Origin of the sequence: Criblamydia sequanensis CRIB-18 (assembly GCF_000750955.1) — a bacterium.
Lineage (GTDB): Bacteria > Chlamydiota > Chlamydiia > Chlamydiales > Criblamydiaceae > Criblamydia > Criblamydia sequanensis.
Genome location: NZ_CCEJ010000008.1, coordinates 1 through 57671, shown reverse-complemented (window position 1 = coordinate 57671; position 57671 = coordinate 1). Strand labels below are relative to the sequence as shown.

General features: G+C 38.2%; 49 protein-coding genes, 1 tRNA gene and 1 riboswitch (1 of these 51 running past the window's edge). Of the genes, 24 read left to right on the top strand and 26 right to left on the bottom strand.

Annotated features, from left to right (window positions below; all coding sequences use genetic code 11):
• The 4 genes from CSEC_RS08295 to CSEC_RS08280 all read right to left on the bottom strand — a co-directional run.
• A protein-coding gene (locus CSEC_RS08295) for an RHS repeat-associated core domain-containing protein (protein ID WP_041017995.1) crosses the window boundary here: on the bottom strand, positions 1-4424 show its 5' portion. The gene continues 1006 nt to the left of window position 1, outside the view; 4424 of the gene's 5430 nt are visible here — the first part of the coding sequence; its start codon is at positions 4422-4424; its stop codon lies beyond the left edge, outside the window.
• A gap of 601 nt (positions 4425-5025) precedes the next feature.
• Positions 5026-5439 (bottom strand): hypothetical protein, encoded by a 414-nt coding sequence (locus CSEC_RS08290; RefSeq protein ID WP_041017994.1) that lies wholly within the window; start codon positions 5437-5439, stop codon positions 5026-5028.
• A gap of 84 nt (positions 5440-5523) precedes the next feature.
• Positions 5524-5598 (bottom strand) — tRNA-Pro (locus tag CSEC_RS08285).
• A 7-nt stretch (positions 5599-5605) separates the two neighbouring features.
• Entirely contained in the window at positions 5606-5863 is a 258-nt protein-coding gene (locus tag CSEC_RS08280; protein ID WP_041017993.1) for a hypothetical protein, read from the bottom strand.
• 150 nt (positions 5864-6013) lie between these two features.
• Here CSEC_RS08280 and CSEC_RS08275 point away from each other — a divergent pair, with 150 nt between their 5' ends.
• Both CSEC_RS08275 and CSEC_RS08270 read left to right on the top strand, forming a co-directional pair.
• Positions 6014-6706, top strand: a complete 693-nt coding sequence (locus CSEC_RS08275) for a uracil-DNA glycosylase (protein WP_041018148.1) — start codon at positions 6014-6016, stop codon at positions 6704-6706.
• A 614-nt stretch (positions 6707-7320) separates the two neighbouring features.
• Positions 7321-7998 carry an LbetaH domain-containing protein gene (locus tag CSEC_RS08270; protein WP_161780977.1) on the top strand — a complete coding sequence of 226 codons (678 nt, stop codon included), beginning with the start codon at positions 7321-7323 and terminating at the stop codon, positions 7996-7998.
• A gap of 426 nt (positions 7999-8424) precedes the next feature.
• On the opposite strand, the gene CSEC_RS08265 is transcribed toward CSEC_RS08270, so the two are convergent.
• The 12 genes from CSEC_RS08265 to CSEC_RS08215 all read right to left on the bottom strand — a co-directional run bounded on the left by CSEC_RS08265 (position 8425) and on the right by CSEC_RS08215 (position 21273).
• On the bottom strand, positions 8425-8718 hold the full coding sequence (locus tag CSEC_RS08265; RefSeq protein WP_053331922.1) for a hypothetical protein: 294 nt from the start codon (positions 8716-8718) through the stop codon (positions 8425-8427).
• A complete protein-coding gene (locus CSEC_RS08260; RefSeq protein ID WP_041017992.1) occupies positions 8708-8899 on the bottom strand; it encodes a hypothetical protein in 192 nt (63 codons plus the stop codon). Before CSEC_RS08260 ends, CSEC_RS08265 begins: the two co-directional genes overlap by 11 nt.
• Positions 8896-10155 carry a cbb3-type cytochrome c oxidase subunit II gene (locus CSEC_RS08255; protein WP_041017991.1) on the bottom strand — a complete coding sequence of 420 codons (1260 nt, stop codon included), beginning with the start codon at positions 10153-10155 and terminating at the stop codon, positions 8896-8898. Before CSEC_RS08255 ends, CSEC_RS08260 begins: the two co-directional genes overlap by 4 nt.
• Positions 10152-11585, bottom strand: coding sequence for a cbb3-type cytochrome c oxidase subunit I (locus tag CSEC_RS08250; protein WP_041017990.1), 1434 nt, complete (start codon positions 11583-11585; stop codon positions 10152-10154). Before CSEC_RS08250 ends, CSEC_RS08255 begins: the two co-directional genes overlap by 4 nt.
• 9 nt (positions 11586-11594) lie before the next feature.
• On the bottom strand, positions 11595-15617 hold the full coding sequence (locus tag CSEC_RS08245) for a c-type cytochrome (protein ID WP_053331921.1): 4023 nt from the start codon (positions 15615-15617) through the stop codon (positions 11595-11597).
• Between the two features lie 14 nt (positions 15618-15631).
• Positions 15632-16957, bottom strand: a complete 1326-nt coding sequence (locus tag CSEC_RS08240) for a cytochrome b N-terminal domain-containing protein (protein WP_041017989.1) — start codon at positions 16955-16957, stop codon at positions 15632-15634.
• Positions 16958-16975: 18 nt separating this feature from the next.
• A complete protein-coding gene (locus tag CSEC_RS08235; protein WP_041017988.1) occupies positions 16976-17491 on the bottom strand; it encodes a QcrA and Rieske domain-containing protein in 516 nt (171 codons plus the stop codon).
• A 32-nt stretch (positions 17492-17523) separates the two neighbouring features.
• Complete coding sequence (gene ccoS / locus CSEC_RS13140) at positions 17524-17679, bottom strand: cbb3-type cytochrome oxidase assembly protein CcoS (protein ID WP_154017668.1); 156 nt, start codon at positions 17677-17679, stop codon at positions 17524-17526.
• A gap of 3 nt (positions 17680-17682) precedes the next feature.
• Positions 17683-19521: an FAD-dependent oxidoreductase gene (locus CSEC_RS08230; protein WP_041017987.1), complete on the bottom strand. Its 1839-nt coding sequence runs from the start codon at positions 19519-19521 to the stop codon at positions 17683-17685.
• 215 nt (positions 19522-19736) lie between these two features.
• On the bottom strand, positions 19737-20018 hold the full coding sequence (locus CSEC_RS08225; protein ID WP_053331920.1) for an acylphosphatase: 282 nt from the start codon (positions 20016-20018) through the stop codon (positions 19737-19739).
• A 2-nt stretch (positions 20019-20020) separates the two neighbouring features.
• Entirely contained in the window at positions 20021-21013 is a 993-nt protein-coding gene (gene dusB / locus CSEC_RS08220; protein ID WP_041017986.1) for a tRNA dihydrouridine synthase DusB, read from the bottom strand.
• Positions 21010-21273, bottom strand: a complete 264-nt coding sequence (locus CSEC_RS08215) for a YggT family protein (RefSeq protein WP_041017985.1) — start codon at positions 21271-21273, stop codon at positions 21010-21012. The genes dusB and CSEC_RS08215 overlap by 4 nt, the downstream gene beginning before the upstream one ends.
• Positions 21274-21463: 190 nt before the next feature.
• On the opposite strand from CSEC_RS08215, the gene dnaB reads away from it, so the two are divergent.
• From dnaB to CSEC_RS08195, 5 genes are all read left to right on the top strand, one after another.
• On the top strand, positions 21464-22906 hold the full coding sequence (dnaB, locus tag CSEC_RS08210) for a replicative DNA helicase (protein WP_041017984.1): 1443 nt from the start codon (positions 21464-21466) through the stop codon (positions 22904-22906).
• A 374-nt stretch (positions 22907-23280) separates the two neighbouring features.
• Positions 23281-23370, top strand: a complete 90-nt coding sequence (locus CSEC_RS13540) for an AURKAIP1/COX24 domain-containing protein (RefSeq protein ID WP_079978018.1) — start codon at positions 23281-23283, stop codon at positions 23368-23370.
• Positions 23371-23414: 44 nt separating this feature from the next.
• Positions 23415-25247 (top strand): tRNA uridine-5-carboxymethylaminomethyl(34) synthesis enzyme MnmG, encoded by a 1833-nt coding sequence (gene mnmG, locus CSEC_RS08205; RefSeq protein WP_041017983.1) that lies wholly within the window; start codon positions 23415-23417, stop codon positions 25245-25247.
• Between the two features lie 70 nt (positions 25248-25317).
• Positions 25318-26025 carry a lipoyl protein ligase domain-containing protein gene (locus CSEC_RS08200; protein ID WP_041017982.1) on the top strand — a complete coding sequence of 236 codons (708 nt, stop codon included), beginning with the start codon at positions 25318-25320 and terminating at the stop codon, positions 26023-26025.
• 130 nt (positions 26026-26155) lie between these two features.
• Positions 26156-26461 carry a hypothetical protein gene (locus CSEC_RS08195; protein ID WP_041017981.1) on the top strand — a complete coding sequence of 102 codons (306 nt, stop codon included), beginning with the start codon at positions 26156-26158 and terminating at the stop codon, positions 26459-26461.
• Positions 26462-26518: 57 nt separating this feature from the next.
• Here the strand turns inward: CSEC_RS08195 and CSEC_RS08190 are convergent, their stop codons facing one another.
• The 6 genes from CSEC_RS08190 to CSEC_RS08165 all read right to left on the bottom strand — a co-directional run bounded on the left by CSEC_RS08190 (position 26519) and on the right by CSEC_RS08165 (position 33888).
• Positions 26519-27316 (bottom strand): protein kinase domain-containing protein, encoded by a 798-nt coding sequence (locus CSEC_RS08190; RefSeq protein WP_041017980.1) that lies wholly within the window; start codon positions 27314-27316, stop codon positions 26519-26521.
• A 276-nt stretch (positions 27317-27592) separates the two neighbouring features.
• On the bottom strand, positions 27593-29128 hold the full coding sequence (locus CSEC_RS08185) for an ArnT family glycosyltransferase (protein WP_053331919.1): 1536 nt from the start codon (positions 29126-29128) through the stop codon (positions 27593-27595).
• Positions 29128-30231, bottom strand: a complete 1104-nt coding sequence (locus tag CSEC_RS08180) for a CPn0927/CPn0928 family alpha/beta hydrolase fold protein (RefSeq protein ID WP_041017979.1) — start codon at positions 30229-30231, stop codon at positions 29128-29130. Before CSEC_RS08180 ends, CSEC_RS08185 begins: the two co-directional genes overlap by 1 nt.
• Positions 30232-30247: 16 nt before the next feature.
• On the bottom strand, positions 30248-31024 hold the full coding sequence (sdhB, locus tag CSEC_RS08175; RefSeq protein ID WP_041017978.1) for a succinate dehydrogenase iron-sulfur subunit: 777 nt from the start codon (positions 31022-31024) through the stop codon (positions 30248-30250).
• Positions 31025-31027: 3 nt separating this feature from the next.
• Entirely contained in the window at positions 31028-32926 is a 1899-nt protein-coding gene (sdhA, locus tag CSEC_RS08170; RefSeq protein ID WP_041017977.1) for a succinate dehydrogenase flavoprotein subunit, read from the bottom strand.
• A gap of 5 nt (positions 32927-32931) precedes the next feature.
• Entirely contained in the window at positions 32932-33888 is a 957-nt protein-coding gene (locus tag CSEC_RS08165) for a succinate dehydrogenase/fumarate reductase transmembrane subunit (protein ID WP_041017976.1), read from the bottom strand.
• Positions 33889-34070: 182 nt separating this feature from the next.
• On the opposite strand from CSEC_RS08165, the gene CSEC_RS08160 reads away from it, so the two are divergent.
• The 5 genes from CSEC_RS08160 to CSEC_RS08140 all read left to right on the top strand — a co-directional run bounded on the left by CSEC_RS08160 (position 34071) and on the right by CSEC_RS08140 (position 38745).
• The gene (locus tag CSEC_RS08160) at positions 34071-34340 is read left to right on the top strand and encodes a hypothetical protein (protein WP_041017975.1); all 270 of its coding nucleotides are present in this window, start codon (positions 34071-34073) and stop codon (positions 34338-34340) included.
• A gap of 255 nt (positions 34341-34595) precedes the next feature.
• A complete protein-coding gene (locus CSEC_RS08155) occupies positions 34596-36275 on the top strand; it encodes a type IV pilus biogenesis protein PilM (RefSeq protein ID WP_041017974.1) in 1680 nt (559 codons plus the stop codon).
• Positions 36276-36899: a hypothetical protein gene (locus tag CSEC_RS08150; RefSeq protein ID WP_041017973.1), complete on the top strand. Its 624-nt coding sequence runs from the start codon at positions 36276-36278 to the stop codon at positions 36897-36899.
• Entirely contained in the window at positions 36896-38194 is a 1299-nt protein-coding gene (locus CSEC_RS08145; protein WP_041017972.1) for a toxin-antitoxin system YwqK family antitoxin, read from the top strand. The genes CSEC_RS08150 and CSEC_RS08145 overlap by 4 nt, the downstream gene beginning before the upstream one ends.
• Positions 38191-38745, top strand: coding sequence for a 5-formyltetrahydrofolate cyclo-ligase (locus tag CSEC_RS08140; protein WP_053331918.1), 555 nt, complete (start codon positions 38191-38193; stop codon positions 38743-38745). The genes CSEC_RS08145 and CSEC_RS08140 overlap by 4 nt, the downstream gene beginning before the upstream one ends.
• Positions 38746-38761: 16 nt before the next feature.
• Here the strand turns inward: CSEC_RS08140 and CSEC_RS08135 are convergent, their stop codons facing one another.
• Positions 38762-39766, bottom strand: a complete 1005-nt coding sequence (locus tag CSEC_RS08135; protein ID WP_041017971.1) for a ribonucleotide-diphosphate reductase subunit beta — start codon at positions 39764-39766, stop codon at positions 38762-38764.
• 21 nt (positions 39767-39787) lie between these two features.
• Positions 39788-42532, bottom strand: coding sequence for a ribonucleoside-diphosphate reductase subunit alpha (locus CSEC_RS08130; protein WP_053331917.1), 2745 nt, complete (start codon positions 42530-42532; stop codon positions 39788-39790).
• 198 nt (positions 42533-42730) lie between these two features.
• A riboswitch (cobalamin riboswitch) is annotated at positions 42731-42925 on the bottom strand.
• Between the two features lie 201 nt (positions 42926-43126).
• On the opposite strand from CSEC_RS08130, the gene CSEC_RS08120 reads away from it, so the two are divergent.
• The 4 genes from CSEC_RS08120 to recA all read left to right on the top strand — a co-directional run bounded on the left by CSEC_RS08120 (position 43127) and on the right by recA (position 47087).
• Positions 43127-44044: a glycosyltransferase family 92 protein gene (locus CSEC_RS08120; protein ID WP_041017969.1), complete on the top strand. Its 918-nt coding sequence runs from the start codon at positions 43127-43129 to the stop codon at positions 44042-44044.
• Between the two features lie 155 nt (positions 44045-44199).
• Positions 44200-44637, top strand: a complete 438-nt coding sequence (locus tag CSEC_RS08115; RefSeq protein ID WP_079978017.1) for a LexA family protein — start codon at positions 44200-44202, stop codon at positions 44635-44637.
• A gap of 9 nt (positions 44638-44646) precedes the next feature.
• Complete coding sequence (locus CSEC_RS08110; RefSeq protein ID WP_041017968.1) at positions 44647-45903, top strand: Y-family DNA polymerase; 1257 nt, start codon at positions 44647-44649, stop codon at positions 45901-45903.
• A 95-nt stretch (positions 45904-45998) separates the two neighbouring features.
• Positions 45999-47087, top strand: coding sequence for a recombinase RecA (recA, locus tag CSEC_RS08105; RefSeq protein ID WP_053331916.1), 1089 nt, complete (start codon positions 45999-46001; stop codon positions 47085-47087).
• Positions 47088-47089: 2 nt separating this feature from the next.
• Here recA and CSEC_RS08100 read toward each other — a convergent pair whose 3' ends face one another.
• Positions 47090-48013: a polyprenyl synthetase family protein gene (locus tag CSEC_RS08100; RefSeq protein WP_053331915.1), complete on the bottom strand. Its 924-nt coding sequence runs from the start codon at positions 48011-48013 to the stop codon at positions 47090-47092.
• 75 nt (positions 48014-48088) lie between these two features.
• Between CSEC_RS08100 and CSEC_RS13535 the strand changes: the two genes are divergently transcribed.
• The 7 genes from CSEC_RS13535 to CSEC_RS12770 all read left to right on the top strand — a co-directional run bounded on the left by CSEC_RS13535 (position 48089) and on the right by CSEC_RS12770 (position 56352).
• The gene (locus CSEC_RS13535; RefSeq protein ID WP_419761212.1) at positions 48089-48331 is read left to right on the top strand and encodes a DUF2905 domain-containing protein; all 243 of its coding nucleotides are present in this window, start codon (positions 48089-48091) and stop codon (positions 48329-48331) included.
• Between the two features lie 36 nt (positions 48332-48367).
• Positions 48368-48739, top strand: a complete 372-nt coding sequence (locus CSEC_RS08090; RefSeq protein WP_041017966.1) for a hypothetical protein — start codon at positions 48368-48370, stop codon at positions 48737-48739.
• Positions 48740-48840: 101 nt separating this feature from the next.
• Positions 48841-50307 carry a carcinine hydrolase/isopenicillin-N N-acyltransferase family protein gene (locus tag CSEC_RS08085; RefSeq protein WP_041017965.1) on the top strand — a complete coding sequence of 489 codons (1467 nt, stop codon included), beginning with the start codon at positions 48841-48843 and terminating at the stop codon, positions 50305-50307.
• Between the two features lie 120 nt (positions 50308-50427).
• A complete protein-coding gene (locus CSEC_RS08080) occupies positions 50428-51339 on the top strand; it encodes a DMT family transporter (RefSeq protein WP_041017964.1) in 912 nt (303 codons plus the stop codon).
• A gap of 31 nt (positions 51340-51370) precedes the next feature.
• Positions 51371-52396 carry a YqfO family protein gene (locus CSEC_RS12775; RefSeq protein ID WP_053331914.1) on the top strand — a complete coding sequence of 342 codons (1026 nt, stop codon included), beginning with the start codon at positions 51371-51373 and terminating at the stop codon, positions 52394-52396.
• Between the two features lie 122 nt (positions 52397-52518).
• Positions 52519-55107, top strand: a complete 2589-nt coding sequence (locus tag CSEC_RS08070) for a hypothetical protein (RefSeq protein WP_154017666.1) — start codon at positions 52519-52521, stop codon at positions 55105-55107.
• 96 nt (positions 55108-55203) lie between these two features.
• A complete protein-coding gene (locus CSEC_RS12770) occupies positions 55204-56352 on the top strand; it encodes a methyltransferase domain-containing protein (RefSeq protein WP_053331913.1) in 1149 nt (382 codons plus the stop codon).
• Positions 56353-56435: 83 nt separating this feature from the next.
• On the opposite strand, the gene CSEC_RS08060 is transcribed toward CSEC_RS12770, so the two are convergent.
• The gene (locus CSEC_RS08060) at positions 56436-57227 is read right to left on the bottom strand and encodes a GNAT family N-acetyltransferase (RefSeq protein WP_041017962.1); all 792 of its coding nucleotides are present in this window, start codon (positions 57225-57227) and stop codon (positions 56436-56438) included.
• A 114-nt stretch (positions 57228-57341) separates the two neighbouring features.
• On the opposite strand from CSEC_RS08060, the gene CSEC_RS13135 reads away from it, so the two are divergent.
• Positions 57342-57671 (top strand): hypothetical protein (locus CSEC_RS13135; protein ID WP_154017665.1); only part of this gene is annotated, 330 nt, incomplete at its 3' end.

Below are 57671 nucleotides of genomic sequence, written 5' to 3'. Positions count from 1 at the left end.
TTGGATGAGAGGATTTTTTGATTTCCGTAGGCATCGTATTGAATGTTGCTTGCAAGTTCTCCTGTTTCCATTTCAACAAGATAGCTTATGCAGCCTTTGTGGTCATTAATCGTTGCGTAAAAGCCTGATTCAAACTCTATTGCTAGAGTGGATTTATAATCTTCAGCTGCAGGGTTCTTTAAAACTCTAAAAGAAGATATTTCTCCTTTAGAGTTAAAAGATCCAATTTCATTATCAAAACAGTATAAATATTTTTCATAATGGATGTTTCCATTGGAATCTTTAACTGTTTTTGAAAGCCTTCGATTAAAAGGGTCATAACTATAAGAGGCTTCTATTTGATTATTTTTATAGGAAGTTAACCTGCCAAGAGCATCATAAGCGTATGTAAAAGTGTCATTGCCTTTCATTTGATAGATTAAGTTACCATCAAGATCGTACTTATAAGATGAGTTATCTCCCTTAGATTCTATTTGATTTAATTCATTAATCTCATAAAGCTCATCATTTTTTTGAAGACGATTATTAAAGGCATCATACTTATAGGTATTGGTGAAAGACCCTTTTTCCTCAGTTAATTGATAGAGCTCATCATAAGAGAAATTTTCTTGATAAGTACTGTTTTCAATCTGAGTTTCTTTTTGGATTATATTACCTGCTCTATCGTAAGTAAGTTCTTCTGACCAATTATCTGATCTTGTGCTTTCAAGCCTACCCATTTTATCGTACTTATAGCTTAGTGTCAGATGAGGTTGGCTTTCTTTAATAAGTCTGCCGGAAAGGTCATATTTATCAACATGATACTGATATCTTTGGCGATGATTGGAGTTGCATCTTGTGATTTTAGATAGTTGCCCTGCGTTATACTCGTAGTCGACCGAGGAGTTGTCTGGAAGATTTAAGCTGGTGATTCGACCCAAATAGTCATAACTATATTTTGTCGATAATCCATTACCGAGAGTTTCTTTTACTAACCGATTTTCTTGGTCAAACTCACGATAAGTTGTAGAATTATTTAGTAAATCAACAATTCTAATGGGGTTATCGAGTAGATCATATTCAAAAGCTGTATGAATCGTTCCATCGCTAGATCGAATCTCTTTAGAACGCCCTAAATCGTCATAAAGATAGATAAAAGACAGGCCGCTTGGTTTTAAAACAGCTTCTTTTAAGCCCTTTTCATTGAAGATAACTTCAGTTTTAACTTTTTTGTTACTTTGAGTAGATTCTAAAATTGAGATAAGACGTCCTGCAGAATCATACTGCCGCTCAGTGATATTAGTTTTTGATTTATCGCCTAGAAAACTTGTTTCAATATTTTTAACCACATTTCCTAGCCCGTCATAAAAATATTCGTTTCGATAAAGAACTTCATTTAGAGCGTTGCATCTATCAAGAACCGCATCTTGTCCAAGGGTATTTTTTTCAATTCGATGGATGTGGCCATTGGCATCCACAATTTCAACAAGAAGCACATGTTGTCCATAAGCATTTTGATAATTATAGTTATAAAATGTTTTAGTTTTATTGCCATCAGCGGTTTTAATTTCTACAATTTCATTGAAGGCATTATAGGTGGTTTCAATTATTTCTTCTCCATTTTCACCAAACTGGATATCTTTAATTTTTCTTCCTAAAGCGTCATAGACAAATTGTTTTTTTAAAACATCTTCACCGTCTAAGGCTTCTGTACGCTCTTCTATAACTCGGTCTAAAAGATCGTATTCTTTTATTTGACAAATGGCTTCTATTTCATTTTGGTAAGTGATTATTTTATGTAATCGATCAAGAGCATCATATTCATAAAGTTCTTTAAATAGATTTTTTTGCTTTGAGATAATTTTGCCTGCAAAATCATACTCATATTTAGTCTCAACACCTAACGCATCTGTCTCAGACATAAGATGGAAAGCGTTGTATTTGTGAGAAGTTTCTTTTAATTTGTTTCCGAAACAATCAGAAAAGGTTGTTTTTATAATTCTTCCAAGATAATCATGTTCGAACGTATAGGTGTTACCGAGATGATCAACGGACTTTATCAATGTCCCATCAAGGGCATATTCATTTCGCTCTTCAGTGCCATCAGGATTTATTTGATGATAAGGCTTTCCTCTAACATTGCTTTCTGTTTTTTTCTCACCTCCAATGGCGTCAACAGTACGATTAACGGCATCTAAAACATCATATTCAACGCGGGTAGTTGGCCTGCTTAAATTCCCGTGTATGTCTGGAATTTCGGGAAGTTCAGTTTTAATTAATCTACCAAATTCGTCATAGGTAAAGTCTGTTCTATTTCCAAAATGATCGGTTTCACCAATTTTTTGACTGCATTTATCATAGAAATAATTTCGTGAAAGGCTATTTCCGGGTTCAAAATAAAGCTCTTCTTTTACCAATCGATTGCAGTGATCGTAGGTGTAGTAAATTTCATTTTCTGTAAGAGGTCCTTTCTTAGAGATAAGATTATTGAAGTTATCATATTCATAAGTGATTGAAGATCCCATTGCATCTATTTCACTTATTAAACGACCTCTTGAATCATATTCCCATTTTTTAGAGAAAGCAAAATTCCCTTCTTTATCGAAAACATCTTCCTGAGTTAAAAAGCCATCGGGTGAATAAGTATTAACAATTTTTTTCTGCTGTACTTCTTGATTTAGTGAAAAGTCATAAACATAATGAATGATTTCTTTAGGCAAACCTTTGGGATATATTTGTGTTGGGTGCACAAGCTTAATATGCCTTTCTGTAACTTCGGTCAGACTTTCTAAATCCTGTGAGGAGCCATCATCTTTAACTTCTTTAATTAAAAAGCCGTTTTCGTCGTATTCATAAAAAAATCTCTCTATAATTTTTCCATCAGCTATCATGTACTTTGCTTTACAGTTAGAGCTTCCTGGGTAATATGAAAAGCAAGTTTTTTTCTTACCGTCATCCTCTTCTAAAACATTATTTAGTCCATCATCACTATAAATATAGCTTTTTTCATAGATTTCTACGCCATTCATTGTAGGGATATTATAGAAATCAAATTCAACAGGCATAAAATTGCTTCCTGTTAAATTACCGTAAAGTTTTATTTTGGTTACATTTCCGACATTATCATAAGTATACTGGGTGAAGACTTTACCAAAATTATTATCATCAATAACTCCATAACCAACTAAATGTCCTTCTGCATAAAAAGAACCGTGTTTGGCAAAGTTCATTATTTTTTTGCGATAGAGGCTATATTCACCTGAAAAACCTTTATATTGTTCAATTTTTTCTAAATGGGAATTGTTATACCGATATATATTCTTGCGTCCTAAGGCATCTTTTACAGTGGTAAGACCATCGCAAACACCATTATGTAAAACTTTATCAAAACCATAATGGAAAGTGTAGAGAGCGCAAGGCTCTCCCATTAAACCCAAAGGACGAATCACCTCTTTAACTTTAGCATAATTGTGATTGTAGAGATTATTAGAATCTCTTTTTTTCTCTTTATAGTAATTGATTTTTGTAAATTGATTAGCTGAATGGGATTTTTCTACGATTCGATGGACTTTATAGCCGGAAAGAGTTTCATAATTTTCATATTTATAGTCAATTTTAAGGGCGAAATCACTTTCAACAGATGAAATAAAAGCACACTCTTTATTTCCACCATTAGTTAACCGTGTATAATTCCATCTTACTTTTTTTCCTGATGGTAAAAAGATATTGGTACCACTTTTTTGAAAATGAAAATCTAAAGAAGCAAGATGTTCATTTTTAGGACTAACCAAGGTAACTTGTGAGATATTTACGTTATTATCATAATTATAAATATATTTAAAATTATTTGGTTTTCTATAAGCGGATAAATAAAAACAATGATGCTTATTATATTTATACTCGAAGGTTTCGCCAGCACCTGTTTTTAATACCCAACCTTCATTAAATGAACAAAGGTGATTCCCTAGGTTAGTCTTTCCACTTGGAGTCCCTCCTGAGCTATTGGTGAGTCCTTTTTTCCACATAGCTGGATCAATTTTTAAATTCTGATCCGTTGGTGATTCATAATCTAAAATAGCACCCTCCCCGCTTCTAATGAGAAGAGAGGTTTTATATTTGTCTCTAATTCCAGTATTGCCAGGAAGATTTTGTTTTTCGCAAACTACACCATGATGATTAAAATTCCATCCCCAGCATGCTGCCCCAAGATAGTAATTAGAACTAGAATAATTTCTTTCAATGTGAAAAGGTTCAATGCCCGGAATGATGATATCTGTTGATGATTCAAAAAAATCGCCGCTAACAGTATTCACGCAACCCGCAACAATTGCCGAAGGAAGCCCTTCATAATTAATTAACGAGTGTTGTTGGATGAGGTCATTCTCATTTTCACTAAAAAGGGAAATATTGGTTAGAACAAGCAAAAAACAGATAAATTTTTTCATGAAATGAGCTCTATAGAATCAATTTTAATTGGTTTAAATATCAAAATTAAAAAGGAAAACCACGCGTTATACAGAAAATAGAATTTTAATTTACACCCTAAAATAGTGTGCAAGGCAGGTGTAAGTTCTTATTTTATTTAAAATAAGAGGTTTGAGTTTAAGAAATAAAATTAATTAAAAAAGAATCTATGTTGTTGATGTTAAAAGAAATAAAATGACTTTGATCTGAGAGGCCTTTAGTGTTTCCATTATAATACAAAAAGCCTTACGAGCACTTTCATAAGGCTTTTTTCCTAGTAAGCGATAATAACCCAAGATTTCTTGTTGTGATACGCTCTATAGAGAGACCCCTAAAGGATATTTGAATACGAATTCATAGGGTATCAATTTCTACAAAATCCAACCCAATTTCAATTTTTGGGTAGTTTTGTAGATTTTATTTAACATCATTACTTAGCTTGGTATTCACTTCAAGCCAATGATTGATTTTCATTAAAAGATCGGAAAATGAAGGAGGAAGAGCTTCCTTGCTTTCTGTGTGCAAATTTTCAGCTACTCACTCCAAAAATTTTGCAAACGGGTGATTTCATTGATCTTTCAGCTAAGTTTGGAGTTCTTCACTTTTCTTTTGAAGAGATGCTTTCAAGAGATTGCTCATTCCTTTAACCCCACCGGGGCCTTTCATCGAATATTCACCGTTAGCTACACCGGCCTCGATCACTAATTGTTTAAGCGAATTTGCAAGTTCTTCGCCCAAAAGAGAGACCTCTGTAGAATGCAGTAATTGTTCTTGCGCAGTTAGTTTGAAAAGAGACCTAGGTCCACCTATTCCGGGAGCTGCGTTGTATTCAAGTTCAAGTATGCAGGATTGAATTTTTGCTAGGAAGTCTTTTAGGGTTTTGGCTTTCTGAATTTTTGCCTCTCGTTTGTCGAGCCATAATTGCCAGAGCCAGTTGCCAGCAAGAGTAGCAACTATAAAGAGAAAGAAATCAGAGATATAGTTCATTTGTTGCATTACCTCTTAATACATAGCACAAGGGATAAAAATAAGGACTTAAGAAAAGCGGTCAAGCCTTCATAAGTCCTAGAGAGAAAAGAATCTGAGTGAGAGGATTCGAACCTCCGACCCCTTGCACCCCATGCAAGTGCGCTAGCCAAGCTGCGCTACACCCAGATATAAATTAGATAGACTGCAAGCCTTCAAATTGGTATTTCGGCTGCTCTTTGATGTCTTTAGAAGCGATCCTTGCACAGGAATCAATAATCTTCTCAAGAGAGTCGCTTAAATCTACTTCCGCCGCATTCATGTCGACAGAAATCGAAGCGTTATAAGTTGTCCCGCCGCGAATGCCAGTCACTATAAAGTTCACAAACATCCCGGTTTTTTTGCGGGAAATATTTTTAAATCGAATCTGATTATTTTCGGCGATGTTTTTCATTAAACCCATTCATTTTAGTAAAAAGTCACTTGGGCAATTTTAGCGAAAAAAAGCCTTTACGGTCAATTGGTTTTACTGTTTAAAAAAAAGGAATCGTCTTTATACTTCTTTTCTTCACTTAAGTAAATATGAGCGTTTATGAACCACCCTATATTTTCAGGACTCGACAAAAGTTGGCTTGAAGTTCTTAAAGACGAAATCGAAAAACCTTATCTCAAAGAATTACTTAACTTTGTCGACAAAGAACGTTTAGGGAATGTTCCTATTTATCCTAAGGAAGAGCATGTCTTAAACGCTCTTAATTATACCCCCTATTCCAAGGTTCGTGTCGTAATTGTCGGACAAGACCCCTATCATGGTCCCGGCCAAGCTCACGGGCTTTCTTTCAGCGTTCCCGAAGGAATAAAAGAGCCGCCTTCTCTTCAAAATATTTTTAAGGAGCTAGAAAGCGACCTTGGGATCTTAAAGCCTAAAAATGGTTATTTAAGGAAATGGGCCGAACAAGGCGTCCTTCTTCTTAATGCCACGCTTACAGTTCAAGAAGCAAAACCTCTATCCCATTTCGGGAGAGGATGGGAATTGTTTACAACTGCCATTCTTTCTAAAGTTTATGAAAAAAATGAGCCGGTCGTTTTTATTTTGTGGGGAAAAAACGCAGTGGATAAGTGTCTTCTTGCAAAAGAACAATCGGATAAAAAAGAAGTAAAGAACCATTATCTTATTAAATCAGCCCACCCTTCTCCCTTATCCGCTTATCGCGGATTCTTTGGTAGCCGCCCTTTCTCAAAAACCAATGAAATTTTTCATGAACTTTCTAGACCACTTATAGACTGGCGTTTATAAAACGGTTTTAAAAAAATAAATTCACAAACATTCATTGTTATACTTTTGTTCATAACTTACGATAACTTGTTCAATGTTTTAAAATTTTTAAAACAAATGAACATTAATGAACGGTTCATAAACAAGCTATAAACAAAAGGCGCTCGAGGAAAAAAAGCCCCTTATGAACAATCCCACAACAAGATAAGAAGAAGAGATAATATAAATATAATAGAATTCTTCTTCAGTTCATGTGTGAAAAAAAAGGAAAAAAAAAGAAAATTTCTTAAAAGGAATCGTTGCGGGAATTTTGTTTATAACTTGTCACTTTATCAACAAAATCAAGCAGTTTCCTCTTTTTTTTCTTTATGATTATGTCATAAATTCGAGGTTATCTTAAAAAAGCGAACAACTAATCCACAATTTTTCTCATCTTAAGTCAATGATCCCCATAAACTTTGCGAAGATATGAACACATTTAACAACAACTTAAGAAGAGGAAATATTAAATAGATAAAATATATCTTCTTTTAAAGGTGTGGAAAAATTGCAAACAACTCTTGCTTTTAACTGTTGAAAAAAAGAAGATATCCCTTGAAAATACAGGGAAAATCGTCGTTCATAAGGGCCGCTTCGTGAATTTTTTTAGACCTCAACAACTCTTCCAAAAGAAGGATTCTTTCCTGACCTCTTTCTTTGATCGTTTTGAGTGGCCGTGGGAATTGCTGCCGGAAATTCATTCTTTTTTATTAACGCTTCCCCTTGGCGACATTAAATCAAAAATCCCGGATGGGGTTTATCTTGAAAATAGGGAATCTATCTCAATAGAAGAGGACTGCATCATTGAGAGCGGCGCTTTTATTAGAGGACCCTGCTTCATCGGTAGAGGTTCTGAGATTAGACACGGCGCTTATATCCGCGGCGATGTCATTGCGGGTGAAAAAGTGGTCATCGGGCACACCACCGAAGTTAAAAATGCCATCTTTTGCAGCCACGCAAAAGCGGCTCACTTTGCTTATATCGGGGATTCTATTTTAGGTGAAAATGTGAACCTCGGGGCCGGAACTAAGTGCGCGAATTTAAAATTTGATCACTCGGCAGTTAGCGTACGCACTCAAGATCAAACCTTTGAAACGGGCTTAAAGAAAATGGGAGCCTTTTTTGGCGCTGATGCTCAAACCGGTTGCAATACCGTAACTAACCCAGGAACCATTTTTTTAAGAAACGCGAAATCTTATCCAAACTCAACGGTTTGCGGTGTCGTTCCCGAAAATCATATTTTCATTAAAAGAAATGAATTTAAGCCTGTTTAACGCGATAACTAAGGTTTTACCGGTTTAGATACCTAAATTCTCTAAAAATGGCTTAGATCGAATTTAATGGGGTTTTTTAAGCTATCGAAATGGGGGCCTTCTTAAATGAAGAGCCAATAGCATTTAATTCTTCTTGGCTTCATTCCCAAGAAAAAGCTCCAAGTCAAAGAGATAGAAAAGCTGCCAAAAAATTGAATGCTGGTAAGCAAATCAAAAAAGTTTCGTAAGAATGAATTAAAAAATTGCCGAATTGATAAGTTCAACGAAAGAGAAAGCTAAATTTACCAATTGAACTTTAGCGGCAACTATCTTTTCAAGAGGGCGATCGGTCTTTCTAGGGTTCTAATTATTTTGGAATAAGGGGTGTTTACCCCAAGATTGACGCGGGTGACTTAAGCTATTGGAATCAAGAAAAATGGCCATCGGTCAAAAGTTTTCCTCTTTAGTTTTTGAATCAAGATTTTTATCTTGGGAGATTGTTTCAGGGGTTCTAAGAGCGCTTGTGTTGATGTAGGGAAACGTTGTATTAGCAGCCCTTTGCAATTGATTCCAGTAACCGCGATCTAACCATCCCCATGAGCCATTCCAGAAGATTATAAAGGTGATAATGCCCCATATAGGCAGCACACCATAAAGAATCAAAAGACGTTTCGGGACCTTTCCGTGGGCTGATGTGATGTTTTCGGCGTAATGGTCTAGTTCATGGTGTTCATCTTTCATTTGAGTCTCCATCCTTAAAAGGTTCTTCAAGCATTAGGTTTGCAGCTTCCTCATCAAAGTTAAGCTTGCCATTTCTCCAAAGCAATATAAAAATGATGAAGGCCCCTATAAAGGAAGCCACCATAAAGCTTATGGCTACAAGCGTTCCGAAAAAGCCGGCATCGTCGCCAGATAACGTCATGGCAAATGCCCTCTTCCTTCAATGATATCGATCGTTCGAACCGGATCTTTACCTAGCCACCAAGCTTCAGTCGGCGGTGTGATCCTTGTGCCTTTTGTCATCAAGTACTGAAAAATAGCTTCAAACTTATAATTAGGAACACCGATGGCAGTCGGGTTAGTTCCTCTAGGATCGTTATCAAAAAAATGTTGAAACGCAGGCATAATAGATCCCGGACTTTCTGTTTTGGGAGACCAAAAGTGAGATTTATGCCAGTCTCTACTGGGCCTTTTTACACCAACCCTTGACATGTCCGGGCCGTTACGTTTTGTGCCGGGAAAAGTAATCGTTTGATAAATGTATTCATTAGGAGAGGATGGCGGAGCCGGGTAGGATTCAGAACCGTTTAAAACTGTATCTTGAACAAGGGTTCTTGTTTGGTCAGTATGGCAGTACCAGCACCCTTCAATAGAGTAAATATGCTCGCCAAGTTCAATCAGCTCTTTTCTTGATAGAAAACCTAGCTCATGGCTTTTTAATTCTTCTAAAGAGGAAATAGAATTTCCCTCGGGATGATAAGTCCAGCCTTCATCCGGCCCAAATTTGTAGCGTTTAACGCGGTACTCAATTGGGTTATTAATATAGATTACGCCATGATCCTTATGGTATGGATGAGAGGCCTCGCTATTTAAAAGAACAAACTTACCCTCATCCACCCAGTTTTCAAGGAAAACTGAGGAGCCACCTAGCGCAAAGACTTCTTTAGCGGGAGGCCTATATAATTCAAAAACAAGGAAATCGGGGGGGAAATCACTTTCACTATGATCTGCTGCCCATTTATCTTTTAGCTCATTTTTTATTTCTTTCGTTTTGGCTTGCAGACTTTCACTCGGGTTTCTTAATAGCAGTATCTCGCTTGTCAGCTTTAATTGAGGGTCTTCTTTTTTTGTGATAAATTTGGATAGCTCATCATCAGCTAAAATCTTTATTGTATCGGTCTCTTGAAACGCAATTAAAGAAAAACCCTCTTTCAAGTGATAGACAGTCTGTATGTCCGCTGTTTTTTTTGTAGAACTTGAAATGTAGACATTAGGGTCAGAAATTTCATACATCTGTTTTTGATAGATGCTAGAAGGCTCTATCCAACTTGGATCTGTCATATAATTGGGGATAATAATAACAACTAAGAGAGCTGAAAAAAAGAGAAGAAACGCCATTATAAAAGTATACAATGCCGATTTTTCAACATTACTCATAAAATTCGGATTATCACTCATACGGCAGCCTGCTTTGGTTCATGCACAGAAATCCTGGGTTTTAGGATAATCGTATTGAAAACATTGGTTACAAAAATTAAGTTGGCGAAAAGAATAATAACACCGCCAATTAATCTCATGGTCCACCAAGGATGCATTTCAGCTATAGTATCAACAAATGTCATTTGCGTTAAATTATTATGGAATTCGGCATAAGTAGAACCATTTGCCCATGTAGCCCAAAGCATCCCTTGAAAAAAACCTCCGACCCATAAAGGGAGGATAAAAGGCAAGCTCCCGAACAAACTCAAGGTAAAATGCCAATTGGCCATACGGTTTGAGAAAAGTGGCTTTCCGGTTAAATGAGGAAGGGCTTGATAAATGCCGGCCGTCGCAAAAAAAGTAAATGTTGCATATAATGAAATATGAGAGTGGCCGATCACCCAATCAGTTTTAGAGGTGATTTCATTCACGTTCCTTAAGGCCATTAAAGGTCCTTGAATACAAGTCAGAAGGTAAAAAATATTACCCATCATAAGGAATCTGATGGGGGCGCTCTCCACATATTTTTTCCAGTCGCTTTTCAGTGTGAAAAAAAGATTTTCAACGACTGTGAAAACCGGAATAAAGAGCCAAATCGAAAAAACGATGGATATACTCTGGAGCCACTGGGTCATGGGGCCGTGAATAATGTGATGCGTGCCAATCCAAGCGTAAACAAAGGCGATAGACCAAAAACCTATCATAGACATACGGTGGCTATAAATAGGTCTTCCTGATAGTTTTGGAAGAGCATAATATGCGATGGCAAGGCCCATCGGGGTGAATATCAAACCTACAAGATTGTGTACGTAAAAGAAGTTTAAATTCACCCTGGAGATCCCTCCTGGAACAAAATAGAGAAGCCAGCTTCCGATAATATAGGTAAACGTTGTCCAAATCATCGTCCCCATGGTGTACCAAAGAGAAACATACATTTTTTCATAGCGTCTTTTAGCGATGGTCATAAGAACGTTTGCAACCACCATAAGCCAGGCTGCTGTAAACAGGGTTTTTACCGGAATAAATGAAACCCAATTAGGAAGCTCGGCATATTCCCAGCCGTAATTCGTTCCAAAAGGATAAGAATATATGCCAATAATTAATCCCGTCCACCAAAGAGCTGCTGAAACCGCCCCTAAAGTGGGATTCCAAAGAGAAACACCGCACAGCCTCGGAACAAAATACAGAATTAAACCAACGTTGACAGATAAAAGCCAAAGAAGGGTGACATGGCCTACATGAACCGGACGAACTCTTCCAAAATGCAAATATTCCCCCTGAAAATAGTCAGGGTAGGTAAATCCATTAAAGGCTATAAATACACCAAAAGCCATCCCGACCCATAGAAAAAAGACAGCCGGATAAATGTAGAGTTTGGCCGGAAGATCATTGTATCTTTCTTGTATCATTTATAATCCTTAAGGTGTGATCGATTCAATAAGTTGTCTTTCTTGGCTTTCTAATTCGCTAACATCGCGAAATGTGGTCAAAAGTCTCATTTTAAGCTTTTTCATTTGGGATATTTTAGCATTGATTTCCTGAATCCGCTCTTCTTGAAGAGAAGACCTAAGCCGTCCTTGTTGCCCTTTTAATTCGATTTCCAGGCTTGAAATTTCCTTATCGATTCCCTTAATTAAAATTTCTTCTGACTTATCTTTTTTTAAAGATTGGTTTTCTTCGGAAACAAGAAGAGTTTTCTCTTTGAATTGATAGCGGCCTCTGTGGGTCTCTAACCAGTTAAAATATTCTTGAGAAAGTTCTGTATTGTTTAAGGCTATTATTTGAAGGCCGAGTTCATTAACCGCCTTTCTTTCCTTCTTTAAATTCTGAATAAATTGCTTGTAGACCTTGTCTTTTTGGTCAAGAAGCTGATTTTCTTTCGTTAGTTCAAGTTCTTTTTCATAGGCTTCAACAAGGGCTTGTTTATTTTCTTTGCCTGTTGCGATGTCTGAAAGAATTTTTTGAATTTCTTGGCTCGCTAATTCTTTTTTTGCCTTGCCTTCCTCAAGAAGCGGGTATTCTTTGGAGCGGACTTCCTCTGTTGCAAGGATGGTACTATCATAAATTTCATAAATCAAACGCGTCAATTTCTGACGTTGCTTTGCTTCTTGAGAAAGAGACCTTATGTACATCACAAGCTGGAGGCGTTGAAGAGAACTCGTTTGATCACCCCAGGGTGTCATAGAAGTTCCTTGAACCCCATATTTTATGGATCTAAGTAGTCTTAGATCATCTCTACTTTCAATCCAATTGAGGTTGGTCAGCATACGAGGCTTAGCTTCTTCCATGGCAACTGATCGAGTACCTCGTCCATCGGCATCTTTTCCATGACAGACTGCGCAGTTAAGATTAAAAACTCTCATTCCTTCGTCTAGATTTTCTTTAGTATAAAACTCTTTCTTAATGTAGTAAGCATGAGGTTCTTTACTGCCGGGAAGAGGCTTTTTAATATCGAAAACAAGCGCTGGGTCATTTTCTAAATCATTTGTTGGGCTGGTTTGAATTAAAGAAAGAAAATTTAAACCAAACCCCGCCTTATTAAAGGATAGAGGGGTGGGCTTTATTTCAGGCTTTTTACCTTTTAAAGGGCGGCCTTCTCTTTTTAGATCTTTAATCACATCTTCCGGGCCATATTCCCATTTTGGAATCTCACCCTCTTCCCCGGTAGCTGTGCCTGTGCCTCCGGATAAAGTTGAAAATAGCCAGTCGACTAGTTGCTTAGACTGATTTTGGCTTAGAACCGGGATTCCGTCATTCGGTTTGTCAGACCCCACTTCTCCCCAAGGCGGCATGGGCGTGCCATGAACCCCATGAACGATAGATTGCAGCGCTTGCTGCTTTGTTAGATTTTTTAAGAATAAGGGGTTCCGTAAGTTTTTAGGGATAGGGTAAATCCAAGCTGAAACAGGCCCGTTTCCTTGTAAAAAAGGTCCGTGGCACTGAGCGCAGTGGATTTCATAAGCCACTTCCGGATTAAAGCCGTTTGCTTCCCAAATCTGATGAACCTCGTCTCTATTTTTTATTGCCAAAACATCAAGCATTTTGGTTAAAGCATAGAATTTTGTGTCATCGAACGGGAAAACGGGCATGATCGATCTTGCGATTTCAGCGCTTGGGTTTTTAAAATGGCTCATAAGCCATTCATCGGTTCGATAGATGCCAGACCAGTTAGGTCTTGGACCAATCAAGCGGCCTAAGCCATATTGTTCGATATAAGCAAGAAGTACGCGGTTAATGCGCTTATGCCAATTCTTTTTTCTTAATTCCCAAATTTCTTTCTCTTTATCATTTTTGCTGTTAGCAATTTTTTCTTTAAAGAAAGTGTTTTTTGACCGATCGGCATACTTAAAATTAGAATAAAACGAGCTGATGGTGCCTGGATGACTTTTTTCGATTCTATCTAAAATACCAAGGGGCTTTGCGTTGTCAATTAACAAACTATCGATTTCTTTTTGATGATTTTCTAAAGCAAGGACTATTTCGCTGCCTGCTAAATCCTCGGGAAATAGCGTTCTAAATCGGTTGATTTGACTATCAAGAAGATCTTTATTGTCCTCTTTTTGGGCTGAAAAACCGACATTCGACTCAAACCCTTTCAATCTATGGCAAGCAGCACACCCCTCGGTTGCAAAAACGGTCATTCCAAAATCGATGCTATCAATTTGATCCGGCGCTATTGCCATTTCCCAAGCTTTTTTCTTGCCCGACTCCCATTCTTGAATTTGTACTTTATATTCTGTATCGGACTCATGCTTTCTTTTACCAGTTTGAGCCAAAAGAAAGGTGGTTAAGGCTTCCAATTCATCATGATCCATGCGCATATTTGGCATGGTCGAGGTGGCTAAATCAGCTTGAGGCCAAACTATCGATTCTTTAACAAACCAGGGGTATTTGTTGCCTTCATAGGTAAGCTCCGGCCCGACCCCTGATCTTGATAAGCCTGCAATACGGTGGCAGGCATAGCAACCTTGTGAAATAAATAAAGATCTTCCCTTGGCATAAGTTTTGGTAAGAAGATCGACGCTTGTTTCTAATCCATTAATGTTTCTTTCATTTTGAACAAAAGAGCTGATTTTAGAGGTTGACTCACTCACATGTTTAAGAAGTTCGTCTTCAATATTAAGAGCGGCAAGCTTAGCAAAGAGAAGGCCCCGAGAGTTATCGTTTAAATTTTTATTTAAAAAAGTCTCAACGATTTTAGTTTTTTCAGATGGGCTCTTATCTTTTAAATCCAAAATCAGTTGAGCGAGAAGTTTTGGATTATTAATTTTCTTAGAAAGCTTCTCATCGATGTTTTGTTCCGCTTCCTCAGTTTTTGCGAAAGACTTAAGGAAATTCAAATTAGCTTGGGCTTCGGATAGCTCCTTATCACCTAGTGTTTCACTTTTAATGAGATCTTGAATGGAGGTTTTGGTTTTTTCTAGGCCAACCTTTGCAAGGCTTGTCTTTAAATCGACAAGCTTATTAAAAGCGTGGATCTCTTCCAGGTAGGATTTATAGACGGCGTCTTTTTGTCCTGCTTTTCTATTTAAAAGATACTCTGTTGTATCCAAAGCACTTTTAAAGGTATCTAAACTTGTCTTATGGCATTGAACGCATTTAGCTTCTATAACACCCCCAACATAAAGAGGGGTGGTCATAAAAAGCAAACTATCATCCGGGCGATCATTAAAGACGGTTGCGAATTTTGGGTCATTGGCTAAATCTGACTCTAGGAAACGCGGCTTCATTCCGCTATGGGAGGGGTCGTATTGTCCATCGAATACAGGGCCATGAGCTTTTTCTGTCGTTAACCCGCGGCCATTGCCATTATGGCACGAGGTGCAGCCATATTCTTCAATGGGGTGAAATTCAAAAGGCCTAACTTCCCGTCCAATCAAAGGGTGCATCGACAAAACCTTATCTATCTGATAGGTCTTACCATCTACTTTTGCAGTTTTTAAACTCTCAAGAGCCTGAGCTTCGTTTAAGCGTTTTTTTACCTCGGAATTATTCCCTTCTTTTTCGAGGTTTTGTAAGACGGCCGGATCTTTCAGCTCGTTAATTTTCTGATCAAGTTTTGCAAAAACATAATTTTCATTGGGAACTTTGACCGGTATGCCGTCAGGATCAAGTACAATATTGCCATTGATATCCTTTTCAATTTTAGTTTTTGAAAAGTGCTCAAATTGAAGGGCCACGTGGCATGACGTGCATCGATCTATTAAAGGCGGGCCTTTATCCGCTCTTTCAATCACAATTTGTTTAACCCCTTCTTTAAAAGCCGGGACCGGCTGTCCTGAATAGGTGGAGCGAAACTCCTCTAAGGCCACGTAATCGTTTTGATAAATTTTATATTCGGGAAAGATCTCGCGATATAAAAAAACACCAAAAAGAGCTGTAGTCAAAAGACCTAATACGATTAAGAACCATTGGTAGAGATTCCCTCTATTTCTTGACATATGAGTTTAACTCCTTAATGCCTTGCAAAGTTTTCAGTCCACGGCCAGACCCAACCCCAGTTGGCGCCTCTAAAATAAGTCCCTATAATGATAAGAATCGCTTGAAAGGTCATGAAAGCGGTGTATAGAAAAATGGCTAAATACCGGCTTTTATGGAACCAATAGCCTTGACCGTAAGGATTTCTATCAAGATAAGGAATAGCCATAAGCCCGACAACAATGAGTCCGGGTATAGCCACGCCACCCCAAAATGCGTTGTAAGCAACCATTTCTTGCAAACCTAAAAAATACCAAGGCGCTTTTGAGGGGTTTGGAGGGTTGCTTGGATTAGCAGGCTCTTCTAAGGGTGCATTTATAAAAGAAAGGCCAAGGACAACGACAGTTGTTAGAAGAAACGCCACAAGCTCAGCTCTTAAAAGATGGGGCCAGGTAAAAACAAAGTTGTAAGGGCCTTTATCTACAGTCGGGCAAGTGCCTCTGACAAGTTCCATTAAACCGTAAGTTCTTTTAACACCCGGCGCAAAAGATTCTTTAGTGTCCGATCTTTGAATTACTCTATAGGGGTCTGGTCTAAATTTATCTTTGGGCCTCGATAACCCTCCATCTTTTCTGATTCTCCAAAAATGAAGGCCTATTAATGTTCCCGTTACTAAAGGTAAAAGCGCTACATGCAGGACGTAGAATCTAATGAGGGCGTCTTGGCCAACTTCAGTAGAGGCTAAAAGCATGACCCGATTGACATTATACTCAAAACCGGGAAGGTTAGGCACATATCCTGCAATGTTGCTTCCCACGGTGACCGCCCAAAAAGCTAATTGATCCCAGGGAAGAAGGTATCCTGTAAAAGAGAGCAATAGGGTTAGCACCATTAGAATAACGCCTATAACCCAATTGAAACGTCTTTCTCCTTTATAGGATGCGGTGTAAAAAACACGGGACATATGAAGAAAGACAAAAAGCACCATAAGATGCGCGCCCCATCTATGCATATTTCTAAACATCATAGCAAATGGGGTGGTGTCCTGCCAGTCCTTCATTATGTCATAAGCCCGATCTTCAGAGGGAATATAGTAAAACATCAGAATAACGCCTGTCGCAACAAGAATCAAAAACAAGCTTGTTGTAATGCTGCCAAGGCCTAAAGTGTAGAAAGGGTCAAGTGAGTTTTTATGGCATTTAACAGGATGGAAATGCAAAAAAAAGTTTTTGAATACCACCTCTGATCTATCGACATCGTTATTGGGATAGCCGTGTCGAAAAATGGATCTTAAAATTAATTGAGGTAAGTTCGCAATATATTCAGGCCAAGTTTCTCTTTTTTTGCCTTCGAATACAGCCATTTTTATTTCTTCCTTTCCTTAGGTGTTTACAGGCTTAAACCAAGCAGATTGCCAATCTAATGACGTTTTGGATTTATCGACTAAAATATCTCCGGAAGCTCCTTGATAAACTAAAAAAAAGACCAAGGGGCTTGGCGCCGGGCCGCCTGTATTTCTTCCGTACCGATCATAAGTTGAACCGTGGCATGGGCAAGCATAACCTGTTTCTACAGCATTGACAGTGCAGCCAAGGTGAGTGCAGACAGCTGTTTGGACACGCACTTTTCCACCTTGACTCTCTATAAAAACTTTGTACTTTGAATTGAAGACTTTACCGTCCTGAGCTAACACTTCTTCAGGTCTTCCAATTGAAAAAACAGAAGGCGGCACTTTCATGGCGTTCGGGTATAAAAAGCCTAGCATCGTAGCTCCAAAAATACCCCCAGCTCCTGCAAGACAGGCCCCGACCCCCATTAAAGCAAGGAAGGTTTTTCTTGTGATTTTTGGGTCTTTGTCGTCTTCATCGACATTTAGAGAATTGCGGTATTTGGGCATAGCTTAAGCTCTCTTTCGATACTTACTAAATTCTAGTTTTCATCTTTATTGATAAAATCATCTGTGTCTCTTAACATTTGATACTTCACCTCTTCAGACTCATCAAACTGGCCTTTTTTAAGAAAAAATATATATACAATAAAACTCATTAAGCCAAGAGCTAAAGAACTGATAACATAACTAAACATTTTTTAACCGAGCCACCTAAAGGAATAATTCATTGCGTCCATAGTCACCGCTTGGGTTGGGCATTTTTCTGCGCATAGCCCGCATCTTATGCAAAGATCTTCATCTTTTAGCATGGCAGTTCCCATGTTCGCCAATTCTTCATTGGACAATTGTTCTGATTCGACGCCATAGAAGTTATTGACAGCCCGTCTCAAACTCCCGTCTCCCTCATCCAAGACAAGCTTGCTTAAAGGGACCTGTTTTAAGCAGTTGCAAGGGCAAACATCGACACAGCCATTGCATTTAATGCAAAGGGTCCCATCAAAAACCGGATTGACATGGCACTGTAGACATCGGTTGGATTGGAGATGGGCTTCTTCCTCCGTGTAATTATTTTCTACCATATTTTCGTTGTGTATGCGAAGTTTTGGCGGTTGATAAGTCGGCAACGCCCATCTTGTTTTAAGATAGGTTTTGTCTCTAAAAGGAGAAAGTTCTGTGAATTCCCCTACAAATTCTTGATAGGGAGAAGTATTTCTTAGGTCTGTGTCGATTGCTCTAGCAGACTCTTGGCCATGTCTAATCCCGGTAATAAAAAGAGCCGGCCCAAAAGCTGCATCGCCTCCGGCATAAACATTTTTAACGCTCGTTCTACCTGTACCTCTTTCTGTTTTTATGATGCCGCGATCGATGATAAGCTCATTTTTTTTCTTCCATCCGTTTAAAAATGAAGTGTCGATCGATTGTCCAATCGCAAGGGCTATGGTGTCGCATGGGATGATAAAATCAGAATCGGGAACGGGAATTGGGGAAAATTTACCTAAATAATCAAAAAGTTGAGAAATGCGGTTCATTTTTAAACCGATAACTTTTCCATCGCTGTCTCTGACAACTTCTTTTGGAGCTACTCGATTAAGCGTTTTAACCCCTTCTTCAAAGCCGTCTTCAATTTCAAATTCATCGGCTGTTTGCTCATCCCTTGTCTCAAGACAAACCATAGTCACGCTTTTAGCGCCATTTCTAACAGAGGTTCTAGCCACATCGTAAGCTACGTTTCCGCCGCCAATAACAATGATGTTCTCTCCAATTTTCCATTTTTCTTCAGCGCAGCGAACCCTTAAATATTCAATGCCTCTAATGATATCGGGTTGATCTGCGCCGGGAATGGGAAGCTCTCTTGACTTCCAAAGGCCGATGCCAATAAAAATGGCATTATATTTTTCTTCTAGTTCATCAAGTGTGATGTCCCGACCCACTTTCATGTTGTAGTGAATTTTAGCGCCCAAATATTCAATTGCGCCGCATTCATTGATGGCTACCTCGTTTTTCAAACGATAATTCGGTACGCCATAGGTAAGCATCCCTCCAGGCATCCGCATCATTTCATAGACGTCGACTTGATAGCCAAGCCTTAAAAGGTCGTGAGCGCAGGTCAAGGAAGCGACACCCGCTCCAAGGCATGCGACCTTAAGGCCATTAGGCTTAGGTTTAGTAGAGCCTCTTGCGTAGCTCATTTCTAAAGATTTTATGTGAGCTTCAAGACTTAAGCCATACCATTCGGATAAAAATCTCTTTTGAGCTCTAATAGTCAAAGTTTTGTCGACGCGATCGCGACGGCAGGTAAGCTCGCAGGGAGCCCCGCAAATCACCCCGCAAATAGAAGCAAAAGGATTTGGCCCCCTAGCTATTTTATAACCCTCAAGGTAATCGCCTCTATGAAGAGCCATCATGTAACCGCGAGGATCCGTATTAACGGGACACCCATCCCGGCAATCGATTTGCCTTAAGTAATAGTCAAGGTCCGGAATAACCGTTTTATATATATCCTGATAGCCAAGAAGGGAATCATCTTCTTCCTGCACAAGCCTTCTCCTTTACAAACCCGAAAGGTTACAATTTATGCACTTTATCAAATTTTCTTTTTTTTAATGAAATATTTGAATGGGAAGATGAAAAATAAATGAAACCTGTGATGCTTTTCAAATTCGATAGACTCTCATCCTGTAGATGAACCAACTATCTTAAGGCGAGCGGCTCTATTTTTGAGCCATCAGGTTAAAGTCCAAGGAATGAGAAGCTAACGTAAAATTAGGAAAGATTCTTTTTTTTGATGAATGGGTCGATAATGAAGGTCAAATTCGTAGACGCTAGCCGGGTGGGCATCCACTTTTAAAAGTCGAAGAAGTTCTTCTAACTTTTCTTTGGGCCCTTGAGCTATAATTTCAACAGAGCCATCTGAAAGATTTTTAACAGAGCCAAAAAGGCCCAACTGATCGGCGTGTTTTTTAGTGGTGGCTCTAAAAAAGACGCCTTGCACTTTTCCTTTTGCTATAACATGCATTTCAAAAAGCTCGGCCATTCTTATTCTGCAGTAAATGGGTGTTCTTCTATAAGTTTTCGCATTTCTTCAACGCTTTCAGCCTTAGTAACAAGCCCGCGAAAGGCTCTTGCGCCCCCGGCATCTTTGATGTACCAGCAGCCGACTTTACGCATTTCAATAGCAGCTTTTTTAGATTCATAGTAATTAGCTGCAAAATCCAAGTGTTCTAAAAGAGCTTCTTTTCGATCGAGGAAAGTTCGTTTTTTCGGAGATTCGCCATTAAAATAATGGAAGATGTCTTCTGCAATCCAGGGATTGCCCATGATGCCTCTTGAAACTAAAAGAGCATCGCAGCCGGTGGCTTGGATCATATCGGAAGCCGCTTCCGGAGAAAAAAGATCTCCATTGCCAATCACTAAAATATTATTTCTTGCTTTAACAGCCCTTGTAATAAAGTCCCATCTGGCAGGTCCATGATAGCCTTGCTCTCTTGTCCTTGCGTGGACAGCTATCGCATAAGCGCCAGCTTCCTCTGCAATTTTAGTGATTTCTTCGACAACGATAGAGTCGTCATCCCAGCCTGCGCGTATTTTTATAGTTACAGGGATGCTTACCGCTTCGACCATTTTCCGAATGATTGCCCCGATTTTTTCCGGATTCTTCAATAAGCCCGAGCCGCTGCCGTCTTTAGTGACTTTATCAACAGGACAGCCGCAATTCAGGTCAATAACATCAAAACCTAAATCTTCAATCCGCCTTGCCGACTCCGCGGCATACTCAGGTTTGCTTCCGCAAAGCTGCGCGCCTATCGGCCTCATGCTTTGATCGTAGTCAAGGATACGGAAAGTGTTCTCATCATTTCTGACAAGAGCATCCATTTTGACCATCTCGCAGTACTGCAGGCCCGGCTTATACTTAGCGGACATTTTTCTAAAAGGAAAATCAGAGCATCCCGCTAAAGGGGAATAAAAAATTCGGTTAGGGAGAGTGGCTTTGCCGATTTTTATGGGTTTTGTGAAATGAGAATAATTCATGCAAAATAAAGAAGAGCGTTTGTGAATATTCCCTCGATGAAACTAAGACAAAATAGAGCAGCTATGGGGCTTAAGTCTATCATTCCAAGAGGAGGAATAAAACGTTTAAAAAAGTTTAGATAAGGGTCTACATAAAAAGCCACAAATTGCATCAATTTGCTTTCATAGAGCTCGGGTATCCAAGAGCTGATGATTCGAGCAAAAATCATGATCATATAGAAGCGAAATAAAAGTTGTACCACTTGAACAACAGCAAACATATATTGTATTGGGGGCTAAATAAAAAGTTTAAAAAAATAGATTATAGAATATTTTATTCTTTTTTGTCTTGCATTACTTTATACACAACGTGTTTCACTTTGTCTTAACTTTAGTAATGGTTTAATCACTTTAATGATTTTAGTAAATTGGCTATGATGGGCTGTTTTCTAGATAAAAGGGAGAGAAAAGGTGTCGGAAAATGTAAAGGTTAGAATCCCGCCAAATTCAAAAGATTCAGAAATGATGGTGCTTGGGTGCATGCTGACAAGCGTTAACGCCCTGAACATCTCCTCCGACTCTCTCGATGAAAGTGATTTTTACTATGTTGAACATAAGCTGATTTTCCAAACGTTAAAATCGGCTTACCGAATGGATAAACCGGCTGATGTCCACCTAATTTCCGAAGAATTAAAAAGGCAATCAAAGCTTGAGTCTATTGGCGGCGTCGGTTTTTTAACAGCCCTAGCACAGTATGCCGGAACTTCCGCACACATTGAAGAGTATGTCAGGCTTGTTAAAGATAAAGCCATCTTAAGGCGGATGATACAAGCGTCGCAAGAAATTGAAAAAAAAGCTTTACAAGAACCTGAAGATGTCTCATCAACCCTTGATGAAGCGCAAGGTTTATTTTTTCAGATCGGTCAGTCGGCGAATCAAAAAACAGGTAAGTTACTCGCAGATATTTTAGCCGGTGTAAGGTCTGAATCAGCCAAATCCTTTTTAAAGGAATTAGAAGAAAAGCAAGAAAGGTATCAGCTTCATGGCCCGGAGCAAGCCGGAATTACAGGGATTCGAACGCACTTAGCAGATGTCGATAAGCTTTTAAACGGCTTCAATAATTCCAACTTAATGATCCTTGCGGCAAGGCCGGCTATGGGTAAAACGGCTCTTGCTATCAATATAGCTGAAAATATTTCAGTTTTAAGTAATACCCCGGTTGGCATTTTCTCGTTAGAGATGAGCGCTGAGCAGCTTGTTCATAGAATTGTTTGCTCAAGGGCTCAAGTGGAATCCGAAAAAATTAAAACGGGTTCCTTAAATGGGATCGAGTATCAAAGAGTTCTTGTCACAGTGGGTGAGCTTGAAAAACATGTTATGGTGATTGACGATCAGCCGGGTCTTAAAGTGACCGATCTTAGATCCCGGGCAAGACGAATGAAAGAAACCCATAACATCGGGTTTCTTGTCATAGATTATCTTCAGCTAATTTCAGGGTCAGCGAGAGCTATGGAAAATAGGCAAATTGAAATTTCTGAAATTTCAAGAATGCTTAAAAACCTAGCTAGGGAGCTTGATATCCCGATTCTTTGCCTGTCCCAGCTTTCTAGAAAGGTGGAAGAGAGAGCCGGCCATCGACCTATGATGAGCGATCTTCGTGAGAGCGGATCCATTGAGCAGGATGCCGATATCGTGATGTTCCTTCTTAGAAGGGAGTATTACGATCCCAATGATAAACCGGGACAAGCCGAGTTGATTATTGGTAAAAATAGACACGGCCCAGTCGGAACCATTCCCCTAACTTATAGAAAGGAATTCGCTCAATTTGCCAATTATTCACCCCTAAAACCATCAAACTTTCAGGTGAATGACCCGGAAAGAGATGAGGCCTTCTCGCACTTTTCTCCAAATTAGGTCTTTAGACGAGTTTAGGTGGACTTAAGAGTTAAAGCCGCAAGTTACACTACCGATTGTTTTCGATGGAAAGAGAGGCCGAAAGAGAAAAAGATAGATCTTTCGCTGAACAGCGCTAAGATTTATCTCGGTCTTGATGAAGACAAAAGTGGCACCCCAAGATTCCAAAAAAAAAAATAGTAATAAATATTTGAAATAAGATTTCTGTTTTCTTCCCTCTCGTAATCATTTTTAGATATTTATCTAATTTTTTGCTTGGGTCTTTACTTTATTCTAATTATCACATAAAATTTCACCTTTGCCGAACCATTTCCAAATTCAAGTTAATACTTACCTTTAGTAACAAGCTTGATAGAAAAATTTAGGGAGAACGTATGTCTTCTGTAAAAAAGAAGCGTCGCTTTAAAATCGCTAAGCATAAGCGAAAAAAGCGCAGCCGTCGCGACAGACACAAAACTAAATAGTTAATTAGAAAGTAAGTCAAGGATAGGACTGAAAAAGCATTATTATGTGGGAATACCCAGATAAATATGATGTAATTGTTATGGGAGGCGGCCACGCAGGTTGCGAAGCCGCCTTTGCTTCCGCTAAAATGGGGGCAAAGACTCTTCTTCTAACAATGAACTTAGATACCATCGGTAAAATGAGTTGCAACCCGGCTGTCGGGGGAATCGGTAAAGGACATATGGTCCGAGAAATCGATGCCCTTGGCGGATTAATGGGAAAGCTGATTGATGCCACAGGTATCCAATTCCGCATGCTCAATGCTACAAAAGGTCCAGCTGTTTGGGCGCCAAGAGCTCAAGCGGACAAGTTTCTTTACGCTCAAGAAGCGAAATTTCGTCTTGAAAAAACCCCAAACCTTGAAATCAAACAAGGGACTATCGAAGAAATTCTTGCTCCAAACGGAGTGATCGCCGGGGTTATCACAAAAGAAGGCATCCACTACCACACTAAAACTCTGATTATTTCTTCCGGCACCTTTATGCGAGGTCTTTTACACATAGGTGAAAAGCAGCATAGCGGCGGAAGAGCGGGAGATCAACCGGCGGTTGGATTATCTGCAAGTTTAGAGGCATTCGGAATCAAACTGGGTCGATTAAAGACAGGAACACCACCTAGAATCCATCGTAGATCCATTGACTTCAGCCTGACTGAAGAGCAGCCGGGAGAAGAGAACATCCGCTTTTCTTTTGATGAGGAAGAGGTAAAAAGGCCCGCTCAAATTAGCTGTTACATCACTTATACGACCAAAGAAACCAAAGAGATCATCCTAAATAATTTGCATCGCTCGGCTATGTACTCCGGACGAATTCAATCGGTTGGACCAAGGTATTGTCCTTCCATTGAAGATAAAATGGTCCGCTTTGCAGATAAAGAAAGGCATCAACTTTTCTTAGAGCCTGAAGGGCTGACAACAGATGAGATCTATGTCAATGGCGTATCCTCTTCTATGCCCCTTGATGTGCAGTTAGACTTTATAAGAAGCATACCGGCCCTTAGAAATGCTGAAATAATGAGGCCGGCTTACGCTATTGAATACGATTATGTCGAAAGCGGGCAAATGACCCCGAGCCTTGAGTCTAAAAAGATCGAAGGGCTGTTTTTCGCAGGTCAAATCAACGGCACGACGGGTTATGAAGAAGCTGCCGGACAAGGGATTATGGCCGGCATCAATGCTGCTTCAAAATTAAAAGGGATAGACCCTTTAGTCTTTAAACGATCCGAAGCCTATATCGGCGTTATGATAGACGATCTTTGTACCAAAGGGTTGACAGAACCTTATCGCATGTTCACAAGCCGGGCCGAGCACCGTCTTCTTTTAAGACAGGACAACGCAGACCTTAGGTTAAGGGAATATGGCTATAAATTAGGCCTTATTGACGATAACCAGCATAGGCGTCTTTTAAATAAGAAAAAGGCCATCGAAGAAGAGTCCTTCAAGCTTTCAAAGATTTATAAAACAATTGACGGGAAAGGGGTAACGCTCGCTCAAATTCTTTGCCGTCCTGAAATTACCTACAGCGATCTTTTAGCTAAATACCCGGAAGATGTTACCGATTACGGCGAAGACACCAATTTGCAAATCGAGCTCAATCTTAAATATGCGGGCTACATCGATCGGCAAAATAGCGAGATTGCCAAACACTCCCACATTGAATCCATCCGCATCCCTAAAGGGTTTGATTTTAAATCTGTCACAGGTTTAAGAAATGAAGCTAAAGAAAAGCTATCCAGAGTTTCTCCTGAAACTTTAGCTCAAGCTTCAAGAATTTCCGGGGTTTCTCCTGCTGACATTACGGTATTAATCATAGCTCTTTCAAAAAGATCCAAGATTTAATTTGTAAAGCCGCTTTACATCCCTCTCTTTTTTTGTTAATGTTTCCTTTAAAACATAACTAAAGCAGCTTATGGAAGAGATTCATTTACTTCATTTAAAAAATGTCCCTATTTTGACACAGCTTCAAATAGAAGAATCCCTTTTAAAGGCTGATGAGCGCAATTTTTGTGTTTTGAATCAGGGAACGCCGCCTGCCATCGTGATGGGAATTTCAGGCAAAGCAGAAAGCCTTATATTTTTAGAAAGGCTTAAAGAATGGAAGATGCCGCTTATTAAGAGATTTACAGGCGGTGGAACTGTCGTTGTCGATGAAGACACTCTTTTTGTAAGCTTTATCATTCAAAAAAAAGAAGCTCTTAAAATCACGCAAGAAAGCATTCATCAATGGACGAGCTCTTTTTATCAAAAAGTATTTGATCATCCGGAGTTCTCTCTTCTGGAAAATGATTATGTATTGGGGGTGAAGAAAATGGGGGGCAATGCGCAATATATCAGGAAGTCTAGGTTCTTGCACCACACTTCTTTTCTTTGGTCTTACGATAAAAGCCGAATGAGCCTTTTAAAAATGCCTCCAAAAATTCCAAATTATAGAGAAGCTAGAAGCCATGAAGCTTTTCTTTGCAAACTTGAAGATCATTTGCCTTCCAAGGATTTCTTTTTTGACAGAATTCAAACCCAATTGGAGAGCCATTTTATTTTAAAAAACATGGAGCAAGAAGAAGTTTTAAGATCCCTTGAAAGACCGCATAGAAAATCGGTTGAACTTATTGAATATTAAAAATTTTTTAAATACATTTTTAAGCCATATTGACAGCAATAAATGAAATATCCTATAGTCTGAACTCGCAGGTTATCAAATTCTAAAAATAGTAATTTCAATCATTTACAAATAAAATAAAGGTAATAATATGGCTTCGTTTTCTGAAACTGTGGGCGATCTATTCAGACCCAACATGATGCCGGTTCCTATGAGAATCATAGCTGCCGCATCGGCATTAACCATGTTAGTTGCAACAGTGGCATTAGCCTGTCTTGGATCGATTTCTTTTGGGGCGGCAGCAGTTATTGCGGCTTTTTCAGCTGTTGTTTTAACAGGTGCAGGCCTCGGCTCTATTGGAGTCACCCTTCTTGGTTGTATTGGGCTTCTTGGCGTTTCCTTAGCCACATCCGCCTCATACGGGGTAATATATCATCCCGTCGTCTACTACTATTAGGAAAAAAATTCAAGTCCAGCTCTTGTTTGATTCAAATCAACTTGTGTCTGGGCTTTTTTATTTCATGAGATTTTTAATTTTTGAGAAGGCTTCTAAATAATGCCTGGCTGTGAGGTCTTCGCCCTCGATGAGTTCTAAAAGAAGGCGGGCCGGTTCTTCTTCAAAACCGATTTTTTGAATATCATGCAGATGATTAATTCGCTTTTTATAGGGTTCTAATAAACTCATTCCAGGGGGCTCGCATCCGATGAGAATGGATTCCACTACTTGGTAGAAGAACATTAGATCATTTTCCAAGCTAAAGTTATTAAACGTTTCTTTTCTTTTTGATAAGCCAAAATCGGCTAGATCGTATCGGTTCTTTCTTTTGTCATAAAAAATGTTTTGAATGTGTATGTCTTCATGGGAAATGTTTAACTCATGCAAGGTGACAAGACCCTGGCTTATTTGACAAAGAACTTCCACTCTATTTTTGAGATCAAGCGATTCAAGAATGTCTCGCAAGTTTCCATCGTATAGATGCATTATAAAAAAATCACGCAATCTATTGGAGAAATAGGCTTTTGGTTGAATTAATAGGCCTATGGAGTCTTTAGGCCATAATAGGGAAATCTCAAACTCTTTTTTAATAGATTCGCCTTCCATACTAAATTTTATGGCTTTATCTCTAGAGCTATTGGGGGTACATCTGTAAACATCCCCTGACATGCCTGATCCTAAAAAGACAGTTAAGGTGTAAGATTGGATGCGCTCTTCTAAAGGCTGTCCTTTAATTCTAGTTAGGAAACCAGATTTTGGGTCATACTGCCAATAGTTGACTTGAAAAGAAGTTTGGGAGTCTATGGTTTGATTCATAAAACGATTATAACTTAAAAAAAAATCACTGCTGCAAGGGCGACTGAAATCTGCACATCAACTGTTGTGCTAAAGTGGGTCCGCTTCCCAAAAGCTTGGTTATTTAAGTAAAACTTAAGACACCAAGGTTTTTAGCGTTGTGGTCCCCTAAAATATAAAAATATGTTGAATAGCATCAATGATTTCAAACTACCACAAGCAGCAGTGGAAAAAGGAGGTCAAGCCCCTTTAATAACTCACTACTAGATAGTTATACACTATTTAGGATTTAAATTTCTAGTATTTATCCGCATCTTTGGGCTCTTTTCCTGTATAGTCTTCCAGAAAGAAAAGATGCATGCGCTTAACATCTTTTCCCTCGCAAGAAAATAGAGTTTTGCAGCCCTGATAAATGACCGATTTAAAAAAGGGAAGGAGTTGTTCTTTTTTTGTGGAAATTTCGTTCATAACTTGAGGGGCGGCTTTCTCATTTTCTATTAAAATAAAAAATCCATTTTTATGAAGCTGCTCTTCTTTCAAGCTTGGCCAAAAGGAAAACTGATTATAGCGTAAGTTATCGAGATTTAAGAAATAGGGCCGTTTTTGTTCCGGCGCATAAAAATGCAATTGACTGGAGGTTTGATACTTATGTGAGACTAAAAAGTGGTCTTGCGGCTTATAGCCTGATTCCGTTAAGGCGGTTTTTAAATTTTTTAATCCTACATTTTGACGAAAAACATTCACAGAAAAAGGGAGGTTTAAAGTGTTATTTTCCTGGAGGGTAGGGATCGCAAAAACAAGAGCCGTTAAGGAAATTGATGAAAGAAGGCCTACCTTAAAAAGTTTATAACTCCTTCTTTCCTGAATTAACAAAGCGATAGAAATTACAGCTATAGGATAGACAATATCAATCCAATTCCCTTGAATTTTCTTAAAAAAAGAGGCTAATAAGAAGCCGCCATAAAAAAGAATCGTTATAATCAAAAAGAATTTTTTTTCTTCCGGAAGATTCTCTTTTTTTCGAAAGTAAGAAAACATGGCGAGGAGTAATAAACCAAAAAAGACGGGAGAAAATAAAGCCGCTTGCGAGCCTATAAATTCCAGGGCATTCCCTTTGTAATAAAGAACCTTTTCCCCATCGTTAAAGTTGATCACTTGCTGACCGACATGTTTTAAAGTTGGAAAATTGTGTATAAAGTTCCACGTGAAACTTGGGATCAAACCAACTAAGGAAAGGCAAAATCCCTTTAGAAAATTATGTCTAAAGTTAGGATGACTAAAAAGAAGTAAGAGAGCTATCGGCCAAAAAAAGTAGATAGTCCATTTAAATTGAGCTCCAAGAGCTATCAAAAATCCAATTTTTAGATAGTTTGGCGTTTCATTCTTATGTAGAGCCTCGATTAGTGGAATAAGAGCTAAGGTAAAAAAGAAAATCATGCCGACATCGGTGATAGCAAGAAAAGATGCGGCAATTCCAAAAGGAGTAAGCATCATGATCAGGCTTGCAAGATAAGAAACCTTGTCTTCAAAGCCGGCTCTATTTGATAGGCGAAACACAATAAAAGGAAGGCAAAAGCCTAAAAGCAGAGAGGGAAATCTTACACCGAATTCAGTTTTGCCAAAAAGAGAAGTTCCAAGAAAAATGATCCAGCTAATAGCAGGAGGTTTACTATAATAGCCGATATCAAGATGCTGGCTCCATGCAAAATATTGGGCTTCATCAGGTCCAAGGCCTACCGATCCCCAAATTATAAATAGGCTTAAAATAAGAGTTTTTAAGCTATTATAAATAAAAATCTGTTTTAAAAATGGGTTTTTCTCAAAGAACAACATTATAAAAACGATAGGATTTGCTTAGCTAGAAACTCGGGTTCTTTAAGCTCTTTTCCATGATCTTCATTCGTTGCAATAAACTTCTTTTTGGTGCGATCAACGGTTGGATCATCCAAAAGCCTTTTAGCAAGGTTGTTTGTTTTAGAAACCAAGCCGTCCCCTAGAATTTTCTCGGAATCGTGAATCTCGGTATATTGAGAAACATCGCCTCTTTGTAAAATAATTTCCGGCACTTTTAAAGATTTAGACCCCTTGACAGCGTCCATATCCCAAAAGAAAAGATGTGAAATAGGTTGGAGAAGTCTTGAAACATGGTCTCCGATAGCATTGCTTAAAGTGTCAAACACTTGATTTTCAACATAGACATATTTTTTTGAAGGTTTAAATTCATGTTCCTCAACGATCGCAGCTTTTACCCCGCCGCCAAGAGAGGTGTGAAAAGAAATGACCTCCTCAGCATCCAAGCCTTTATCACTTTCGACAAAATTGAGGATGGTTTTGTAGGCCTTTTCAAGATCTTTTCTTCCAGACCCTTCGCTTGCGCCAACATCGGGATAGTTAAAGAGAATGGCATTAGAGTCTGTTAACTTTAAAAGCCTCTTAAAGTCTTTTCTAGATATATTATCTTTATTGAATTGTTGAAGCGTGTTTTCATAAAAAGATTGATTGCCATCGCAGTTAATCAACCATCTTTTATTAGCAAGAGTTTCTATTCTTCCAACAATCGAGACATCAATTTTAGTCCCTGCTTCATCTATTGGAAGGCTAAAGCGCTTAACTTTCCATTTTTCTTTCGGATCAAAACGCTTTCTTAATTGATAAGCGTGGTCTGCTGAACACCCCATTTTTGTTGGGCTAGAAGAGCGGACAATGAATTTTCCTCCTACCCAATGGATAAAATTAAAAATGCCGATTGGAAATACAATGATAGAGAAAATATAAAACGCAATTCTTCCGATTTTATGTATTAGGGATTCTTGGAAAGCAATGGGGAGAGCTTTTTCTACGTTAAAATCTGCTTTTAGTTTGGATTCGTAGTCTGCTTCTTGATAAAAAGGGTTATTTCCTAAAAATTGCGAATGAAAAGAAACCGCTGTTGACATATCTACCCTGCTTAAGTTAATCCGCCCTTTCCCTAAAACTGAAAAGATCCCGGAACCATTTTAAATTAACCTCTCGCCCCATCTCGGCTATGGCATCTGTTAATTGTATTTTTTTGGGACAAACCCTAACACAATTTTGAGCGTTTCCGCAATCGGCGATGCCGCCTTCTTCTTGCATGACATGCAAACGATAGTCCTTATCATTTTTGCCTATGGGGTGTAAGTTAAACAGTTTAACCTGAGCGATAATTTGAGGGCCAATAAATTTATTACGATTATTGCTTTGAGGACAAGCTTCAACGCAGCATCCGCAAGTCATGCAAGTTGAAAAATGGTAAAGGGCTTCTTGTTTTGTTTGGGAAATTTTTGGTCCCGGCCCTCTTTCAAAAGCGCCATCCGTCTCAATCCAGCCCCTTACTTTTTTTAAGTTTTCAAACATGACCGATCGATCGACGATGAGATCTTTGACAAGAGGAAATTTAGTAAAGGGGGCAAGGTAAATAACGTTTGAATCGCTTGTCTTAAGAATGTTTTTTATGATAGCTGAGCAAGCTTGTCTTGGTTTGCCATTAATAAGCATGGAGCATGAGCCGCAAACCTCTTCTAAACACCCTTGCTCCCAAGCTATAGGCGTTGATTTTTCCCCTTTGATATTATAGGGATTCATCTGAATCTGCATAAGAGCGGAGATGATGTTGGTCGAAGGATCTTCTAGAGTAAGCTCAAATTCTTCAAAATATTGATTTCCAGGAACACCCCGATAGATCTTTAAAATATATTTTTTATCTTCCATAACTTAAACCGGGAACTGAATTTTTTCTGGTAAATTTTCTAAATGGGCCTCATGCTTTGCAGCTTTCGTGTAGTCTCGTTTAACAAGTTCTTTGATATGTCTTAAATCGACGGGTTCGTAGCTGATAACGGGGCCATTATCTTCAAGGTTATACGAGGCAATAGTTGTTTTTAGCCAATGTTCATCATCTCTTTTCGGAAAATCGGATTTATAGTGGGCTCCTCTTGATTCATCTCGAAGAAGGGCTCCTTTTGTTATAATTTCCGCAAGGTCAAGCATGTATTCGAATTGGTTGGCAAAAACATACGTTTGATTGACAAATTGACCTCTGTCATCTAGTGAAATATTTTTAAATCGCTCTTTCAATTCTTTTATTTTATTTAAGGTAAGGGCTAAATCCTTGTTGTTTCTTTTAACCGTGACATATCTGACGAGCCAATCCGCAAGCTCGTCATGCAGCTTATGGACATTTTCGTTACCGCTTCTTGAAAGTAGATCTTTTTTAAAGGATTCTTCCTCTGCAATCGCCTTCTCATAAGAGTGTTGGCTGATTTCGCTCGCCCTCGTATTTAAGCTCTCAATATAGCGAACTACTTCAACGCCCGTGATTAAGCCGCCAAAAATACAAGAAAGCAGAGAATTGGCTCCCAGCCTATTGGCGCCATGATATTGGTAATCGGATTCTCCGACATTAAAACAGCCGGGGATATTCGTCATTTGACGAAAGCGTGTGTAGCGGTCAAGGTCATTTGCTGCCGGCCAATCGACCCAAGCGCCGCCCATCGTATAATGAACGGCCGGAAAGATTCTCATTGGAATTTTAGAAGGGTCATCCCCTGTAAACTTCTCATATGTTTCTAAAATGGACGCAAGTTTTGCCAATTTTTCTTTAGATAAATGACTGACATCCAGGTAAACTTGCATCTTGCCATCAACGCCAAGGCCCATTTCGCAGATAGTTAGAATTTCTCTCGCACCAATGTCGCGAGGCACCAAGTTGCCGTAAGCCGGATAAAGCTCTTCTAAAAAGTACCAAGGTTCATTTGTTTTACCGCAAGGCACTTCATTGCCGTCAGGAGCTTTAATTTTTTTTGAGCTATCGCCATAAACCCAAATACGGCCGCCTTCACCCCTTGCAGACTCACTCATCAACCTCATTTTATCAATTCCGGGGATGGCGGTCGGATGGATTTGTATAAATTCACCGTTCGCGTATTTCATTCCTTGACGGTAAAGCCTGCCGTTCGCAGCCCCTGTGCAAAATGTGGAATTAGTGGATTTTTTATAGAGAAGGCCAAGACCCCCTGTTGCGATCACAACGGCATCGGCTTTCAAGGTAAAAAGATTTAAGTTAAAAAGATCCATGATGCAAGCGCCTCTTGTAATTCCATTTTCGTCAAGAACAAGGCGCAAAAATTCATGGTTTTCAAACTTATGGACAAGCCCTTTGACTTCAAAGCGTCTTACTTGTTCATCTAAGCTATAAAGAAGTTGTTGGCCGGTCGATGCCCCGCAAAAAGCGGTTCTATTGTAAAGGGTACCCCCGAAACGTCTGAAATCAAGATTTCCTTCAGGCGTTCGATTAAAAGGGCAGCCAAAGCGATCCATCATGTGAATGATTGAGGGGGCTGCAAAGCACATTTCTACGACAGGCGGCTGATTTGCTAAAAAATCGCCTCCTTTTATGGTGTCATAAGCATGAATGATAGGAGAGTCGTTTTCCCCTTTTTCATTGATCGCGGCATTAATTCCGCCTTGAGCGCAAACAGAATGGGATCGTTTGACTTTTGTGACGGAGACTAAAAAGACCTCGCATCCTTTTTCAGCAAGTTTCATAGTGGCTGTAAGGCCGGCAAGACCTCCTCCCACAACCACAACTTTTTTTTCTGTATTTCTGACCATAAGGGCTACTGTTTTAAATTAATTAATGTTGAGAACCAAATTGCAGATAAACCTAAAAAAATAAGAAGCGCCATCAAGCCATTTGAGAAAGTTCTCATTAATTTTTGCGATCTTTGAGACAAAGTAATCCCCCAAGAGATAGCAAAAGTAAATAAGCCATTACAAGCATGGAAAGCTGCAAAGATTACAAATAAAGTATAAAATATTCGCATGGTCAGGCTCTTAAAAACTTCTCGAACGTTCAAAAGAAAAGCTGTCCCCGGATTTTTTGATACAGCCATGCCCTCATTTTCTTTTAAAGAAGGCCTATTTAAGGCTGAAAGGAATTGGTTTTCTTCTTCTTTTGTCTGCTTGGCAAGGGCATTTTGCACTTTTGAATCTTCTTGATTTTCTTTAAAAGTTGAAATTTTCGAAGATAGGGCTTCGATTTGTTTACGATCATAAAGTGTCACATTAATACGCTTTGAAAGAGTGTAAAGCCCATCATCAAGTGTGACAGGAACAAGGTAAAGGGCTTCACCATTTATTTTTTCTTTTACTGGATAGGCGCTAAAACGCATTTGATAGACATGAAGGAGAACCGCCACAATTAAAATCCAGGAGGTGATTCTTTGCCAGGTATAGGCATGATTTCTTGGATAATCGGGAAGATAGGGTGTAATCCCTGTATTCTCATAACTATTTGACTTGGATTCCCAGGCGTATTTTATACCCCAAATAATGTGGATCGCAAAAGGTATCCCTAATAAAAGAATTTCCAGGACAGGCAAGTAGGGTAAACTGTGGATAAAATTAACTGATTTAATAAACCCATTACCATCATCTCCAATAAAGTAGGCAGTTTGCGAGTTTGTGATCAGATGCTCTAAAAGAAAGAGAACGAGCATAAGCCCCATAAAAGAATGAAGCCTCCGATAGATGAAAGGCTTGGGAGTTTTTTCAACTTTGATATTTGAGATCATAAAAGCGTACACCAAAATTTTCAGATGTAAACTTCTTTTAGCATTGTTCCTTAAGGAGGTGCAAGAAAAGTTTTCAATTAAAAATTTTTTCTTGCGTTCTTGACTTCAATTAATAAAAAATATTTTATTTGAACAGCTTTTAGCAAGCGACCCTCTTAACATTTCTATCAAAAATGCGATCAATGAAAACCTCTCTTAAGACCACCGCTTTTAGTTTTGCTTCGTTAGGACTTTTGGCTACCTCTTTTTTTTTATTTCAATCACTTAAAGATTTAAAACTAGAGGAATTGACTCAAAGTCCCAAAACTATTTCCAAAGTTCATCAAGCGAGAGATAAAAAAAATACCGCTTCAGGAAATAAAAAATTAATTTTAAATTCAGGCGTCTCTAGTGCTGATAAGCTGGCATTAAGACAGAAGAAAAAAGGCTCTCCCGGGACAAAAAACCGTTAGAAAGTGACACTTATCATGGAAACCATTAAGTCCCACTTAAAAGAAGAGGGCTTAGAAAACCTCTGTCTTGGCAAGTTTATATCACTAAAGGGAAATTTGGCTTGATAAAACAGTGTTTTTATAAGCTTTTAGAATTCAATTTTATAGGATCACGGAAACAGTTTTGCCCTCCTCAAGTATCTAATTAATAAAGTTTTCCGATATTTAAATTTATGTTATAGTGTTTATTTAATTCTTTAAAAAGGAAGACGGTTCATGCAAGAGCCTATTGATGCTGAAAAAACAATCGGGATTTCTTTTGATTCTACCCAAGTGACAATGGTTCAAGCTTCATGGAAAAAAAAGGCAAAATCCCTAGAAAAACTCTCTACTTTCCAAGCTGTGATAGAAGATGTAAAGCCGCTTGACAGAGAATATAAAGAACTATTGAAAAAAAGCGTAGAAGGCAGGGTTTTAATCACCGCGATTGACCCCTCAGCTTGTTTAATCAGAAGCCTTTTTCTTCCTTTAAAAAAAGAGAAAGACATTGAGGAAGCTTTGTCTTTTCAAGCAGAGCCTTTACTTCCTTTTCCGATCGAACAATCTATTTTAGACTGGCAGATTGTAAGCCATGAAGAAAAGGGATGCGTCATCACATTATTTGCTGTTAAAAAAGACGCTTTAAGCCTCCATTTAAAAGACCTGGAGTCTTACGGATTGGACCCCGAAGTTGTGACCTCCTATTCAAGCGCTCTTGCAGAATTTGGCGGTCATTTCGTTAAAACGGATAGAGCTTATTTTATTTTACATGTGGATAACGAGAATTGCCTTGCTACCCTTTTAAAAGAGGGGAAAGTTTTGGCCTCGCAGTACCTTGAAATATCACTGTCTCAACTAAAGCAATATTTTAGCGAGGAAGCAAGCCCTTCTTTGCCGTCCTTTGAAACTTTCGATTTTTCCCAAGACATTCAAGAGGGCTTCAACGAAACAAAAGGGGTTCTAAATGAGATTAAACTAAATCTCAAGAGAGGGATTAGCCAGCTCTCAAAACAGCTTAAAGAGGATGATTCGGTAAAAATTCTAATAACCGGTGAGATTGTCAGCCTGCCCTCGCTTAAGCAGTTTTTTTTAAATGAAATTAAAAAAGATGAAATAGAGGTTGCCTCTCTTAGTAACGAGTTCCCTAAAGAATTGCTTTTAAAAGGTGCGCTTGCAATTGGTCTTGGGCTTATGGGGTTGCCAAAGTCAAAGGCTCTTATTAATTTTAGAAAAGGGGATCTCGCCTATTCAAAATCCTGGAAACGCCTATTAAAACCGGCTCTTTTGTATATAGGCGCATGTCTTACCGCAGCCTCAAGCCTTTATTTTGCCGGTTCCTCCTATATAGACTATAAGGAAAACGAATTAAGGGAATCTTTCCAGGAGGCCAGATCCACATTCAACCAATCCCTCTCTTACGCCATCAAAGCTTATGAAAAAAAATCAAACTCGCAAGAGAACCGGAAAATAATACCCATTCAGGATATGTCTAAAGAAGATATTGCTTTTGAGATCGAAAGAATGGAAAAACAAATTAAAGAGGCGCCTGACACTATTGCCTTATTACCGAATACTCCAAGGGTGAGCGATGTCCTTGGCTGGCTTTCAACTCACCCTAAAATCAAGCTTGAAAAAGACGAAAATGAAAAAAAAGGCATTGAAGTTGAGTCTTTAAGCTATACGCTTGTCAAAAGGCCTGAAGAGAAGAAAAAACAAAATCATTATCAAGTTAAAATAGAGCTTGAATTTACAAGCGCGACGCCAAAACTCGCAAGAGAGTTTCATGACGCTTTGATTGAGCCAAATGATTTTGTGGATCCGAAAGCTGAAATAAAATGGAGTTCAAGCCGAGGCCGATACCGCACGTCCTTTTTCTTGAAAGATAAAACTTTTTACCCCTCATTAAGGAGCTTTTAAATGTTTAATAAAATTCCTCAATCGAGATGGTTTCTTTATTTAACAATCGTTGGTTTTTTACCCCTTTGTTTTGTGGCCATGCTTCTTTATGGACAGCTTGAAGAGCTGGAAATGATGAAAGAAAAAGTTCAGCATGTGAAAGAGATGACGGCCGAGCACGGCAAAAGACAGTCTATCAATATAAGCGTCATGAATGCCTTTAGGGAAGCCGATCACTTTTATATAGATAAACACCTTGAAACGTTGGTTTTTTTAGATCCGGAAATCGAAGCGCTTCAAAAAATTGTAAATCATAAAAATTTTCCCGGAGACCCTGCCATCAAGAAGCGACTCGAACTTTTATCCGGGTCTCAAAACAGTCTGAATTTTACAGAAGGGGTCGTTCAATCATTTCCCTTTTATCAAGAAACGATGGAAACCTTAACTCATCCTGTTGAATTAAACGTTACCGATTTGAAAAATCTTTTATCTAGAATCGAGGGGGTAACAATCGGTGAATTCAAGCCGCTTGCCAACAGGCCGCAACTGCTTGTTATGGACTTTAAAATAGATCGAAAAAGACATGCGGATAACAATGAGACCTTTGTTTTAGATATGAAATTATTAAAAAGAGAATATTTATGAGACTAAAACCTTTTGTAATACTTTTTGCATGTTTTGTTTTGATAGGGGCGAGCAGCCTTTTTGGGGCGCCTGCCAAAAAGCAAAAGGAAAAACTTCCTCCCTTAACAAGCATTAACTTCATTGATAGAAGCGGCGTTTCAGAAACTATCCAGTCGGGAGAGCGTCTAAAACAATACCAAGATGTCGATTTTTTTAGGCCTCAATCTTATCAAAGAGTGACCCGTGTCTTTGCAAGAAATAGCAAAGGGGAGCAAAAATCCATTATTACAAGCTATCACGCGAATGGACAGATTAAACAGTATATCGAAGCTTTAAATCAAAGCGCGATGGGACCCTACTACGAGTGGCATGAAAATGGGCAATTAAAGCTTAGGGTTTATGTGATAGGAGGCCTTGCTGATTTGGGTCCGTCTTCAGCCCAAACATGGCTTTTTGATGGACTTGCCGACGCCTATGACGATAAAGGGCGTCTTCTTGCTGAAATCAGCTATACTAAAGGCGTTTTAGAAGACGAATCTCTTTACTACCATACAAACGGAAAAATTCATAAAAAAGTCCCCTTTAGCCAAGGTAAAATCCACGGCACTTTAGAAATTTATCATCCTGACGGTAAACTTTTTCAAAAAATCCAATATGAAGATGATAAAAAAACAGGCCCTCTCTACGGTTATTGGCCTAATGGGAAACTTGCTGCTCAAGAGACTTATAAATTAGACCGATTAATGGAAGGCAAGTATTACGACAAAAATGAAAAAGAGATTGCGGGAGTGAAAAATGGAAAAGGGGTTCGGGCTATTTTCAACGAAAATCGATTACTTAGCCTTAATGAAATAAATAATGGCATCGTGGAAGGCGAAATCAAAGAATTTGATAAAAATGGCATCTTGACAAGCTCTTACCGCATAAAAAACGGTCTAAAGCATGGGGAAGAGATTGAGTATTATTCCTTTGAAGAAGTTGGAAAAGAAGGTGTAAAGCATCTTTCAATCAATTGGCATGACGGCAAAATCCAGGGCGTTACTAAAACTTGGTTTTCAAACGGGGTTCTAGAAAGCCAGCGTGAAATGAGCGAGAATGTTAAAAATGGAATTTTAACCGCATGGTATGAAAACGGAAACATGATGATGCTTGAAGAATATGAGAAAGACAAACTTGTTAAGGGAAAATATTTTAAGAAAGGGGATCGGACAGCCGTTTCAGAAGTTAAGGACGGCAAAGGAATTGCGACCCTATTTGATCCAAGCGGTAATTTCTTAAGAAAAATAAACTATCAACAAGGAAAGCCGGTAGAATGACTGTGAGCGAATTAAAGCATGCTCTAAGAGAAGAGTTCAAAAGAAAAAGGGAAGACCTTTCAGAAGATAGAAAAAGATCTGCTGAAAATGAGCTTTTTGATGCTATTGCCTATCTATCAAAAAAGCACTCCTCTATATTGTCCTTTGAGAGCTTTCAAACTGAAATCTCGATGCTTAAAATCAATCACTTTCTTGAAGAAGAGGGAAAGCTTTTGCTGCCAAGGGTGGATAGCACCCATGACTTAAAAGCTTATGCAGTAAAAAGCCGTGAAAAAGAGCTAAAAATCTCCTCTTTTGGCCTTTTAGAGCCTGACCCTGATCGCTCTAAAGAAATAAGCCCGGATCAAATATCCTTAGTCTTGGTTCCGGGTTTGATCTTCGATAGCAAATGCCATCGCATCGGCTATGGCAAAGGGTGCTATGATCGTTTTTTAAGCAAGCTTAAAGAATCGTGTCTCTTTTTAGGAATAGGGTTCCGAGAGCAGTATTCCAAAGAAATCCTTCCTGTTGATGAAAAGGATAAAGCGCTATCCGCCCTTTTTCTTTTTTAATCCCATGATTTAAGCTTTACCAAACAAGAGCGCTGCTGCTTTGGTATTGAGTTACCCTTGTTTCAAAGAAATTCTTCTCCTTCTCTAAATCAATGCACTCGCTCATCCATGGAAAAGGAGACGCTTTAAAATAACGTTTTTTTAAACCGATCCTTTCAAGCCTTCGATCGGCTATGTAACCGACATAATCGTGAAAAAGAGATGCGTTTAAGCCGAGCGTTCCTCTTGGAAGACAATCTTCGGCATAAGCAATTTCAAGTAAAACCGCTTCCTCAATCATATCTTGCATTTCTTTTTGAAAAGAGACTGTCCAGATTTCCGGGTTTTCTTCCTTTAGAGTGTTTATCAAATCAATTCCAAAATTTAAATGAATCGATTCATCCCTTAAAATGTATTGAAACTGTTCCCCAATACCCGTCATCTTATTTTGCCTTTGAAGGCTCAGGATCATGGCAAACCCGCTATAGAAGAAGATTCCTTCCATTATAACGTAAAAGCCAATGAGGTTTTTAAGAAAAGTTTGCAAGCCTTTTGTTGTAGAGGTTGAAAAACCGTCTTGCATCATTTCCTCTGTCAGCTTCATTTCAAAAGCATCTTTTTTATGAATACTGTTGATTTCATGATACATATTGAAAACTTCATGGCTGTTTAAAGAAAGAGACTCCACAATATAATGAAAAGTATGTGTGTGAATCGCTTCTTCAAAAGCTTGGCGAAGTAAATATTGTCTTGCTTCGGCGTTTGTAATAAATTTAAAAATGGCAAGGACAATATTATTGCCGACAAGGCTTTCAGCTGTACTGAAAAAACCTAAATTTCGCATAAGGACAAGCCTTTCATCTGGCGTTAGAAAATTAGATTTCCATTGCTCTATATCTTTTTGCATGGGGACTTCTGTCGGCATCCAATTATTATGACACCCATTGATATAATGCTCCCAGGCCCAATGGTATTTTAGGGGCATGAGCTGGTTGACATCGACGCTTTTGCAATTGACAATTCTTTTTTGATTTGTATTCATAGTTTAATAACTCTCTTTATTTTATTCGCACGTTTCACAATTTGAGGTAAGACCGCAGCTTAATCGGCTTGAAGCAGATTTACTTTTCATGCCTTTTGGCTGAATGGCTTTTTTATTAATGTTATAGGACGATTTTTCAATTTGAGTTGCAGACCTAGACCTCGCATAATAAGTGGTTTTAAGACCTTTTTTCCATGCTTCAAAGTACATGTCCGAAAGTTTTCGACCGTCTGAAAATGAGATGTAAAGATTTAGGGACTGCCCCATATCAATCCATTTTTGCCTTCTTGCGGCGCATTCAATAAGGATGCTTGAATCAATTTCAAAGGCTGTTTTATAAAGCGCTTTTAATTCGATGGGTATGCTTTCGATTTCCTGGATAGATCCATCCTGATATTTCAAATTTTCTATCATTTCCTCATCCCATAGATTGAGCTTTTTTAAATCGGCTACTAGATAGGGGTTAATAGTGCAAAATTCTCCTGAAAGATTGGATTTTACAAATAAATTGGAGTAAAGAGGCTCTATTGATTGTGTTGTTCCGGTGATTTGAGCAATGGTTGCAGTTGGTGCAATTGCTTGAAGCTGGCTATTTCTTAAGCCATGAAGAATAACTTCCTGGCGAAGCGATTCCCAATCAAGTGAGGTTTTTCGATTAATTTGAATGGGTTCCCCCCTTTCATTTGCAAGATCATCAAGTGTATCTAAGGGCATTATTCCATAAGACCAAAGGGAATCTTCAAAACTTTCAAATCGGCCCCTATCTTTAGCTAATTCCATAGAAGCTGAGATGGCATAATAAGCCATTTTTTCCTGGATTTCATCCGCAAGCTCAAGCGCTTTTTCCGATTCATAAGGGATTTTAAGTTGGAATAAAAGCTCCTGAAAGCCCATGGATCCAAGCCCGACAGGCCTATGTCTTAAGTTTGATCTTTTAGCTTCCTTAGTTGGGTAAAAATTGATGTCTATCACATTATCAAGCATGCGGACGGCGTTATAAATGGTTTTTTTTAATAGCTCTTCTTCTAAAGAGCCGTCCTTGAACATTTTAACAAGGTTGATAGAACCTAAATTGCAAACCGCCGTTTCCTCTTCATTTGTCGGAAGAAGAATTTCGGTGCATAAATTAGAGCTTCTAATCACTTGTTTGATTCGACTTACCGATCTAACATTAGAGGGGTCTTTAAAGGTAATCCAGGGATGGCCTGTTTCAAATAGTTGGGAGAGCATTTTTCGCCAAAGATCGAATGCAAACAAGGTTTTAGATTGCTTTAATTCCCCTCTTTTTGCTTTTTCCTCATATTCTTGATAGCGGCTTTCAAAAGCTTTTCCTGTAAGCTCATGAAGATCTTTTGTTTCTACAGGATTAAAGAGCGTCCAAATTCCATTTTCTTGGACCCTTTTCATAAAAAGGTCTGGAATCCAACAAGCGGTATTCATATCATGGGTTCTTCTTCTATCATCACCCGTGTTTTTTCTAAGTTCTAAAAAATCCTCGATGTCCAAATGCCATACTTCTAGATAAACACAGATGGATCCTTTTCTTTTTCCCCCTTGTGGGTTGCCAGCCACGGCTGTATCATTAACGATTTTTAAAAATGGAATGATGCCTTGGGTCAGTCCGTTTGTTCCCTTAATGCGAGCGCCGCTTGCCCGAACATTTGTCCAATCATTGCCAATGCCTCCCGCCCATTTGGAGAGTTTGGCATTGTCTCCGATAACTTTAAAAATATGATCTAAACTATCGCTTACAGTAGAAAGGTAGCAGGAGCTTAATTGAGGATGCAGGGTCCCCGAGTTAAATAGAGTCGGGGTTGAGGCCATATATTCAAAGGAAGAGAGGGTGTGATAAAATGCGACGGCGGCTTTTTCTTTTTCCTTCTCATGAAGGGCAAGTCCCATGGCCACTCTCATGAAAAAAAATTGCGGTGTCTCAATTCTTTTTTCATCTATGTGAATAAGGTAGCGGTCATAGAGAATTTTTAAACCAAGAAATTTAAAAGATTCGTCTCTTTCAGGCTTAAGGACGCTTGAAAGATAGGAAAGATCAAATTCCATAAGTTTGGGATCCAGCCTTTCTGCTTCTACTCCTTTCCGAATAAAATTTTTAAAAGATATTTTATGGTTTATTTCCCTGTTATCAAATTTACCAAACACTTCCGCATCTATATTAGAAAGAATAAGTCGTGCCGCAAGAAAATCATACTCCGGTTCTTTTTCTATTTGAGATGCGGCTATTAAAATTAGTGCCTGTTTTGCTTCCAAAAAGGATATTCCCGGATAAAGCTGTTTTATGAGCTCATTTTTCAAGGCAGCTTCATCAATTAGCTTCAAATTTTTTGAAGCTTCTTTTAAATGCTCCATTAGTTGAAATAAAAAGGGGTAAAGATGGTCCTCTTGGGCGCCTTCTTCCAGTCTATTTTTCAAATACCTTCGTTTGGAATGCTCTTCGCGATAAAGAATATAGCTCTTTGCTATATCAAAAAATCCCTTCTGCATAAGGGACTTTTCAATGAAATCCTGAATTTCTTCCACAGGCAAAAAGGAAGACTCTTTTTTTTGAAAATCCCTTAAAAGGTCTTCTAAGAGCCCTTGAATAAAGTTTTCATCCTCTAGTGAAAGATCCTCTTTCGAGTGAAGGTTTCTTACTCCTTTAAAGGCAGCTTTTAAAGCATTTTCAATGCGTTTAAGGTCGAATGGAACTGTCATTCCATTTCGTTTTATAACCGTTTTGCAAATCGTTTTTTCAATGGTAAAATGAGTCATTCCCTCTCCATGTTAATTTTATTTTTAATAGATTCTACAAGCAAACAAAAGCGTTCGGCTTTTTGCTTAGCTGAAATAAATAAAAATTATGTTGAGGAAAGAAAAATTTGACATTTTTCGAAAAGTAGATAAAAACCTTCCCCCATCCTGTCTTTAACGAGACAGTTTTTTTAAATGGAATAGAGTCTTTTCCATTCAAATGATGAGCATAAAAAAGCAGGTCTTCTGACTTCGAAATCGTTCTACTCGCGAGGCCTTCCCGCAAAAATATTTTGCAGTGGCGTTATTTTGCTTTCGTCCTTCGTTACAGCGGCGTAACCGCACAGGATTTTCACCTGTTTCCCTATTCTCCCGTTACCGTAGTCAACGGGCACTTTTTTATAGCTTAACCCATGAAAGTAGATTTTTTAGAAATCTGCATGGGCTTTCATTAAGCCTATCCAACCTTTCTTAAAAAGGTCAACAGGATTCTGGCTTTACATCTATAACTCACTAAATTTTAGCTTTTTTAATTTTTGCTTCTTGCGCTGGTTATTTCTTATTTGTTAAACCATATAAGCTGGAATAAGTTAACAATTAAATTTTAGAGGACTCATGTTGTTTAAACGTTTTTTTTTACTTTCCTTTCTTTTTTTGACCTCGATTTTTGCCATTGAAAAAAATCAAAAAACTTATAAACATCCGCTTGTCATGTGCAGCATGTTTAAAAACGAAGCTCGTTTTCTAAAAGAATGGATCGAATTTCATAAGCTTGTCGGAGTAACTCATTTTTATCTTTATAACAATAGGAGCGAAGATAGCTTTATGGAAGTACTTACCCCTTACGTAGAGTCCGGAGAGGTAACCCTGATACAGTGGGATGTTGCCGTTACGGATCGGAAGTCTTGGATAAAAGCTCAAGAAGACGCTTTTTTAGATGGGGTTAAAAAATCTTGCGGGGTCGCTAAGTGGGCTGCATTTTTAGATATCGATGAATTTATCGTCCCTGTTGTCAAAGATTCTATTGTGGATGTGTTAAATGAATACGAGGATGTTCCGGCTATTATTGTCAATTGGATCATGTTTGGAACTTCAGATGTCGAAAAAATCCCTGAAAATCAGCTTATGACTGAAGTTTTGGTGAAGCGAGCGAAACTAACAAATGAGCATCATATTTCTTATAAATCAATTGTAAGGCCCGAATATGTTGAAAAGCCTTGGACTTCCCATGCCTTTATTTATAAAAAGAACAGCGACCCTAAAATGGGTAAAAAAAATAAAACTCTTTATGCCGTAAATGAGAATCGTGAAGTGGTAAAAAAGCTTGGAAGCGGAAAACCTTCCTACTCAAAATTACAAATGAATCACTACTGGACGCGAGATAAAGAATTTTTTAATACAGAAAAAAAAGACAGGCTAAAGAAGAGACATCCCTATCTAGATTTAGAAGCTTATATCAAACCATTCAGCGTTGAAAAAGATGAAACGATTCTTCGATTTTTGCCAAAACTTCATAAAGCTATGAAATCTTAGAAGTTCTAAAGTTATGCGTGTTTTAAAATACGCATAACTTTAAAATAATAACATAATTTAACGGGAAATTAAGGTTCTATTTAAAAATTCGAAGACATTAACAAATGACCGAATTATAATTAAGTTCATTTGTTTTAATTTATAATAAAATATTTATGAAAGAAAATACTTTATATATTGTTTCAATAGCAAAACCGGAAATAAAAGACCCTCAATTTTTACCGGCCTTTAATTCGGTGCAAGCAGGGTTTCCATCCCCTGCCGATGATTATATAGAAAAACGTTTGGATCTAAACGAACTTGTTATTTCCCATCCCGTATCTACCTTCTATGTTAAGGTAGAAGGAGAATCGATGATAGAAGCCGGCATTAGATCCGGGGATATTCTTGTCGTAGACCGCTCTAAAGAGCCGGTTCATGGCAAAATAGTCGTAGCTGTAGTGGGCGGCGAATTTACGGTTAAACGTTTTGTAATCAATAAAGAAGGGGCATGGCTTGTTCCTGAAAACCCCACTTTTAAGCCAATAAAAGTAGATGGCGGGGTCGATTTTCAAATCTGGGGTGTTGTGACCTACATTATTCACAAAACTTGAAATTGTACAATGAAAGACCCTGATACTTTTATAGCCTTGGTTGATTGCAATAACTTCTATGTTTCTTGCGAGCGCGTCTTTAACCCAAAACTGCTAAATAGACCGGTTGTGATTTTATCAAATAATGACGGTTGCGTGATTGCAAGGTCTAATGAAGCTAAAGAGCTTGGAATCCCCATGGGAGCTCCCTTTTTTCAAAATAGGGAAAAATTTAGAAAAGAAAATGTCGCTGTCTTATCTTCGAATTATGCTCTTTATGGAGACATGTCCCATCGCGTGATGAGTCTTATAGAGGAAGCTTCATCTGAAGTTGACTTTTACTCAATTGACGAAGCTTTTCTTGTTTGGGGAGCCAAATCAATTGAGGATCAAGCGAAATCTCTAAGGAAAAGGATCTTAGATTATGTAGGAATCCCTGTATCTATTGGATTAGGCAGAACAAAAGTTCTTGCCAAATTGGCGAATGCTAAAGCTAAAAAAGAAAAAAATTTTATTTGTTTTCTAAAACCTGAAGAAGAGTCTTCCTTTTTAGAAAATACTCCAACCCATAAAATTTGGGGAGTTGGAAGCTCTTTGCATGCCGGACTTGGCTTGAGCCTGATTAACAATGCAAAGGAGCTAAGAGATGCAAAAGATGATTTTATTCAAAAAAGATTTTCAGTGGTCCTTCTTCGTGTTGTGTTTGAACTTCGGGGAATACGCTGTTTCACAAATGGGGAAGCTCCGGCTGCCAAAAAGTCTATTACGAGTTCTAGGTGTTTTGGGAGGCCGGTGACTTCACTTGAAGAGCTCTATGAAGCGGTCTCAACTTATGCATCGATCGCCGGAGAAAAGCTTAGGGAAGATCAGTCCAATGCTTCTTACTGCATTGTGTATTTAGAATACCACCCTTTTAGACGTGGTTATTCATCTGTAAAGATCATCTTTAAAGAACCTGTTTCGTCCACTCCATTTTTAATAAACGCCGCGAAAGAGGGGGCTAGATATTTATTTGAGGAAGGGCGGATTTATCGGAAGGCGGGCGTAATTCTTGGAGATCTTACAAGCCGGGAGTTAAAGCAAGGGGATCTTTTTTTTCAGAAAATTGAATACTGTCAAAAATGGGAAAAAGCGCAAGGCGTTATCGACGAACTTAACCAGAAATTGGGAAAGAAAGCTGTTCAATTTGCAGCTGAAGGACTTAAAAAAAAGTGGGCTATGAGACAGGAAAAAAGGTCCTTAAGATGGACCACAAGATGGGATGAGATTTTAAATATAAAAATTTAAGTTGATTGCTTTTATTTTAATCTTTTCCTTTTTCCTTCTGGATTCTCATTGCCAAATCAATTATGCTTTCTATGTTTATTAAGGAGAAAAAATTTATGAGTCAGCCGCAATCTGAAAGACGGAAAGCGCTAGATCTTGCCGTCAGCCATATCAAAAAACAATTTGGAGAGGGTGCGATTATGTCCCTCGGACACAGGCAGTCGATGCGTGGTGTGGAAGTCGTGCCAACCGGTTCTTTAGCTCTCGATGTGGCTTTAGGAATCGGCGGTGTTCCACGTGGACGTATTGTTGAAATCTATGGTCCTGAGTCTTCCGGTAAAACAACTCTTGCTATTCATATTGTAGCTAATGCTCAAAAAGCGGGAGGCCTTGTTGCTTATATTGATGCCGAACATGCTCTTGACCCGTCTTACGCTGCAAAAATCGGCGTAAATTTAGATGATTTGATGATTTCTCAGCCGGACTGCGGAGAAGAAGCTCTTAATATCGCAGAAATGCTGGCAAGATCAAATGCTGTAGATGTTATTATTATAGACTCTGTAGCAGCTCTAGTCCCAAAATCTGAATTGGAAGGCGAGATAGGCGATAATTTTGTTGGCCTTCAAGCCCGTATGATGTCTCAAGCTCTTAGAAAACTAACGGCGACCCTATCAAGAAGTAATACTTGCGCTGTGTTTATCAACCAAATTCGTGAAAAAATTGGCGTCATGTATGGCAACCCTGAGACTACAACAGGTGGAAGAGCCCTTAAATTTTACTCGTCCGTTCGATTGGACATAAGAAGAACAGGTTCTATAAAGAGCGCCGATAATAGAGAAATTGGGAATAGAGTTAAGGTAAAAGTGGCTAAAAATAAGATGGCTCCTCCTTTTACAGTAGCTGAGTTTGATATTCTTTTTGATGAGGGTATTTCCCGTACAGGAAGTGCTATTGATTTGGCAGTTGATTATGGCATCGTTGATAAAAAAGGCGCTTGGTTTGCTTATGGCAATGAAAAACTTGGACAAGGCCGAGAAGCTGCGCGGGATGTTCTAAAAGGAAATCCCAAGATGCTTGAAGAAATTGAAGCCAAAATTATGGAAAAGATAAAAGTTAAAGGCTCGCCTGTAGAGGCTGAAGAGCAAGTTCTTCCTCAGCCGGTTTCTCCAAAAGGTCGAAAAGAACCTGCGATGGCAGGCGCTTAAATTTACGATTTCGCTAAGAGCCGGTTTTTACCGGCTCTTCCCCATTCTAATATGTACTTTCCAATTCCTTTAAAAGCTTGAGATTCAATCTTTAAATGAAAAAGAGTGTCATTAAAAGCTGAGACTTCTCTTTCCAGCTCCTTAAAAGCAGGATCGGGACCAAGAAGGATCACTTTATTTGCCATTCGGCTTTCTTTTGCATCGCTTTCAAAATCATCAAAATCATCAGCTATTTGAAAAGCTGACCCGAAAGATGAAGCAAGGCGTTTAACATAAGGGATATCAGAAGCGTTTCCTCCTCCAAAAAGCCATCCAAAAGCAAAGGCAATTTCAAAAAGAGAGGTAGTTTTCATGTGATGGATTTCTTTTAAAGAACTTTCAGTCAGCTCTTTTGGATAAAGGTCAAAAAATTGTCCGCCTGTTGCCCCGTGAATGCCTGTGTTGTATGAGGCTATCTTGAAAGCTTCAAGAGCAGCTGTTTTACCATCTCCTAGGGCGCTATTTAAAACGTCTCCATTTTCCGCAATTAAGCCGAAACCTTCCGCGATGAGCGCATAGCTTGCGAGAAGAGCTGTTGATTCGCCAAAAGCTTTATGGAGAGAAGGCCTGTTTCTTCTCATATCATCATTGTCCATGCAAGGCAGATCGTCGGCAATGAGGGTCGCTGTATGAAAATATTCGATAGCAAGAGCTGAGGGGGAAACATCAAAACCATTTCCTAAGGATTCAGCGATCATCATGACAAGGGCCGGTCTAAAGCGTTTGCCGCCGCTATTTAAAGAATATAGGATGGCCTGATGAAGAGAGTTATCCGGATTCAATCGGGAAAGTCTTTGGCCAAGAGTTTTTTCAATCGTTTTTAAATAGGGCTCAAAAAATAATTCTAATTGAGAGGCTCTATCACAAGTGGGAGATGCACATTCCATTTCAACCTTAAGAAAATGAGGAAATAATAAAAATTGATTTATTAAACATTATAAAATAGATAAAGTTAAAAACGTATGGAATTGTCGATGTCGGAAAATTTTGGTAAAATAATTTTGATGGCCGGAATCCTTCTTTGTATTGTCGGACTCCTTTTTTTATTCAATAATAAAATCGGGGGATTTCTCGGAAATTTACCCGGAGATTATAGTTATAAAGGGAAGGGCGGTTCTTTTTATTTCCCTATAATGACTTCAATTATTCTAAGCATAATTCTTACTGTTGTCTTAAATTTATTTTTTTGGTTTTTTAGAAAGTAATGTAAAGCAGCTTTACATAAGCAAATGGATATCGCTATGGGATTGCCAATATTTAATAACCCTTACTCAAAATTTGGACTTCTTGGTCTGTCATTTTCAGGTGCCGGGTTTTGTTTCTACTTAAAATGGCAGGAGATAAAAGCGGTTCAAGAAGTTTGCGATCGTAACCTGAAATTTAAATACTCGACAAATGGCAAAGTCCATATTTCTTCTGAGGAAGGTGAGACTGTCATGGTGATAGAAGGGAAAAGGGGTAGAAAAGCTTTCTTTGTTAAATCTTCAAAAGATGTTCGATCCGTTCATCCTTATCTTAAAAACTGTTTAACTTTCTGTTCAGAAAAAAAATGTTATGAGCCTCTTAATAAGGCAAGGCAAAAGGTTTGGGAGCTTAAATATAGAAAAGACTAAATAATCTTTATTTTCATTTTCGTCTGAAAGTAATTGCCGTATAAAAAAAGGTATTTTAAAAAGGTTACCACACCTTATTTAAAAAACTTAAAGGTAAAAAAATGCAGGCGACACATAATTGTATAGACTCCTCTAAAAAAATCCCATTTGTTTCAACCTACTCTCCAACCAAAAAATTTCTTCATGATAATCCGTTAGCTTTAAAAGTCACTTTAATTTTTTTTACGTGGCTTGGACTTGTAATGGCGTATTCGGGCCTTTCAAATAGTAATTATTATCAACTTTTTACAGGTCTTCAATTAACGATTGGGTCTCTTTTGGCCAATGCAACTGCTCCCTTTTTTATTCCCCCAACCCACAATCCTTCAGACAAAGCCTTTCAGGAAGCTTGTTGTAGAGGCGTTCACTTGGTCTATAAAGGGAATTTGCCTCTTCTTATAATTCCCAAAGAAGTAAGTTCTTATGATGCAGGTTATGCAAGAGGGTTTATGATGGCCCCGCAAATAAAAAAAATGATCGGTTTAAATAATTTTGCCTTTTGCACTTTGATGGGGTTCCCAAAAGAAATTCCTCTTGTTGCTGAAAAAATGAAAAGCGTCATTCCCGAAAAGTACTTAGCGGAAATGCAGGGGCTTGTAGACGGCTATAATAAGAAAAGGGAAGGCTGGAATTTTTTGAAAGGCGAACCGCTAACTTTGGAATGGATAATTTATTTCAACATGCTGCCGGATATGGGCAGCATGGATTATAAAAATGCGGAAATTTGGCTCAAAAGGCAAAAAGAAGCCATGGGATGCACGGTTGTTATGGACGGGGATGATTTAGAAAGCGGCCCGACAGTGCTTCGTACTGTAGACTGGAATTCGATGGGTATTTTTGGAACCGTTTCGTTTGTAGAACTAAGAGAAACTTCTTGCGGAATAAGGACAATTAACCAAAGCTGTCCCTTGCTTGTCGGCTATCTTACGTCCCTTAATGAAAAAGGCTTATTTGGGTCTCTTAATGTAGCTATAGGCATGACTGATTATCCTGAAAAAATGCCTATAGTTTTCTATTTAAGACATCTCATAGAAAGCTGTGTGAATGTTGAGGAAGCTTTGCGGTTTTGCCAGGAGAAAGCTCTAAGCTCATCTAATCTTTGTTTTGCGGATAAACATGATGGCAAAAGTGTTCATTTGATGCAGATGCCTAATGGTTCCAATAATGAAAGAGAGTGGGATAAAAAGAAACCCCTTGTGACTTTAAATTTTAGATATGCTCCAGATCCAACAAGACCAACACCCACAAACAGTTGGGAGCGAGAAGGTGAAATTCACAATAAATACCTTAAATTTCATGATAAAAATATATTAAACGCGAAAGAAAGATTGCAAAAAATAAGATCCGGCCGTGAAGTAAATAACGCTAGAACTATAAGCACAGCTATTATTAAACCCAATGAATCATTTTCTATTTCATTTGATAATGGATATGCAGGCTCTGAAAAGCTTATGGAAGTGCCGCTTAAAAGTTGGTTTGGAAGAGATTTAAATATAAAAAACTATGACGATTTTAAAATGAAAAATTAAAACATAGCTCCCAATGATGTGTGATAGATAATACAAGTTATTATTTTTGTTGAATTATAATAAATTATTAGCTAATCTCTTTTCAAGTTGCTATCAAAACTTTGAATTTTATTAGATTTAATGATTTTAGTTTTTCTTCTCTACGCTTTATTTGCACTCGTTTTTATTGTGGAAAAAATGTGCTTCCAATATTCCTCGATCCTTTTTTTGGTAGGTTCGAGGATGTTTTTTGCCGGGTTATTAATGTTAGTTTGCTATTTTTTTTTTACGAACAAAAAAAAGATGCTTTCCACAAGCATATTATTGAGGCTTTTATCTCTCGGCGTAATTAATATTTACTTCACAAATATTTTTGAAGCCTATGCTTTAAAATATCTATACACTTATAAAACCTGTCTGATTTATAACCTCTCACCTTTCATCTCAGCTGTATTTTCCTATTTTATTTTTTCTGAAGTGTTAAATTTAAAAAAATGTCTCGGATTAATCATTGGATTTATAGGATTTCTACCACTCATTTTAGCGAAGTCCATTGACGAATCAAAAGGTGAAATTCCTTTTATTTCATGGCCTGAGCTTTCTATGGTCATGGCCGTTGTTTGCAGCGTATATGGCTGGATACTTTTAAAACAGGCGGTTCAAAAAGAAGATTGCCATCCTCTTTTAGCAAATGGCATTAGCATGGTGGCAGGCGGTTTTTTATCTCTTGGCCATTCTTATGTGATGGAGGACTGGAACCCATTTCCAGTTTTGAATTGGAAATACTTTCTTATTTTTTCTTCCATTCTTCTTATTGTATCAAACTTAATTTGCTATAATCTCTATGCCTTTTTATTAAAAAAATATTCAGCCACATTCCTATCTTTTGCCGGGTTTTCAACGCCATTTTTTACTGCCACCTTAGGATGGTTTTTTTTAAGTGAAAACATATTATGGCAATTTTATTTATCTATAATAATTATCGCTTTTGGGCTTTACCTTTTTTCACTAGAAGAGAGAAAACTAGAAATTAGCATGAAAGCTATCAGTTAACTTTAAAAATAAGGGTTTATAAGGGTTTAAAATGAACGGAGTTCAAGTTAAAACACCGGCAGTTTTTTTTTCCGTACTACCTATTTCTAAAGCCACCTTAATCGTTTCTAAAAAAGACAAGACGGATCATATATGCACAAAATCCAAAGAAGTAGTTTTTCCCATTTTTTTGGTAAAAGCGCAAATGATTCAATCTGATGGAAGCGGTATAGAACCTCATATTCACTCTATTTTTAAAGTAGAAATGAAAGCGCCTATTGATACGATAAAAACGGTTTGCGCTGAACTGTCTTTAAGAAAGACTCATCATACCACTTTTGCATGCCTTGAAAAAACAACCATACCTACCTCTTTTCCAATAAGTGAGATCTATTCCATATCGGAAATAGTGAAATTTGTTGTATTTGCTCCTCTTTCAGCAGAAATGATTGGAGAGACTATGATAAAGGTGTTAGGGGTTGGCTCCAATGTACTTTCTTGCAAAGGAAAAGCTAGATACATCCCGGGAGAAGGATCCGATCCCGCTATCGGCTCTGTTGGGAAAAGTGAAATAGTGGAAGAACTGAAATACACTACATGGGTTAGCATCCATCGATTATCTACATTAATTAAAGCTATAGAAGAAGTTCATCCTTATGAAGAAGTAGGGATTGATCTTATTCCGAACGGTAAAAATGGAGAGTTGGGTTGGCTTGAAAATGTGGTTAAAGTCATGCAGATTTCAGATGCGTATTGCAATATGGTTAAAGTAAACCTTCTTACCAGTCAAAAAAAAACCGATGATCTCAGAGAAATAATGGGTAAAGCAGGTATTGGCGCAATTGGAAATTATTTTAATTGCAGTTTTTCAACTCCCGGCATTTTAAAATATCCGTCTAAAAAAGACTTTAAAGCGATAGTGCTTAAAAAAGGGGAATCGATTGAATCGGTAGCCCCCCCTGATGCATTGAGAAGGCTTGTTGAGGACCTTTCTTGCGACCAAAGATATAAAAAAACAAAAATTGAAGCCTTTCCATTATTATCTCTCCCTAAAAAAAGGCATAGAGAAGCCGACTAATTTTGTTTCTCATTTTCCTTTACTTTTTACTTCTTTGCAGGGTTTACAAAGATTCTTTAATGATCTACTTTGAGCGCTTAGACGTTCTATTTTTCGTTTTTAAACCAAAAAAGGAAAATCATATGTGGAATACATTATCTAACGCTATATGGGGAGCTCAGTCAACCGCCTCTTTAAGTGCCGCTGAAACAGCCTCTTCCTCTTCGGACAGCAAGGGGTTAGCTACCAAATATTTCGAAAATTTTGAACCCCCTACGCAATCTAAAAAAAGTCAGAGATCATTGCTTTATACTTCCGAGATTACCACTTTAAAAAAGATGATGCCGCTCATGAAAGATTCCCAAGAAAGGGAACTTATTTTGGCTTTCTCTCAAAAAATTATAGAACAAGCTAAAGAAAAGACGCATTCGACGATTCAAATAGAGACTGAAAGTTATCTCTCTTCTGTTATCTATCTAGCTGGGGTTAATTATAAAAATTTAGCCGATTTAATAGATCCTTTGAATTTTGAGCAGTCTCTTGAAAAGGTTTGCATGAAGTGCCGAGAGGATATTTCAAAAGTTTTATCAAACGTAATGGACTTGGATTCTGAATGCACGATTCAAGAAAAAGAAATGCTTCGGGCCACGAAGGAACCTATCGCGATAGCTAAAATTTTAGTCACTCCTATCGGATCAATCAACGTTAAATTAATTCCGCTTGTTATAGAACTCATGAATCGAGAAGGTCCGGACTTTGAGAATTTCATCAAGATCAAATTAAATGAAATTTCATCGAAGTATATGCTTAGGAAGGAAATTACCTTGGCGAAGAAGCCAAATGATCCATGCGCAGATATGAATCGGATTTTGAGAAGTTATCTCCAGTTAGAAGCCGATGAAAAAATTAACGACTTGCACGCCATTCAAGCAACCCTAGCTGCTCTTCTTACTCTATTGCATCAAGGGCCTGTCGGGTCTTGCTTTGCAACCTCTGAAGCTAAACAAGTGCAGGATGAACAACCCAAATGGTTTGTAAAAGATATGAGGCTTCTTATTCAAACAGGTGAATTAATAAGAATGGTTGAAAAAGAAAAAATGCAATTTCCTTTCGTTTCAAAAATGGCAGATGATGATTTATCATGCCAACTTGAGTTTGATACCAAAGGAAATGTTTCTGAAAAACATTTTTCCATTCTAGAATGCATCGGCATTAAAGAGGCTCTAATGGTAATGGGAATTTCCGAGCCAAAAGAACATTTAGAGGAAGTTGTCAAATTTATTTTAGAATCTAAGAAAGTTACGATAGATAATTTTATTGATACTTTTGCAAAAGTAGCCATAAAAGATGAAGAACACATTCAAGAAAAACACGCGAAATGGGGAAAGTTAGCCTTTAGTTTGCAAACCAACTCCATTGGCAGAATTTTAGAATATACTATGGCTTCTATGGCGGCGGCTCCGGCCCCAAGCCATAATTCCAAAATGGATGATCTATTTGGCGGTTTAAAGTTAAATTTAAAATTTACTAATGCGTTACAACAATTAGATAAATCCTTTGCCAAAGCGGTTCTTTCTGAATTAAAGGAATCTTTTCTTGAGCATTTTCACTATAAATATGATCCTGATGTTAATTCTGAGGCGGCAAGCGATGGCAGCTCGCACTTTGGCGCTTTTGTTCTCTATGCTAAAGAACCGGGATTAACAATGAAGCACTGGAAGAGAATAAAAAATGAGGAAATGTTCAAAACGCACCTATTGAAAGCTTTCGATGCTTTATCTTCGATGAAAGAGTGGAATCAAGATAAAGATAAGAAAGAAGGTCTTGATTCGATGCGCTCCTTTATTCAAAACAGCAATTTTATGGGCCGCTTCAAAATGAGCTATGCTCTTAGAAATATAAGCGATACTTGTTCAATTGATGAGACATGGTTAAGCAAAATCTTAAAAAAAACACCTTGGATGCTTGCTATAGGGGACTCAGAAGGCCATGTTTTTAGCACTTATACGGAAACACCCTTCAATTACGAACATACTCAAATAACTCCAAAAAATGCTGAGAGCCTGATTTACGAGACCCTTAAATTTTGCCAATCAAAAGATGATTTGAAAACCCAATATCTGACTCGAGTAGATGGACTTCATGATTTTAATTTTACACCGTTTGAAGATCCTATGCTTAAAAAGATGGCAAGCGATAAATCAAGTCCCCTTGAAGAGCAAATTAAGAAAAATCTCATGACCCCCTATCAAATGATTGCCGATCAAACAGTTCCAAAGGAAGCCAAAAAGGAGCTTTGCAAATTTGTTAAGGAGAGAATCCCAGCTTCATTTGAAGAATTTAAAAAGAAATTGGCCTGTCATGATTGGCAAAAAATGAGTGTCTTTGACTTTTATCAAACGGTCCTTACCCTCTTTAAAGAATTCTCAACAGATGAAACGGCTCTTCTTTCTTTAAATAATAATCTTTTGATGCATGCTCTTTCAGAAAAAGATCGTAAAGGAATAGAAAACGGCGCATTACTTGCTTTTGATACCAATTGGAATAGCAGTCAAGATGAGACCATTTATTTTGCCTTCTTTTTTAATCCGGGCACTAAAGAACTTGACCTTGGCACCATCAACCACGATCGAACAGGCCTTCGCCTTATAGGCACTGAGAAGTGGGTTAAAGGTGCCACTTGGAGAATCTTCACTGAAAGAATGGCGGATATTGGAAAAGAAAAATTTTAATCTAAACAAGGGGGCTTCTTAAGCCACCATTCTTTCTTTTTTAATCGACATCCCTTCCTAAAAATATTACAATTTGCGCCTAAAAAAGAGCACTTTATGACATCGACTTGGAAGGAATTACATGACTATTATAAGGGACAGGATTGGACGTTAAAGCCTTCAATTTTTGCTGAAACCGTGAAAGAATACCTCACCAATGGTGGTAAGATTTTAGAATTGGGATCAGGGCTTGGTCAGGATAGTCTTTTTTTCCTAAATCATGGATTTGAAGTTGTAAGCACAGATATAGATCCAAGTCCGCTTGAAGAGATTGTTTCTAAACTTACTGAAGAAAAGAAAACTCAAATCAGTGTTAAGAAAATTGATTTAAATAATTGTTTGCCTTTTGAAGATAATTCTTTTGATTGCGTTTACGCTCATTTGTCTCTTCATTATTTTAATATAGAAATCACCACTCAAATCTTTCGTGAGATAGAGAGAATTTTAAAACCGGGAGCCCTAATAACCTTTCTCTCCAACTCAATTCATGATCCGGAAATTAAAGAAGGTATGTTTCTTGAGAAAAATTTCTACAACATAAGAGGGGTTTCTAAACGCTATTTTAGCGTTGAATTTACAAGAAAAGTAACAAAAAATTTTGAAGTTCATTTGCTTGATGATTTAGGTCAAACCTATAAAGATGAAGCAAAAGGCGTTAAAAATCTGATTCGTTTTATTGGAAGGAAACCTGTAGAGAGAAATTTCGGAGCAGCTCTTCCTTTTGTGGCAGGAATAATTGAACGGACTCATGATGGGGTTTTAGAGGTTCTTATCCAAACGAGATGGAAGCCAAGTAGCGACCCTGTTTATACAGGCACTTTGGAATTTCCGGCAGGTTCATTAGATAGGCCCTATGAAACTGTTTATGAAGCGATGGCTCGTGAAATTGATGAGGAATGCGGTTTAAGGCTAAAAAAAATTAAACACGAAGATAAAACTGAGATTTATGAGCCCAATTTTGATGCTGCCTTTGGATTTAAATCTTTTTGTTGCACTCAGCAGCTAAAAGGTGGCAAGCCTTGGATAGGCTTTATTTTCATTTGCGAGGTTGAAGACGCGGAGCCAAAGCTTGAATCAGACGAAAGCCGAGATATCGGCTGGATGAAAGCTAAGGAGATGAAGGAAATCTTCCTCACTTCTCCAGAAAAAATATTTACTTTAGAATTACCTGCGTGGGAATATTATTTTAAAGAAAGAAACATTTAAGGCTTTTCACCGCTCTATAAAAAAATATAAGCTAGTTATTTCAAAGAGATAAAAAACGAGCCTATTGATGATTATGCTATTTTTTAATGACGCGTCCAATTTTTAGCGTGAGAGTTATCTAAAAGGCTTCGCTGATCGAGCTTTATAAAGCGGGTTCTATAAACCGCGTTAAGGTAGTCGGTGGGTATTTCGTAGACTTGTTGATGCGACGCCAATTCATCAAGCTCCAATTCCTTTGGATTATTATGAGCTACCATTCCCAAATATTTAGCGAGTTTTATACTACGTTCATCATTTCCATCTAGGATCGAAACAAAACTCTGAACACGACCTTTTTCACTTAAATCACTTCTTGAGACGTATTCTATAGCAAAAAAAAGCATCGTAATGGCGGCTTCCTTTCCATATTGTTGATTTTGATAGTCCTTATCCAAGACTATATCGCATTTAACTCGGCCCTTAGCATACTCTTCCATGCAAACTCTGCCGATGATTTTATTAGATCCTTTCTCAATGAGTCGATATCCCGTGAGAGGATTATTTTCTAAAATTCGGAGTGAATCCTTATTTATGAGAGCCTCTGCAACACTTCCACTAATACTGAGCTCTTGCTCAAGAATTCGACTAATTGTTGCTATCTCTTCTTGATCTGGAAATGAGGATGAAAATCTATGATTGAATTTGGCTTTGAATTCTTCTTTATAGGGTTCGGTAAAAGGGAGGATGGAAAGGCGTTTGCTTTCAATACTGGGAAATAAAATAGGCAGGCTTTCCGGTTCAGAGGGTTTAGAGGAAGGGTACCAGGAGTGAAAGAGACTTATTTGAACACGACCGTTGTATTGACCTTCTTTTGAGAATGGGGGAGCTTCATTCATAAAAAACCTTTTTGTAAGAAAAATAACTTTTAGCCGCTTTCTTAAAATAAATTTGACTGAGAAAGGTGTATAATCTTAAGTTTACAAGCGAAATTATAAAAATGGAGTTTTTTTATGCAATCAGCATCTTCTGTAACTTCCCAGGCTTTATTTAGACCCTCTTTTTTTTTAAGAGCTGCAAACTCTTTTAAGGGAAGAGCCATTAATTCTAACCCCTTTCAAAACAGTACAACGGTTGTTTGTAATTTTTCTAATCGCTTTTGGATCAATAAAAGAACAAGCTGGTCAATGAATCCCGATCCGCGCCCCCCTATTTGGAGGATGTATACCTGCACTAGAATTGAGGATAGTCTTTATGATGTCAGTTTTGAATCTTTTGCAGCCTATGTTGAAGATGTTGCTAAAAATGAATTGAAAGGGTCTCAATATTTTGATCTACGCGAG

Coding starts and splice junctions, on each gene's coding strand:
- CSEC_RS08160 (WP_041017975.1), top strand. CDS start 34,071: ATGAAAACCTCTCTTAAGACCACCGCTTTTAGTTTTGCTTCGTTAGGA.
- CSEC_RS08260 (WP_041017992.1), bottom strand. CDS start 8,899: ATGACGTTATCTGGCGACGATGCCGGCTTTTTCGGAACGCTTGTAGCC.
- CSEC_RS08090 (WP_041017966.1), top strand. CDS start 48,368: ATGGGATTGCCAATATTTAATAACCCTTACTCAAAATTTGGACTTCTT.
- mnmG (WP_041017983.1), top strand. CDS start 23,415: ATGTGGGAATACCCAGATAAATATGATGTAATTGTTATGGGAGGCGGC.
- CSEC_RS08240 (WP_041017989.1), bottom strand. CDS start 16,957: ATGGCTGTATTCGAAGGCAAAAAAAGAGAAACTTGGCCTGAATATATT.
- CSEC_RS08190 (WP_041017980.1), bottom strand. CDS start 27,316: ATGAATCAAACCATAGACTCCCAAACTTCTTTTCAAGTCAACTATTGG.
- CSEC_RS13535 (WP_419761212.1), top strand. CDS start 48,089: ATGGAATTGTCGATGTCGGAAAATTTTGGTAAAATAATTTTGATGGCC.
- CSEC_RS08145 (WP_041017972.1), top strand. CDS start 36,896: ATGAGACTAAAACCTTTTGTAATACTTTTTGCATGTTTTGTTTTGATA.
- CSEC_RS08115 (WP_079978017.1), top strand. CDS start 44,200: ATGAAAGAAAATACTTTATATATTGTTTCAATAGCAAAACCGGAAATA.
- CSEC_RS08195 (WP_041017981.1), top strand. CDS start 26,156: ATGGCTTCGTTTTCTGAAACTGTGGGCGATCTATTCAGACCCAACATG.
- CSEC_RS12770 (WP_053331913.1), top strand. CDS start 55,204: ATGACATCGACTTGGAAGGAATTACATGACTATTATAAGGGACAGGAT.
- dusB (WP_041017986.1), bottom strand. CDS start 21,013: ATGAATTATTCTCATTTCACAAAACCCATAAAAATCGGCAAAGCCACT.
- CSEC_RS08120 (WP_041017969.1), top strand. CDS start 43,127: ATGTTGTTTAAACGTTTTTTTTTACTTTCCTTTCTTTTTTTGACCTCG.
- CSEC_RS08290 (WP_041017994.1), bottom strand. CDS start 5,439: ATGCAACAAATGAACTATATCTCTGATTTCTTTCTCTTTATAGTTGCT.
- CSEC_RS08135 (WP_041017971.1), bottom strand. CDS start 39,766: ATGAATACAAATCAAAAAAGAATTGTCAATTGCAAAAGCGTCGATGTC.
- recA (WP_053331916.1), top strand. CDS start 45,999: ATGAGTCAGCCGCAATCTGAAAGACGGAAAGCGCTAGATCTTGCCGTC.
- CSEC_RS08185 (WP_053331919.1), bottom strand. CDS start 29,128: ATGTTGTTCTTTGAGAAAAACCCATTTTTAAAACAGATTTTTATTTAT.
- CSEC_RS08140 (WP_053331918.1), top strand. CDS start 38,191: ATGACTGTGAGCGAATTAAAGCATGCTCTAAGAGAAGAGTTCAAAAGA.
- CSEC_RS08100 (WP_053331915.1), bottom strand. CDS start 48,013: ATGGAATGTGCATCTCCCACTTGTGATAGAGCCTCTCAATTAGAATTA.
- CSEC_RS08155 (WP_041017974.1), top strand. CDS start 34,596: ATGCAAGAGCCTATTGATGCTGAAAAAACAATCGGGATTTCTTTTGAT.
- CSEC_RS08200 (WP_041017982.1), top strand. CDS start 25,318: ATGGAAGAGATTCATTTACTTCATTTAAAAAATGTCCCTATTTTGACA.
- CSEC_RS08265 (WP_053331922.1), bottom strand. CDS start 8,718: ATGAAAGATGAACACCATGAACTAGACCATTACGCCGAAAACATCACA.
- sdhB (WP_041017978.1), bottom strand. CDS start 31,024: ATGGAAGATAAAAAATATATTTTAAAGATCTATCGGGGTGTTCCTGGA.
- CSEC_RS08255 (WP_041017991.1), bottom strand. CDS start 10,155: ATGAGTGATAATCCGAATTTTATGAGTAATGTTGAAAAATCGGCATTG.
- CSEC_RS08180 (WP_041017979.1), bottom strand. CDS start 30,231: ATGTCAACAGCGGTTTCTTTTCATTCGCAATTTTTAGGAAATAACCCT.
- CSEC_RS13540 (WP_079978018.1), top strand. CDS start 23,281: ATGTCTTCTGTAAAAAAGAAGCGTCGCTTTAAAATCGCTAAGCATAAG.
- CSEC_RS08235 (WP_041017988.1), bottom strand. CDS start 17,491: ATGCCCAAATACCGCAATTCTCTAAATGTCGATGAAGACGACAAAGAC.
- CSEC_RS08250 (WP_041017990.1), bottom strand. CDS start 11,585: ATGATACAAGAAAGATACAATGATCTTCCGGCCAAACTCTACATTTAT.
- CSEC_RS08080 (WP_041017964.1), top strand. CDS start 50,428: ATGATTTTAGTTTTTCTTCTCTACGCTTTATTTGCACTCGTTTTTATT.
- CSEC_RS08215 (WP_041017985.1), bottom strand. CDS start 21,273: ATGTTTGCTGTTGTTCAAGTGGTACAACTTTTATTTCGCTTCTATATG.
- CSEC_RS08150 (WP_041017973.1), top strand. CDS start 36,276: ATGTTTAATAAAATTCCTCAATCGAGATGGTTTCTTTATTTAACAATC.
- CSEC_RS08060 (WP_041017962.1), bottom strand. CDS start 57,227: ATGAATGAAGCTCCCCCATTCTCAAAAGAAGGTCAATACAACGGTCGT.
- CSEC_RS08130 (WP_053331917.1), bottom strand. CDS start 42,532: ATGACTCATTTTACCATTGAAAAAACGATTTGCAAAACGGTTATAAAA.
- CSEC_RS08165 (WP_041017976.1), bottom strand. CDS start 33,888: ATGATCTCAAATATCAAAGTTGAAAAAACTCCCAAGCCTTTCATCTAT.
- CSEC_RS08110 (WP_041017968.1), top strand. CDS start 44,647: ATGAAAGACCCTGATACTTTTATAGCCTTGGTTGATTGCAATAACTTC.
- CSEC_RS08225 (WP_053331920.1), bottom strand. CDS start 20,018: ATGGCCGAGCTTTTTGAAATGCATGTTATAGCAAAAGGAAAAGTGCAA.
- ccoS (WP_154017668.1), bottom strand. CDS start 17,679: ATGTTTAGTTATGTTATCAGTTCTTTAGCTCTTGGCTTAATGAGTTTT.
- sdhA (WP_041017977.1), bottom strand. CDS start 32,926: ATGGTCAGAAATACAGAAAAAAAAGTTGTGGTTGTGGGAGGAGGTCTT.
- CSEC_RS08245 (WP_053331921.1), bottom strand. CDS start 15,617: ATGTCAAGAAATAGAGGGAATCTCTACCAATGGTTCTTAATCGTATTA.
- CSEC_RS12775 (WP_053331914.1), top strand. CDS start 51,371: ATGAACGGAGTTCAAGTTAAAACACCGGCAGTTTTTTTTTCCGTACTA.
- CSEC_RS08085 (WP_041017965.1), top strand. CDS start 48,841: ATGCAGGCGACACATAATTGTATAGACTCCTCTAAAAAAATCCCATTT.
- CSEC_RS08070 (WP_154017666.1), top strand. CDS start 52,519: ATGTGGAATACATTATCTAACGCTATATGGGGAGCTCAGTCAACCGCC.
- CSEC_RS08280 (WP_041017993.1), bottom strand. CDS start 5,863: ATGAAAAACATCGCCGAAAATAATCAGATTCGATTTAAAAATATTTCC.